The organism is Streptomyces sp. LHD-70 (assembly GCF_031157275.1).
GTDB lineage: Bacteria > Actinomycetota > Actinomycetes > Streptomycetales > Streptomycetaceae > Streptomyces.
Map to the genome: position 1 here is coordinate 338,525 of NZ_JAVIFW010000008.1, position 48,212 is coordinate 386,736.

Annotated in this window: 49 protein-coding genes (1 of these 49 cut by a window edge); 10 read left to right on the forward strand and 39 right to left on the reverse strand. The window is 70.4% G+C overall.

The window, feature by feature from the left end; translation table 11 throughout:
- From RCO28_RS18435 to RCO28_RS18465, 7 genes are all read right to left on the reverse strand, one after another.
- Nucleotides 1-286: the 5' end (the start) of an NADH-quinone oxidoreductase subunit G gene (locus tag RCO28_RS18435; RefSeq protein WP_308942211.1), read on the reverse strand. 2,216 nt of this gene lie to the left of the window's left edge; 286 of the gene's 2,502 nt are visible here — the first part of the coding sequence; it begins with the start codon at nt 284-286; its stop codon lies off the left edge, out of view.
- Entirely contained in the window at nt 283-1,665 is a 1,383-nt protein-coding gene (gene nuoF / locus RCO28_RS18440; RefSeq protein WP_308942212.1) for an NADH-quinone oxidoreductase subunit NuoF, read from the reverse strand. The genes RCO28_RS18435 and nuoF overlap by 4 nt, the downstream gene beginning before the upstream one ends.
- The gene (nuoE, locus tag RCO28_RS18445; protein ID WP_308942280.1) at nt 1,665-2,471 is read right to left on the reverse strand and encodes an NADH-quinone oxidoreductase subunit NuoE; all 807 of its coding nucleotides are present in this window, start codon (nt 2,469-2,471) and stop codon (nt 1,665-1,667) included. Before nuoE ends, nuoF begins: the two co-directional genes overlap by 1 nt.
- Before the next feature lie 17 nt (nt 2,472-2,488).
- Entirely contained in the window at nt 2,489-3,823 is a 1,335-nt protein-coding gene (locus RCO28_RS18450; RefSeq protein WP_308942213.1) for an NADH-quinone oxidoreductase subunit D, read from the reverse strand.
- On the reverse strand, nt 3,823-4,539 hold the full coding sequence (locus RCO28_RS18455) for an NADH-quinone oxidoreductase subunit C (RefSeq protein WP_308942281.1): 717 nt from the start codon (nt 4,537-4,539) through the stop codon (nt 3,823-3,825). Before RCO28_RS18455 ends, RCO28_RS18450 begins: the two co-directional genes overlap by 1 nt.
- Before the next feature lie 83 nt (nt 4,540-4,622).
- Nucleotides 4,623-5,177, reverse strand: a complete 555-nt coding sequence (locus tag RCO28_RS18460; RefSeq protein WP_006133126.1) for an NADH-quinone oxidoreductase subunit B family protein — start codon at nt 5,175-5,177, stop codon at nt 4,623-4,625.
- Between the two features lie 11 nt (nt 5,178-5,188).
- On the reverse strand, nt 5,189-5,548 hold the full coding sequence (locus tag RCO28_RS18465) for an NADH-quinone oxidoreductase subunit A (protein WP_003974383.1): 360 nt from the start codon (nt 5,546-5,548) through the stop codon (nt 5,189-5,191).
- A gap of 1,009 nt (nt 5,549-6,557) precedes the next feature.
- Between RCO28_RS18465 and RCO28_RS18470 the strand changes: the two genes are divergently transcribed.
- A complete protein-coding gene (locus RCO28_RS18470; protein WP_308942214.1) occupies nt 6,558-7,358 on the forward strand; it encodes a C40 family peptidase in 801 nt (266 codons plus the stop codon).
- A gap of 79 nt (nt 7,359-7,437) precedes the next feature.
- On the opposite strand, the gene RCO28_RS18475 is transcribed toward RCO28_RS18470, so the two are convergent.
- Nucleotides 7,438-8,739: a geranylgeranyl reductase family protein gene (locus RCO28_RS18475; protein ID WP_308942215.1), complete on the reverse strand. Its 1,302-nt coding sequence runs from the start codon at nt 8,737-8,739 to the stop codon at nt 7,438-7,440.
- Between the two features lie 120 nt (nt 8,740-8,859).
- On the opposite strand from RCO28_RS18475, the gene RCO28_RS18480 reads away from it, so the two are divergent.
- Nucleotides 8,860-9,384 (forward strand): GNAT family N-acetyltransferase, encoded by a 525-nt coding sequence (locus RCO28_RS18480; RefSeq protein ID WP_308942216.1) that lies wholly within the window; start codon nt 8,860-8,862, stop codon nt 9,382-9,384.
- A gap of 18 nt (nt 9,385-9,402) precedes the next feature.
- Here the strand turns inward: RCO28_RS18480 and RCO28_RS18485 are convergent, their stop codons facing one another.
- Nucleotides 9,403-10,323, reverse strand: a complete 921-nt coding sequence (locus RCO28_RS18485; protein WP_308942217.1) for a glutaminase — start codon at nt 10,321-10,323, stop codon at nt 9,403-9,405.
- Between the two features lie 20 nt (nt 10,324-10,343).
- The gene (locus RCO28_RS18490; protein ID WP_308942218.1) at nt 10,344-11,039 is read right to left on the reverse strand and encodes a demethylmenaquinone methyltransferase; all 696 of its coding nucleotides are present in this window, start codon (nt 11,037-11,039) and stop codon (nt 10,344-10,346) included.
- A gap of 281 nt (nt 11,040-11,320) precedes the next feature.
- On the opposite strand from RCO28_RS18490, the gene RCO28_RS18495 reads away from it, so the two are divergent.
- Complete coding sequence (locus RCO28_RS18495) at nt 11,321-11,521, forward strand: hypothetical protein (protein ID WP_308942219.1); 201 nt, start codon at nt 11,321-11,323, stop codon at nt 11,519-11,521.
- A 4-nt stretch (nt 11,522-11,525) separates the two neighbouring features.
- On the opposite strand, the gene RCO28_RS18500 is transcribed toward RCO28_RS18495, so the two are convergent.
- The 4 genes from RCO28_RS18500 to RCO28_RS18515 all read right to left on the reverse strand — a co-directional run bounded on the left by RCO28_RS18500 (nt 11,526) and on the right by RCO28_RS18515 (nt 16,302).
- A complete protein-coding gene (locus RCO28_RS18500) occupies nt 11,526-12,125 on the reverse strand; it encodes a hypothetical protein (protein WP_308942220.1) in 600 nt (199 codons plus the stop codon).
- A 7-nt stretch (nt 12,126-12,132) separates the two neighbouring features.
- On the reverse strand, nt 12,133-13,332 hold the full coding sequence (gene mqnC / locus RCO28_RS18505; RefSeq protein WP_308942221.1) for a cyclic dehypoxanthinyl futalosine synthase: 1,200 nt from the start codon (nt 13,330-13,332) through the stop codon (nt 12,133-12,135).
- Nucleotides 13,333-13,595: 263 nt separating this feature from the next.
- A complete protein-coding gene (locus RCO28_RS18510; protein ID WP_308942222.1) occupies nt 13,596-15,365 on the reverse strand; it encodes a protein kinase in 1,770 nt (589 codons plus the stop codon).
- An 85-nt stretch (nt 15,366-15,450) separates the two neighbouring features.
- Nucleotides 15,451-16,302: a menaquinone biosynthesis protein gene (locus RCO28_RS18515; protein WP_308942223.1), complete on the reverse strand. Its 852-nt coding sequence runs from the start codon at nt 16,300-16,302 to the stop codon at nt 15,451-15,453.
- Nucleotides 16,303-16,627: 325 nt separating this feature from the next.
- On the opposite strand from RCO28_RS18515, the gene RCO28_RS18520 reads away from it, so the two are divergent.
- Entirely contained in the window at nt 16,628-16,831 is a 204-nt protein-coding gene (locus tag RCO28_RS18520; RefSeq protein ID WP_016645643.1) for a cold-shock protein, read from the forward strand.
- Between the two features lie 327 nt (nt 16,832-17,158).
- Here RCO28_RS18520 and RCO28_RS18525 read toward each other — a convergent pair whose 3' ends face one another.
- The 3 genes from RCO28_RS18525 to RCO28_RS18535 all read right to left on the reverse strand — a co-directional run bounded on the left by RCO28_RS18525 (nt 17,159) and on the right by RCO28_RS18535 (nt 23,040).
- Nucleotides 17,159-18,685 carry an alpha/beta hydrolase gene (locus RCO28_RS18525; RefSeq protein ID WP_308942224.1) on the reverse strand — a complete coding sequence of 509 codons (1,527 nt, stop codon included), beginning with the start codon at nt 18,683-18,685 and terminating at the stop codon, nt 17,159-17,161.
- Between the two features lie 1,075 nt (nt 18,686-19,760).
- Nucleotides 19,761-21,665: an AMP-dependent synthetase/ligase gene (locus tag RCO28_RS18530; RefSeq protein WP_308942225.1), complete on the reverse strand. Its 1,905-nt coding sequence runs from the start codon at nt 21,663-21,665 to the stop codon at nt 19,761-19,763.
- Nucleotides 21,666-21,708: 43 nt separating this feature from the next.
- The gene (locus RCO28_RS18535) at nt 21,709-23,040 is read right to left on the reverse strand and encodes an acetyl-CoA C-acetyltransferase (RefSeq protein ID WP_308942226.1); all 1,332 of its coding nucleotides are present in this window, start codon (nt 23,038-23,040) and stop codon (nt 21,709-21,711) included.
- 70 nt (nt 23,041-23,110) lie between these two features.
- On the opposite strand from RCO28_RS18535, the gene RCO28_RS18540 reads away from it, so the two are divergent.
- Together RCO28_RS18540 and RCO28_RS18545 are read left to right on the forward strand one after the other, a co-directional pair.
- The gene (locus RCO28_RS18540; RefSeq protein ID WP_308942227.1) at nt 23,111-24,451 is read left to right on the forward strand and encodes a 3-oxoacyl-ACP reductase; all 1,341 of its coding nucleotides are present in this window, start codon (nt 23,111-23,113) and stop codon (nt 24,449-24,451) included.
- A gap of 2 nt (nt 24,452-24,453) precedes the next feature.
- Nucleotides 24,454-25,305: a MaoC/PaaZ C-terminal domain-containing protein gene (locus RCO28_RS18545; RefSeq protein WP_308942228.1), complete on the forward strand. Its 852-nt coding sequence runs from the start codon at nt 24,454-24,456 to the stop codon at nt 25,303-25,305.
- Nucleotides 25,306-25,418: 113 nt separating this feature from the next.
- On the opposite strand, the gene RCO28_RS18550 is transcribed toward RCO28_RS18545, so the two are convergent.
- From RCO28_RS18550 to RCO28_RS18590, 9 genes are all read right to left on the reverse strand, one after another.
- Nucleotides 25,419-26,060: a TetR/AcrR family transcriptional regulator gene (locus RCO28_RS18550; protein ID WP_308942229.1), complete on the reverse strand. Its 642-nt coding sequence runs from the start codon at nt 26,058-26,060 to the stop codon at nt 25,419-25,421.
- Nucleotides 26,061-26,128: 68 nt separating this feature from the next.
- Nucleotides 26,129-26,476, reverse strand: a complete 348-nt coding sequence (locus RCO28_RS18555) for a hypothetical protein (RefSeq protein WP_308942230.1) — start codon at nt 26,474-26,476, stop codon at nt 26,129-26,131.
- Nucleotides 26,477-26,561: 85 nt separating this feature from the next.
- A complete protein-coding gene (locus tag RCO28_RS18560) occupies nt 26,562-27,914 on the reverse strand; it encodes a dicarboxylate/amino acid:cation symporter (RefSeq protein WP_308942231.1) in 1,353 nt (450 codons plus the stop codon).
- A gap of 121 nt (nt 27,915-28,035) precedes the next feature.
- Nucleotides 28,036-28,161, reverse strand: a complete 126-nt coding sequence (locus tag RCO28_RS18565; RefSeq protein WP_308942232.1) for a hypothetical protein — start codon at nt 28,159-28,161, stop codon at nt 28,036-28,038.
- Nucleotides 28,162-28,375: 214 nt separating this feature from the next.
- Nucleotides 28,376-28,633, reverse strand: a complete 258-nt coding sequence (locus RCO28_RS18570) for a DUF4229 domain-containing protein (RefSeq protein WP_374991194.1) — start codon at nt 28,631-28,633, stop codon at nt 28,376-28,378.
- Nucleotides 28,634-28,766: 133 nt separating this feature from the next.
- Nucleotides 28,767-29,291 (reverse strand): GNAT family N-acetyltransferase, encoded by a 525-nt coding sequence (locus RCO28_RS18575; protein ID WP_308942234.1) that lies wholly within the window; start codon nt 29,289-29,291, stop codon nt 28,767-28,769.
- A gap of 12 nt (nt 29,292-29,303) precedes the next feature.
- Complete coding sequence (mqnE, locus tag RCO28_RS18580; RefSeq protein WP_308942235.1) at nt 29,304-30,467, reverse strand: aminofutalosine synthase MqnE; 1,164 nt, start codon at nt 30,465-30,467, stop codon at nt 29,304-29,306.
- 83 nt (nt 30,468-30,550) lie between these two features.
- Nucleotides 30,551-31,006 (reverse strand): Lrp/AsnC family transcriptional regulator, encoded by a 456-nt coding sequence (locus tag RCO28_RS18585; protein ID WP_308942236.1) that lies wholly within the window; start codon nt 31,004-31,006, stop codon nt 30,551-30,553.
- A 149-nt stretch (nt 31,007-31,155) separates the two neighbouring features.
- A complete protein-coding gene (locus RCO28_RS18590) occupies nt 31,156-31,842 on the reverse strand; it encodes a UbiX family flavin prenyltransferase (protein WP_308942237.1) in 687 nt (228 codons plus the stop codon).
- Between the two features lie 96 nt (nt 31,843-31,938).
- On the opposite strand from RCO28_RS18590, the gene RCO28_RS18595 reads away from it, so the two are divergent.
- Nucleotides 31,939-32,556 carry a rhomboid family intramembrane serine protease gene (locus tag RCO28_RS18595; RefSeq protein WP_308942238.1) on the forward strand — a complete coding sequence of 206 codons (618 nt, stop codon included), beginning with the start codon at nt 31,939-31,941 and terminating at the stop codon, nt 32,554-32,556.
- 93 nt (nt 32,557-32,649) lie between these two features.
- On the opposite strand, the gene mqnP is transcribed toward RCO28_RS18595, so the two are convergent.
- Both mqnP and RCO28_RS18605 read right to left on the reverse strand, forming a co-directional pair.
- Entirely contained in the window at nt 32,650-33,552 is a 903-nt protein-coding gene (gene mqnP, locus RCO28_RS18600) for a menaquinone biosynthesis prenyltransferase MqnP (protein WP_308942239.1), read from the reverse strand.
- Nucleotides 33,549-35,009: a menaquinone biosynthesis decarboxylase gene (locus RCO28_RS18605; protein WP_308942240.1), complete on the reverse strand. Its 1,461-nt coding sequence runs from the start codon at nt 35,007-35,009 to the stop codon at nt 33,549-33,551. Before RCO28_RS18605 ends, mqnP begins: the two co-directional genes overlap by 4 nt.
- Before the next feature lie 88 nt (nt 35,010-35,097).
- Between RCO28_RS18605 and RCO28_RS18610 the strand changes: the two genes are divergently transcribed.
- A complete protein-coding gene (locus RCO28_RS18610) occupies nt 35,098-35,412 on the forward strand; it encodes a PLD nuclease N-terminal domain-containing protein (RefSeq protein WP_308942241.1) in 315 nt (104 codons plus the stop codon).
- Nucleotides 35,413-35,473: 61 nt separating this feature from the next.
- Here the strand turns inward: RCO28_RS18610 and RCO28_RS18615 are convergent, their stop codons facing one another.
- The 8 genes from RCO28_RS18615 to hemL form a co-directional block, all read right to left on the reverse strand.
- Nucleotides 35,474-35,980: an SRPBCC family protein gene (locus RCO28_RS18615; protein WP_308942242.1), complete on the reverse strand. Its 507-nt coding sequence runs from the start codon at nt 35,978-35,980 to the stop codon at nt 35,474-35,476.
- A 44-nt stretch (nt 35,981-36,024) separates the two neighbouring features.
- Entirely contained in the window at nt 36,025-37,107 is a 1,083-nt protein-coding gene (gene ccsB / locus RCO28_RS18620) for a c-type cytochrome biogenesis protein CcsB (RefSeq protein WP_308942243.1), read from the reverse strand.
- Nucleotides 37,104-38,873, reverse strand: a complete 1,770-nt coding sequence (locus RCO28_RS18625) for a cytochrome c biogenesis protein ResB (RefSeq protein WP_308942244.1) — start codon at nt 38,871-38,873, stop codon at nt 37,104-37,106. The genes ccsB and RCO28_RS18625 overlap by 4 nt, the downstream gene beginning before the upstream one ends.
- 2 nt (nt 38,874-38,875) lie before the next feature.
- Complete coding sequence (locus RCO28_RS18630) at nt 38,876-39,721, reverse strand: cytochrome c biogenesis protein CcdA (RefSeq protein ID WP_308942245.1); 846 nt, start codon at nt 39,719-39,721, stop codon at nt 38,876-38,878.
- A gap of 10 nt (nt 39,722-39,731) precedes the next feature.
- The gene (locus RCO28_RS18635; RefSeq protein WP_308942246.1) at nt 39,732-40,334 is read right to left on the reverse strand and encodes a TlpA disulfide reductase family protein; all 603 of its coding nucleotides are present in this window, start codon (nt 40,332-40,334) and stop codon (nt 39,732-39,734) included.
- Between the two features lie 66 nt (nt 40,335-40,400).
- A complete protein-coding gene (locus RCO28_RS18640; protein ID WP_308942247.1) occupies nt 40,401-41,621 on the reverse strand; it encodes a hypothetical protein in 1,221 nt (406 codons plus the stop codon).
- A 221-nt stretch (nt 41,622-41,842) separates the two neighbouring features.
- Entirely contained in the window at nt 41,843-42,526 is a 684-nt protein-coding gene (locus tag RCO28_RS18645; RefSeq protein WP_308942248.1) for a histidine phosphatase family protein, read from the reverse strand.
- On the reverse strand, nt 42,523-43,842 hold the full coding sequence (hemL, locus tag RCO28_RS18650; protein ID WP_308942282.1) for a glutamate-1-semialdehyde 2,1-aminomutase: 1,320 nt from the start codon (nt 43,840-43,842) through the stop codon (nt 42,523-42,525). Before hemL ends, RCO28_RS18645 begins: the two co-directional genes overlap by 4 nt.
- Nucleotides 43,843-44,127: 285 nt before the next feature.
- On the opposite strand from hemL, the gene RCO28_RS18655 reads away from it, so the two are divergent.
- Together RCO28_RS18655 and RCO28_RS18660 are read left to right on the forward strand one after the other, a co-directional pair.
- Entirely contained in the window at nt 44,128-44,736 is a 609-nt protein-coding gene (locus RCO28_RS18655) for a hypothetical protein (RefSeq protein WP_308942249.1), read from the forward strand.
- A 261-nt stretch (nt 44,737-44,997) separates the two neighbouring features.
- Complete coding sequence (locus RCO28_RS18660; RefSeq protein ID WP_308942250.1) at nt 44,998-46,185, forward strand: MerR family transcriptional regulator; 1,188 nt, start codon at nt 44,998-45,000, stop codon at nt 46,183-46,185.
- A gap of 12 nt (nt 46,186-46,197) precedes the next feature.
- On the opposite strand, the gene RCO28_RS18665 is transcribed toward RCO28_RS18660, so the two are convergent.
- From RCO28_RS18665 to RCO28_RS18675, 3 genes are all read right to left on the reverse strand, one after another.
- Entirely contained in the window at nt 46,198-46,557 is a 360-nt protein-coding gene (locus RCO28_RS18665; protein WP_308942251.1) for a MerR family transcriptional regulator, read from the reverse strand.
- 92 nt (nt 46,558-46,649) lie between these two features.
- Nucleotides 46,650-47,450 carry an SDR family oxidoreductase gene (locus RCO28_RS18670; RefSeq protein ID WP_308942252.1) on the reverse strand — a complete coding sequence of 267 codons (801 nt, stop codon included), beginning with the start codon at nt 47,448-47,450 and terminating at the stop codon, nt 46,650-46,652.
- Nucleotides 47,451-47,485: 35 nt separating this feature from the next.
- Nucleotides 47,486-48,079, reverse strand: coding sequence for a hypothetical protein (locus RCO28_RS18675; protein ID WP_308942253.1), 594 nt, complete (start codon nt 48,077-48,079; stop codon nt 47,486-47,488).
- Nucleotides 48,080-48,212 lie beyond the last annotated feature (133 nt).

A 48,212-nucleotide genomic window follows, 5' to 3' on the forward strand; every position in this document is an offset into this window, starting at 1 on the left:
GCTGGGTCTTGACGACCATGCCGTCGGTGCAGGTGATGGTGCAGGACGCCATCGGCTTGCGCTGGCCCTCGACCTCGACGATGCACTGGCGGCAGGCGCCGGCCGGGTCGAGGAGCGGGTGGTCGCAGAAGCGCGGGATCTCGATGCCGAGCTGCTCGGCGGCGCGGATGACGAGCGTGCCCTTGGGGACGCTGATGTCGGCGCCGTCGATGGTCAGCGAGACCAGGTCCTCCGGCGGAGGAGCCGCCTCTCCGCCCCCGGAGGGAGCATTTGTCGTGACCGTCATGCGTTCACCTCGGAATGTCCGGTGGGCCGGTCCGCCCAGAGAGTCGACTTGGCGGGATCGAAGGGGCAGCCCCTGCCGGTGATGTGCTCCTCGTACTCCTCGCGGAAGTACTTCAGGGAGGAGAAGATCGGCGAGGCGGCGCCGTCGCCGAGGGCGCAGAAGGACTTGCCGTTGATGTTGTCGGCGATGTCGTTCAGCTTGTCGAGGTCGGACATCGCGCCCTTGCCCGCCTCGATGTCCCGGAGCAACTGCACCAGCCAGTACGTCCCTTCGCGGCAGGGCGTGCACTTGCCGCAGGACTCGTGGGCGTAGAACTCGGTCCAGCGCGTGACCGCCCGGACGACGCAGGTGGTCTCGTCGAAGCACTGCAGGGCCTTGGTGCCGAGCATCGATCCGGCGGCGCCGACGCCCTCGTAGTCGAGCGGGACGTCCAGGTGCTCGTCGGTGAACATCGGGGTCGAACTGCCGCCTGGCGTCCAGAACTTGAGGCGGTGGCCGGCCCGCATGCCGCCGCTCATGTCGAGGAGCTGGCGCAGCGTGATGCCGAGCGGGGCCTCGTACTGGCCGGGTGAGGCGACGTGCCCGCTGAGCGAGTAGAGCGTGAAGCCCGGGGACTTCTCGCTGCCCATCGACCTGAACCAGTCCTTGCCCTTGTTCAGGATCGCGGGAACCGACGCGATGGACTCGACGTTGTTCACGACAGTGGGGCAGGCGTACAGACCGGCCACAGCGGGGAAGGGGGGTCGCAGCCGGGGCTGGCCACGCCGCCCTTCGAGAGAGTCGAGCAGCGCGGTTTCCTCGCCACAGATGTACGCACCGGCACCGGCGTGCACAGTGAGTTCAAGATCGAGTCCTGAGCCCAGGATGTCGTTCCCCAGATAACCGGCCTCGTGCGCCTCTCGTACGGCCTCGTGCAAGCGGCGCAGCACGGGGACGACTTCACCCCGCAGGTAGATGAACGCGTGGTTCGACCGGATCGCGTAACAGGCGATCACGATGCCCTCGATGAGGCTGTGCGGATTGGCGTAGAGGAGCGGGATGTCCTTGCAGGTCCCCGGCTCCGACTCGTCAGCGTTGACAACTAGATAGTGCGGTTTTCCGTCGCCCTGCGGGATGAACTGCCACTTCATCCCGGTGGGGAATCCGGCGCCGCCACGGCCGCGCAGACCGGAGTCCTTCACGTACGCGATGAGGTCGTCCGGGGACATGGCGAGGGCCTTGCGGAGGCCTTCGTACCCCTCGTGTCTGCGGTAGGTGTCCAGGGACCAGGGCCGGTCGTCGTCCCAGAACGCGGAGAGGACGGGGGCGAGCAGCTTCTCGGGGCTGTGGTCCCCTCCGGTCTCCGGCCGAGAGCCCCCGTAGGCGGTGGACACGGTCATCACTCCCCCTCCTCGGCGGTGGGACCGGCCGGGTGGTCCGGGTCCGAGGCCGACGTCTGCTGCGGTGCGTCGTGCGAGCTGAGGTGTTCGGCGGGCGAGCCGCCCTGCGGGGCCTCGCCGCGGGGGTGGACCACGCGCGCGGGAAGGGCCTCGCCCTTGGCCAGGCGGAGGCCGATGAGCGAGGCGGGGCCCGCGGCTCCGCCTGCTTCGACGGCGCCCTCGCGCTCGTCCGGGAAGCCGGCGAGGATGCGGGCGGTCTCCTTGAAGGTGCAGATCGGGGCGCCGCGGGTGGGCTCGACGGTGCGGCCCGCGCGCAGGTCGTCCACGAGCCGCTTGGCGGACTCGGGGGTCTGGTTGTCGAAGAACTCCCAGTTGACCATCACCACGGGGGCGAAGTCGCAGGCGGCGTTGCACTCGATGTGTTCGAGGGTGACCTTGCCGTCGTCGGTCGTCTCGTCGTTGCCGACGCCGAGGTGCTGCTTCAGCTCGTCGAAGATGGCGTCGCCGCCCATGACGGCGCACAACGTGTTGGTGCAGACGCCCACTTGGTAGTCGCCGCTCGGCTTGCGCCGGTACATCGTGTAGAAGGTGGCGACCGCGGTGACCTCGGCGGTGGTGAGGCCGAGGACGTCCGCGCAGAACTGCATGCCGGTGCGGGTGACGTGCCCTTCCTCGGACTGCACGAGGTGCAGCAGCGGCAGCAGCGCCGAGCGGGAGTCCGGGTAGCGGGCGATCACCTCGCGCGCGTCGGCTTCGAGCCGGGCGCGTACGTCCGCCGGGTAGTCGGGGGCGGGGAGTCGGGGCATCCCCAGGCTGACGTCTGTCACCGGTCGACGCCTCCCATCACGGGGTCGATGGATGCGACGGCGACGATCACGTCGGCGACCTGGCCGCCTTCGCACATGGCCGCCATGGCCTGCAGGTTGGTGAAGGACGGGTCGCGGAAGTGGACCCGGTAGGGCCGGGTGCCGCCGTCCGAGACGACGTGCACGCCGAGCTCGCCCTTGGGCGACTCCACCGCGGAGTACGCCTGTCCCGGCGGGACCCGGAAGCCCTCCGTCACCAGCTTGAAGTGGTGGATCAGGGCCTCCATCGAGGTCCCCATGATCTTCTTGATGTGGTCGAGCGAGTTGCCCAGGCCGTCCGGGCCGAGGGCGAGTTGGGCGGGCCAGGCGATCTTCTTGTCGCCGACCATGACCGGGCCCGGCTCCAGGCGGTCCAGGCACTGCTCGACGATCCGCAGCGACTGGCGCATCTCCTCCAGGCGGATCAGGAAGCGGCCGTAGGAGTCGCAGCTGTCGGCGGTGGGGACGTCGAAGTCGTACGTCTCGTAGCCGCAGTACGGGTCGGTCTTGCGCAGGTCGTGCGGCAGGCCCGCGGAGCGCAGGATCGGGCCGGTGGCGCCGAGGGCCATGCAGCCCGCGAGGTCGAGGTAGCCGACGTCCTGCATGCGGCCCTTGAAGATGGGGTTCCCGGTGGCGAGCTTGTCGTACTCGGGAAGGTTCTTCTGCATCTTCTTGACGAACTCGCGGATCTGGTCCACCGCGCCGGGCGGCAGGTCCTGGGCGAGTCCGCCGGGGCGGATGTACGCGTGGTTCATCCGCAGGCCGGTGATCAACTCGAAGATGTCCAGGACCAGTTCGCGGTCCCGGAAGCCGTAGATCATGATCGTGGTGGCGCCGAGCTCCATGCCGCCGGTGGCGATGGCGACGAGGTGCGAGGACAACCGGTTCAGCTCCATCAGGAGCACGCGGATGATCGTCGCCCGGTCCGGGATCTCGTCCTCGATGCCGAGCAGCTTCTCCACGGCCAGGCAGTACGCCGTCTCGTTGTAGAACGGCGTCAGGTAGTCCATGCGCGTGACGAAGGTGGTGCCCTGCGTCCAGGTCCGGTACTCGAGGTTCTTCTCGATGCCGGTGTGCAGATAGCCGATGCCGCAGCGGGCCTCGGTGACCGTCTCGCCGTCGATCTCCAGGATCAGGCGGAGCACGCCGTGCGTGGACGGGTGCTGCGGGCCCATGTTGACGATGATGCGTTCGTCGTCGGACTTCGCCGCCGTCTCGACGACCTCGTCCCAGTCGCCGCCGGTGACGGTGTAGACGGTGCCCTCGGTCGTCTCCCGACCGGACGCGTGGGACGTTGCGTTGGATGCTGACATCAGCTGTACGACCTCCGCTGGTCGGGAGCCGGGATCTGGGCGCCCTTGTACTCGACGGGAATGCCGCCGAGCGGGTAGTCCTTGCGCTGCGGGAAGCCCTGCCAGTCGTCCGGCATCATGATCCGGGTGAGGGCCGGGTGCCCGTCGAAGACCAGGCCGAAGAAGTCGTAGGTCTCGCGCTCGTGCCAGTCGTTGGTCGGGTAGACCGCGACCAGGGACGGCACGTGCCGGTCGTCGTCCGGGGCGCTGACCTCCAGGCGGATCACGCGGCCGTGGGTGAGCGAGCGCAGGTGGTAGACGGCGTGCAGCTCGCGGCCCTTGTCCTCCGGGTAGTGCACGCCGGAGACGCCGGTGCACAGCTCGAAGCGGAGCGCCGGGTCGTCGCGCAGGGTGCGGGCGACGCGGAGGAGGTGTTCGCGGGCGATGTGGAACGTGAGCTCGTCGCGGTCGACCACGGTCTTCTCAATGGCGTTCTCAGGGAGCAGATCCTGCTCCTCGAGCGCGCCCTCCAGCTCGTCCGCGACCTCGTCGAACCAGCCGCCGTAGGGCCGGGACGAGGCGCCGGGCAGGCGCACCGAGCGGACCAGGCCGCCGTAACCGGAGGTGTCGCCGCCGTTGTTGGCTCCGAACATGCCGCGCTGGACGCGGATCTCCTCGCCGTGATCGCCGCGCTGGCCGGGCAGGTTCTGCGTGCCGAGGTCCTTCTCGGGGTTCACGCCGCCGCCACTCGCGCCGTTGTCGTTCGCGCCGTTGTCGTTCGCGCCGTTGTTGTCGTTCGCAGCGTTGTTGTTGCTCTCGCTCACCGCAGCAGCCCCTTCATCTCGATGGTGGGGAGCGCCTTGAGCGCCGCTTCCTCCGCCTCGCGGGCCGCCTCCTCGGCGTTCACGCCGAGCTTGGAGGACTGGATCTTCTGGTGGAGCTTGAGGATCGCGTCCATCAGCATCTCGGGCCGGGGCGGGCAGCCGGGCAGATAGATGTCCACGGGGACGACATGGTCGACGCCCTGGACAATTGCGTAGTTGTTGAACATTCCGCCTGACGACGCACAAACCCCCATGGAAATGACCCACTTGGGATTCGGCATCTGGTCATAGACCTGCCGCAGAACGGGTGCCATCTTCTGGCTGACGCGGCCGGCCACGATCATCAGGTCGGCCTGGCGCGGGGAGCCGCGGAAGACCTCCATGCCGAAGCGGGCGAGGTCGTACCGCCCCGCTCCGGTGGTCATCATCTCGATGGCACAACAGGCGAGGCCGAAGGTGGCGGGGAAGACGGATGACTTGCGCACCCAGCCCGCGGCCTGTTCGACGGTGGTCAGCAGAAAGCCGCTCGGCAGCTTCTCTTCGAGTCCCATTGGTCAGCCCCTCAGTCCCATTCCAGGCCGCCGCGCCGCCATACGTACGCGTACGCGACGAAGACGGTGAGCACGAAGAGCAGCATCTCCACGAGCCCGAAAATCCCCAGGGCGTCGAAGGTGACGGCCCAGGGGTAGAGGAAGACGATCTCGATATCGAAGATGATGAAGAGCATCGCCGTCAGGTAGTACTTGATCGGGAAACGCCCTCCGCCGGCCGGTGTCGGCGTCGGCTCGATTCCGCATTCATAGGCCTCGAGCTTGGCTCGGTTGTACCGCTTTGGACCGATAAGCGTGGCCATGACCACGGAGAAGATCGCAAAGCCGGCGCCTAGGGCTCCCAATACGAGGATGGGCGCATACGCGTTCACCGCTCCTCGCTCCTCTCAGTCGACATTGACTGCTTCGGCGGACGGACCTCCGGACCTGCGAACCCCCACAGAGATCACGAAGATCGCGCTTATGTGAGGCAGTTCACAAGCCCAACTGCCCCGCATCCTATGCCTGCCGGTCTGTGATCTGCGACACGGGGTGCGCCAACGCCTTTGTGATCTCTGCCACCTGACGAAGGATCATGAAGTCGGATGAGCAGTGATCTTCATACGCGAAGCACCGAAGTGATCACCAGAGGTGACATCTGCACTCGTCATGCCTGGTCGAGAGGGGTGCGGCACTATCAAGAGGTGGCTATTGCAAGCAAATTGGCGCTGGACGGAAACGGCTGATATTGAAGCCCGCCTTCCCGCACGAGGAGGGCCGCCGGCGATCACGGCGGAGCGTGCGCATCGAGCGGGCGGACCGAGCGGGTGGAGCGCAAGAGAGTTGAGCGCCGAGCGGCTGCGCGGCGGGAGACGCGCATAAGGGGTCGGGGTGTGGAGCGAACGTGAATGCATGCACACGTTCACGAGCGGTCGGCGGAGACCGAGGGGCAGGCCCAACCCCCCAGCCCGTCCCAGCACTTCACGCACTTCACGCACACATTCAAGGCACCCTGCGGTCACGACCGGTGCGGCATGTCCACATGACATAGCGGACCACATCGGGCAATGCGTAACGAACACCCCGTCAACTGCCCAGGGAAAGCCCGGATGTTCGCCCGCGACTACCCGTTCCACCGGAGACCTTTCCGTGACCTGCGCCACGTTGCCGAATCGTCGCGAACACCGGGCTTGGCCAACGACCGGATCCGGTGGTAAGTGCGGGGCAAAACGGGCGCAACCAAGAAAACCAGTGATCACAGCCGTGATCCCTGGTGTCCGCATTGCCCGTTACGGCGTCAATAAAGGCCGACACGCCCGGGATTCACGCCGCGGGCACGTAACTGTGGCGCACCACACGTTTCTTGAAGGGAACCCGGAGGCCCTGATAGCGGTTGTACTCATGTCCCACACCGCTCACATACCCAGCCACCGGAAGCCCCGCCCGCAGCGCACCACCAAGCTGCGCGCCGGAGTTGCCGGTGGCGTCCTCAGCACCCTCGCGGTGGCCGGCGCCGCCGGTTCGGCGCACGCGGCCGAGCCCGTGACCGAGACCATCGAGATGCCCACGCTCACCACTGAGCTGGCGACCAAGGTGGCCGCGAGCGCGGACGCCACGCAGCAGGCCGCGGACTCCTACAAGCTCCAGGCCGAGCAGGACGCCGCAGCCGAGAGGGCCGCCAAGGAGGCCAAGAAGGCCAAGGCGAAGGCGATCGCCAAGGCCAAGGCCGAGAAGGAGGCGAAGGAGCGCGCCGCCGAGGAGCGTGCCGCCCGCGCCGCCGAGCGCACCACGCTCAGCGCCACCACCGACTCCGTCTCCGACACCGCCGACTCCGTGGCGCCCGCCAGCGGCAGCATGGGCGCCGTCATCGGCTTCCTGCAGGCGCAGGTCGGCGACGCGTACGTGATGGGTGCCACCGGCCCCAACGCATGGGACTGCTCCAGCCTGGTGCAGGCCGCGTTCAAGCAGGCCGGTGTCGACCTGCCGCGGGTCTCCCAGGACCAGTCGATGGTCGGCACCGAGGTCGGCACGTCCAACCTCCAGGTCGGCGACATCCTGTACTGGGGCGGCAAGGGCTCCGCGTACCACACGGGTGTGTACATCGGTAACGGCCAGTACCTGGACGCCGCGAACCCCAGCAAGGGCGTGGTCATCCAGGACCTGTCGGGCTACCCGGCCGACGGTGCGGTCCGCGTCATGTGACGGTCCCCGAGACGCAGCGAAGGGCCGCCGCTCCACTCGGAGCGGCGGCCCTTTCGACGTACCGGCCGGGCGGAGGGCCTCAGGCCTTCGGCGCCACCTTGGAGAGGCCGTTGATGATGCGGTCCATCGCGTCGCCGCCCGTGGGGTCGGTGAGGTTGGCGAGCATCTTCAGCGTGAACTTCATCAGGACCGGGTGCGTCAGACCGCGCTCCGTGGCGATCCTCATGACCTTCGGGTTGCCGATGAGCTTCACGAAGGCGCGGCCGAGCGAGTAGTAGCCGCCGTAGGTGTCCTTCAGGATCTTCGGGTAGCGCTGCAGGGCCAGTTCGCGCTGCGCGGGGGTGGCGCGGGCGTGCGCCTGCACGATCACGTCGGCCGCGAGCTGCCCCGACTCCATGGCGTACGCGATGCCCTCGCCGTTGAACGGATTGACCAGGCCGCCCGCGTCACCGACGAGCAACAGGCCCTTGGTGTAGTGCGGTTGACGGTTGAACGCCATCGGCAGGGCGGCACCGCGGATCGGCGTCGTCATGTTCTCCGGGGTGTACCCCCAGTCCTCCGGCATCGACGCGCACCAGGCCTTGAGGATCTCCCGCCAGTCCAACTCCCGGAACGCCTTGGAGGAGTTGAGGATGCCGAGGCCGACGTTGGACGTGCCGTCGCCCATGCCGAAGATCCAGCCGTAGCCGGGAAGGAGCCGGTCCTGCGGGCCGCGCCGGTCCCACAGCTCCAGCCACGACTCCAGGTAGTCGTCGTCGTGGCGCGGCGACTCGAAGTACGTGCGGACCGCGACGCCCATCGGGCGGTCCTCGCGGCGGTGCAGGCCCATCGCGAGGGAGAGCCGGGTCGAGTTGCCGTCGGCGGCGACGACGAGCGGGGCGTGGAAGGTGACTTCGCGCTTGTCCTTGGAGTCGGGGTCGCCCACCTTCGCGTGCACGCCGGTGATGCGGCCCGTGCGGTCGTCCACGATCGGGGCGCCGACGTTGCACCGCTCGTAGAGGCGCGCGCCCGCCTTCTGCGCCTGGCGGGCCAGTTGCTCGTCGAAGTCGTCGCGCTTGCGCACCAGGCCGTAGTCCGGGTACGAGGCGAGGTCCGGCCAGTCCAGCTGCAGTCGGACGCCGCCGCCGATGATGCGCAGGCCCTTGTTGCGCAGCCAGCCCGCCTCTTCCGAGATGTCGATGCCCATCGACACGAGCTGCTTGGTGGCGCGGGGGGTGAGACCGTCACCGCAGACCTTCTCGCGCGGGAACGCCGTCTTCTCCAGGAGCAGGACGTCGAGTCCGGCCTTCGCGAGGTAGTACGCGGTCGTGGAACCGGCTGGCCCGGCCCCGACGACGATCACATCTGCACTGTGTTCGGAGAGGGGCTGGGGCTCGGTCACGGCTGATCTCCCCGGGTTCGGAGTATGGAGTTCGGCTCTCGGCAAACTCACGTGCCGAAGCGCACTGGACATGGGCAGTCTATGGGGGCGTATCGATCACGGACCGAAGGGCTGCCTCGTATGACGTCAGCGACGCCGAGCACCGCCGCACCCACCCCCGCCGTAAGGCTCCGCGTCCCCACCGAGGAGGACGCGTACGCCTGGCACCAGGTGTTCAACCACCCCGAGGTCATGGAGTTCCACGGCGGCAAGGCGGCCGAGCCGTCGGTGTACGAGGAGCTGACCGCCCGCCAGCGCCGGCACGACGCGGAGCTGGGCTTCTGCCTGTGGACGATGCTCGACGAGGAAGGGCGGGTGCTCGGCTTCACCGGCGCCCAGCCCTGGCCGCACGCCTGGGGCCCCGCGGGCGCGATCGAGATCGGCTGGCGCCTGGGCCGCGAGGCCTGGGGGCGCGGGTACGCGACGGCCGCGGCGCGTACGACCCTGGAGCGGGTCCGGGCGGCCGGGGTGAGCGAGGTGGTGGCGATGGTGGCCGCGGAGAACGAGCGCTCGATCGCCGTGACCCGCCGCCTGGGCATGGAGCTCGCGGAGACGTTCACGACGCCGACGGGACGGCAGGGGCACTGCTTCAAGCTGGCGCTCTGACACCGGAGGGCGGACCGGTCAGAACACGGACAGGCCCGTCAGCGTCGTGAACCGGTCGAGCGCGGCCACGCCCGCAACGGAGTTGCCGCGCTCGTCGAGCCCCGGGCTCCACACGCACAGCGTGCCCCGGCCCGGTACGACGGCCACGATCCCGCCGCCGACGCCGCTCTTGCCGGGCAGCCCGACGCGGTACGCGAACTCGCCCGCCGCGTCGTAGGTCCCGCAGGTCATCATCACCGCGTTGATCTGCTTGGCCTCGCTGCGGGTGAGGAGCCGGGTGCCGTCGGCGCGCACCCCGTGCCGGGCCAGGAAGCCCGTGGCCAGGGCGAGATCGGCACAGTTCATCTCGATCGAGCACTGCCGGAAGTAGTGCGTGAGCAGCGTCGGCACGGGCTGGCGGATATTGCCGTACGAGGCCATGAAGTGCGCGAGGGCCGCGTTGCGGTCGCCGTGCGCGGTCTCGGAGGAGGCCACCTCCAGGTCGAACCCGATGTCCGGGTTGCCGCTCTCGGCGCGCAGGAAGGCGAGCAGCTCCTCGCCCGCGTCGCCGGTCAGGGACTGCAGCCGGTCGGTGACGACGAGGGCGCCCGCGTTGATGAACGGATTGCGCGGAATGCCGTTCTCGTACTCCAGCTGTACGAGGGAGTTGAACGGGTTGCCCGAGGGCTCGCGGCCGACGCTCTCCCAGAGCCCGGCGCCGTCCGTGGCGAGGACCAGGGCGAGCGTGAACACCTTGGTGATCGACTGGGCGGAGAACGGGACCTGCCACTCCCCCACGCCGTGCACCCGGCCGTCGACGCCGGCGAAGGCCATCCCGAAGCGGTTCGGGTCGACTCCGGCGAGCGCGGGGATGTAGTCGGCGCTGTGGCCGCGTCCCGGCAGGGCGCCCACCTCGTCGGCGATCTGCTCCAGGACGGACGGAAGGTGAGGGAAGTCCACGTGCTCCTCCGGCACTGCGCTCAGGCCGACTTGAAGCCCCGGTGCAGGGCCACGATGCCGCCGGTGAGGTTGCGCCAGGCGACCTTCGACCAGCCGGCCGACTGCAGGAGCGAGGCGAGCGCGGGCTGGTCCGGCCACTCGCGGATCGACTCGGCGAGATAGACGTACGCGTCCGGGTTGGAGGAGACCGCACGGGCCACGGGCGGCAGCGCGCGCATCAGGTACTCGGTGTAGACGGTGCGGAACGGGGCCCAAGTCGGCTGGCTGAACTCGCAGATGACGACGCGTCCGCCGGGCTTGGTCACGCGGTACAGCTCGCGCAGGGCCTGGTCCGTCTCCTGGACGTTGCGCAGCCCGAAGGAGATCGTCACCGCGTCGAAGGAGTCGTCCGCGAACGGCAGCCGGGTCGCGTCGCCCGCCGTGAACGGCATGTGCGGGTGGCGCTGCTTGCCGACGCTGAGCATGCCGAGGGAGAAGTCGCAGGGCACGACGTACGCACCGGCCTGCACGAACGGCTGCGAGGAGGTGGCGGTGCCGGCGGCGAGGTCGAGGATCTTCTGCGCGGGCCGCGCGTCCACGGCCTTCGCGACCTCCTTGCGCCAGAGCCGGGCCTGGCCGAGGGAGAGGACGTCGTTGGTGAGGTCGTACTTCTCGGCGACGTCGTCGAACATCTCGGCGACTTCGTGCGGCTGCTTTTCCAGGGATGCGCGGGTCACGTACCCCATTCAAGCAGGGTGCGGGGCGTGGTCCGTGGCCGCCTGCGCCGGGGCGTCTGCCCAGTGCGGTTTCCTCGGCGTCTGCCGGCCCGCTGTGGCTGGTCACGCAGTTCCCCGCGCCCCTGAAGGCCTGCGCTACGCGCGGCCTTCCCCCGGGGAGATGCCGCACGGAGTGCGCATCTCAGGGGCGCGGGGAACTGCGCGACCAGCCCCCACCGGAGCCGCAGACGAACAGGGGGGCCGCCTACGCTGGGCCTCACGACAAGCGGGAGGGGGACACCGTGAAGCGGTGGATGGTCGGGGGCTGGTTGGTGCTCGTGATCGGGGCGTGGGCGTTCACGGAGTCCATCGACGACGGCATCGAGCCCAGCTCGGGGCGGACGGAACCGACGCCGACGGCGCCGTCCGTACCGGTGGACCTGGACTGCCCCAGCCGAGCCCCGGACGGGTCGATCATGGCGTGCGCGTACAAGGTGGAGTGAGGCCTCAACGACCCCGGTAGATCAGCCGTCCGCCGATCACCGTCGCCACGCACGTGGACGCGCCCCGGCGGACCAGTTCCGCGCGGTCCGGTACGTCGAAGATCGCGAAGCGGGCCGGGCCGCCCACCGCCAGCGGTGGCAGCAGCACCAGCGGGCGCGGGGAGAGCGAGACGGGCCCGGGGAGACGGTCCGGGCGGGCGGCGAAGGCCAGGCCGGAGCGCTGCGCCACCTCCAGGACCGCCTTGGCGCGAAGCTCACCGGCGATCGCCACCGTGCCGTGGGCGAACAGCCGCTGCACCCCGCGCCGTGCGCTCGCGCCGAGCCGGGCCGGTTCGGCGCGGAACAGTGCGCGGGCCCGCTCGCCGCCGATCGGCGCGGTGCCGAGGGTGTCGGCCTCGCGCGGATCGGGGTGGTACGTGCCCTCCAGGATCTCCGGGCCGTACGGGTTGAGCAGCCCCGGCGTGAGGATGCCGGGCCAGCGCCGCACCCGCGCCTGCGGGGCGGCGGCGGCCAGCTCCTCGTACGGGCCGAGCGCGGCGATCGTCGCGCCGTCGACCAGGACGGCCGTCTCCGGGGACGCCTCGGCGACGTGAAGTGTCAGCACGTACAGCTCAGTTACTGGAGAGCAGCTTGAGCTCGGGGTGGGCCGTGCCGCCCTCGATCGCGATGGACGAGATGTGCGAGGCGACGCGCTCGTCGACCGGGTCGTTCGCCGGGTCGTCGTGCACCACCAGGTGCTCGTACGTCGTGGAGCGCTGGGCCGGGACGCGATCCGCGGTGCGGATCATCTCGATGATCTCCTGCAGGTTGGAGCGGTGCTTGGCACCGGCGGAGGAGACGACGTTCTCCTCCAGCATGACCGAGCCGAGGTCGTCCGCGCCGTAGTGCAGGGTGAGCTGGCCGATCTCCTTGCCGGTGGTCAGCCAGGAGCCCTGGATGTGCGCGACGTTGTCGAGGAAGAGGCGGGCGATGGCGATGATCCGCAGGTACTCGAAGATCGTCGCCTGCGTCCGGCCCTTGAGGTGGTTGTTCTCGGGCTGGTACGTGTACGGGATGAAGGCGCGGAAGCCGCCCGTCCGGTCCTGGACGTCGCGGATCATGCGCAGGTGCTCGATGCGCTCGGCGTTGGTCTCGCCCGTGCCCATCAGCATCGTGGAGGTGGACTCCACGCCGAGCTCGTGGGCGAGCTCCATGATCTCCAGCCAGCGCTCGCCGGACTCCTTGAGCGGCGCGATCGCCTTGCGCGGCCGGGCCGGGAGCAACTCGGCACCGGCGCCCGCGAAGGAGTCGAGACCGGCCGCGTGGATCCGCCGGATCGCGTCCTCGGCGCTGACCCCGGAGATCCGCGCCATGTGCTCGACCTCGGAGGCGCCGAGGGAGTGGATGACCAGCTGCGGGTAGGCCTTCTTGATCGCCGAGAAGTGCTCCTCGTAGTACTCGACGCCGAAGTCCGGGTGGTGGCCGCCCTGGAACATGACCTGGGTGCCGCCCAGTTCGACGGTCTCCGCGCAGCGGCGCAGGATGTCGTCGAGGTCGCGGGTCCAGCCCTTCTTCTTGTCCTTCGGGGCGGCGTAGAACGCGCAGAACTTGCACGCCGTCACGCAGACGTTCGTGTAGTTGATGTTCCGCTCGATGATGTACGTCGCGATGTGCTCCGTGCCCGCGTACCTCAGTTTGCGCGCGGCGTCGGCGGCGCGGCCGAGCGCGTGCAGCGGCGCGGAGCGGTAGAGGTCGAGGGCCTCTTCCGGGGTGATCCGCCCGCCCTCGGCGGCACGGTCGAGAATGGACTGGAGGGAGGCCTTCTCGGTCACCGGGGTCCCTTTCAGGCGGTTTCAGGCGGTCTTACGCGCGGACTGATCCAGCGTACGCCAGGGGTACGACACCCCCGTTGCGAGGCCCCGCGTGCGTGCCAGGGCCCGTCTCCCCGATCTTCGCGGATCAGGCCGCGGCGTCTGGTGCGTGCTCTCGGCGTGCGCCCGGATCGCCCTCGTACTGGACGTACTTGGGTGATTCGGGCGTGCGGCGAGAGTGCGTGCCAGGCGTCGTGGACCCGCGAAGATCGGGGAGACGGGCCCTAGCGACGGGACAGCCGCGCCTTCGGGTTGCCGCCCTCCGGGTTCTCCGACGTGTACTCCAGGTCGTCGCCGACCGGGGTGAGGCGGACCGTGTGGTCGTTGTCCGTGCAGCGGGCGTCACCCTTCACCTTGGCGCGGCCCGTGGCGACGATCTCCTTCTCCGTGACCTTCTTCAGGACCAGCACGTCCGTGCAGGTGCTCAGGCCCAGCTCGTCCGTCATGCTCGCGGTGCCGAACTCCTCGCCGGGACGGGCCTGTTCGACGACGACCCGGACCGTGCCGGACGGCAGCGCGCCGTCCAAGGCCTCGGCCTTGCCCTCCCAGGTGCCGAGGTAGCGCTTCGGGACGCTCTGGCCAGGCTTGGCGCCGGGCTCCTGGCTGCTGTCCGCCGGCGGCTTCTTGCCCGCGCTGTTGTCACCGTCGCGGCCGGGCAGCATCCCGGACATGAACACCCCGCCGACGGTGACGGCGGCGAGCGCCCCCGTGACCGCGAGCGCCACGGTGCAGCTCATCCGCCGCCCCCGGCCGCCCTCGCCCGGCGTGCTGCCCGCGTCCACGGTCACCGCGAGGCGGCCACGCTGCGGCGGTACGGCACCGGCCCCTTCCGGCCCGCCGGAAGAGGAGGCCGAGGTGGCGGTGGCGTGCCGGGCGGCGTCCTCGGCGTACGTCGGGTCGGGCGGCCCGAAACCGGGCACGCCGGGCGGCGGGGGCTCGGCGCTGCGCGGGTCGAAGTGGCGGGAGGCGGGGCCGCCGTCCGAGCCGGTGCTCGTGGACCCGGGCCCCGTACCCGCGTCGGGCGCGGGCGCGGGCGGCCGGCCCACCGAGGGGTTGCTGAACTCCACGAGCCCCGAGGCCGGTTCGGGCTGGGCCTCCAGGTCGAGGAGGCTGACGGCGCTGCGGCTGACCTGCTCGACCAGCGGCCCGGGCAGCCAGCCGGAGACCGCGAGGGCGGAGGCACCCTCGGGCGCGAGCCGCCGGGCGATCTCCTCGGGCGTGGGCCGGGCGGCCGGGTCCTTGGCGAGGCAGTCGGCGACGAGCGCGCGCAACTCCCCTTCCGGGAGGTGGAGTTCGGGCTCCTCGTGGACGACCTTGTAGAGCAGCGCGGCCGAGGAGTCACCGGCGAAGGGCGCGCCGCCCGTCGCCGCGTACGCCAGGACCGCGCCGAGCGAGAAGACGTCGGCGGCGCCGGTGACGCCCTTGCCGAGGATCTGCTCGGGCGCCATGTAGCCGGGCGAGCCCACGGAGACGCCGGTCGAGGTCAGCGAGGCCGTGCCGTCGGTGGCGCGGGCGATGCCGAAGTCGATCAGGCGTGGGCCGTCCAGGGTGAGCAGCACGTTGGACGGCTTCACGTCACGGTGGACCAGGCCGAGGGCGTGCACCGCGGCGAGCGACTCGGCGAGGCCCGCGCCCAGGACGCGTACCGCCTGCTCGGGCAGCGAGGGCAGCACACCGCGCTCGCCCACGGCACGGTTCAGCGGCGGTCCTGCGACGTACCCGGTGGCGACCCAGGGCACCGAGGCCTCCGGGTCGGCGTCGAGCACGGGCGCCGTCCAGGCCCCGCCGACCCGGCGCGCGGCGTCGACCTCGCGCCGGAAGCGGGCCCGGAACTCCTCGTCGAGCGCGAAGTGCGGGTGGACGACCTTGACGGCGACGGTGCGGCCGCCGGAGCTGCGCCCCAGGTAGACCCGGCCCATGCCGCCCGCGCCGAGCCGGCCGAGCAGCCGGTACGGCCCGACGGCGGTCGGCTCTCCGGCATCCAGCGGCTGCATGAGGCCCCTCCCCCGTTGTCCCGCGTTGTCCCGCCCGTCCTCCAGCAGCCTACGGGGCGAGGGGGTGGGGCGGGCCAGGGGCGGATCAGGCCTGCAGCAGGTCGACCCGTACGTCCGCGTCGAAACCCGTGCTGGGGCCGACCCGGCGGGCGAACTCGCGCACTCCGGCGAGCTGGTCAGGACCGAAGCGGAAGTCGAGCGTCGTGAAGTAGCGCTCCAGGACGCTCGCGTCGAAGCTCTCCCAGCGGGCCGCCTGCTCGGCGACCTTGGTGACCTCCTCCAGGGACACGTCCCGGGAGGCGAGGAACGCCTCGTGCACCTTGTGCACCACCTCGGGCTCGCGCTCCAGGTAGTCGCGCCGGGCGGCCCAGACGGCGAAGACGAACGGCAGGCCCGTCCAGTCCTTCCACATCTGGCCGAGGTCGTGGACCTGGAGGCCGAGGCGCGGCCCGTCGTGCAGGTTGGCGCGCAGCGCCGCGTCCCCGATGAGCACGGCGGCGTCCGCCTCGCGCATCATCAGGCCGAGGTCGGGCGGGCACGTGTAGTAGTCGGGCGTGACGCCGACGCTCTCGGCGAGCAGCAGCTGCGCGAGCCGTACGGAGGTACGGGACGTGGAGCCGAGCGCGACCCTGGCCCCGTCGAGCTGGTCGAGCGGCAGCTGCGACACGATCACGCAGGACATCACGGGCCCGTCGCAGCCCACGGCGATGTCCGGCATGGCCACGAGCCGGTCGGAGTTCTTGAGGAATTCCACGAGGGTGATCGGGGCGATGTCCAGATCACCGCGTACGAGCCGCTCGCTGAGCTTCTCCGGGGTGTCCTTCGTGAGCTCCAGGTCGAGCAGGGTTCCCGTCCGCGCGAGACCCCAGTACAGGGGCAGGCAGTTCAGGAACTGGATGTGCCCGACGCGCGGGCGGTTGCGAGGAGAATTGTCCACATCGCGAGGCTAGCCCCCGCGCGATACGGTGCCTCGCCTGGGTCCGCCACGCGTCCTTGATGAGGCGCCCCGGCGTCCCCCGGATGCACGGATCTCAACGACTTCGCGCCGCTTGTCGGACATCCGGGTGACGTGATCTTGCCCTCTATCGCTTACGGCCGACTGCGTGCTAGGCTCGCCGCAAGTTGCAGTTTAGTTTCCCTTGCAGTACAGAGCCTGCGGAGCATGTGACCGCGGGCTCTCGTCGTTTTCAGACTTTTGCGGTTGTGCTTGACACGCGTGGGGTTCTGGAGCAGGGACACTCTTTGGCCCATGGGAGGGCTTTATGGCTACCGGAACCGTGAAGTGGTTCAACGCTGAAAAGGGCTTTGGCTTCATCGCCCAGGAAGGCGGCGGCCCGGATGTCTTCGTCCACTACTCCGCGATCAACGCGTCTGGCTTCCGCTCCCTCGAGGAGAACCAGGCCGTGACGTTCGACGTCACGCAGGGCCCCAAGGGCCCGCAGGCCGAGAACGTCACCCCGGCCTAATCAGGCCAGGAACCTCTCGGTTCTGATCCGGTACGGATAGCAGTACCCAAGGAGCCTCGCCCCCGCTTCGTGCGGCGGCGGGGCTCCTGCCTTTTGTCCGCGTCGGCTTTCGCTGTCCAGGGACGGGAACCGAGGGAATGGGAATGCCCGCGCATCGGCAAACTGGCCCCCTTCCCCGCGGCCCCGAAGAAGTTCAATAATTGACCACCTTCGGTCGCGGGGATTTCCCGGTGCCTTTCCCTCTCGCATACTTCTCGTGGTACAGGGAGGCGAGTCCCTCTCGCATACTTCTCGTGGTACCGGGAGGCGAGCCCCTCGCATTGAGGCCTACTCCTCGCCGCAGTAGAGGCCGCCGCGGCCCAACTCGCCGTACAGCAGGAAGTCGTCGGCCTTCTGGGCCACGCACTTGGACGAGAAGTAGCCGGTGTGGCCGTCGCCGTGGTTGTCCAGGAGGACGGCCTGGTCGCCGAGGCGCTGGGCGGTCTCGACGGCCCACCGGTACGGGGTGGCCGGGTCGCCGCGGGTGCCGACGAGCAGGAAGCGCGGGGTGTCGACGTCGTGGATCCCGCGGATGAAGTCGGTGCCCTTGGGCTGGCCGGCGCAGAGCAGGACCTGTTCGAGGCGGGCGGGGCCGAAGATCGGGGACGCCTCGGTGTAGTCGTCGACGAGGCTCTTGATCAGCTTCGTGTCGGAGAGCTGGGCTGCGGTGAGCCGGTCCGGGTCGTCGGCGCAGTTCACCATGGCGAGCGCGACGCCGAAGTTGTCCGGCGGGACGTCCTTCTGGGCGACGATGCCCCGACCGGCGTACTCGTCCGGGGGCGGGATCGGTACGCCGGTGAGGCGGAGCAGCGCCCGCGGGTCGCGGTCGGCGACCACGTTGGCGAGGGCCTGGGAGAGGTAGGGCCAGGCGTCGCGGTGGTAGAGGGCCGTGCCGAGGGCGTTGACCAGGTCGTCGCCGCCGTACTCCCCGTCGTCGCCGAGCGGGATGGGGCGCTCGTTCAGTTGGTTCACCAGCTCGGTCATGTTCTGCCTGGCGTCCCGCGAGTTGTCGCCCAGGACGCAGCCGGCGTTCCGGGAGCACCAGGTGACGAAGTTGTCGAGCGCGGTCTGCTGGCCCTCGACGGCCACCCGCGTCTGCTCCACCATCGGCTCGGTGAGCGTGTCGACGCCGTCGAGGACCATGCGGCCCACCTTGTGCGGGAACTGGCCGGTGTAGACGGCGCCGAGGCGGGTTCCGTACGAGAAGCCGAAGAAGTTGAGCTTGTCGTCGCCGAGGGCGTCGCGCATGACGTCCAGGTCGCGGGAGACGTTGATGGTGCCGATGTGGTCCGCGACCGGGCCCGAGTGCTTGCGGCACACCTGCCACTGCTCGGTCGCCTGCCTCAGGACGGTGCTCGCGTCGTCGGCCAGCGGCTCGTCCGGCATGTCGCTGCCGTCGCCGCAGGTCACCGGGGAGCTGGTGCCGACGCCGCGCGGGTCGAAGCCGACGATGTCGTAGCCCTTGGCCAGGTCCTCGAACTGCTTGGCCGAGCCGACGAGTCCGGCCACGCCCGGGCCGCCCGGGCCGCCGAAGTTCACGAGCAGTGAGCCGCGGCTGTCGCCGGAGGCGGGGATGCGGTTCAGGGCGAGGTCGATCGTGCCCTTCTCGGGGGCGGCGTAGTCGAGTGGGACGGTCACGCGGCCGCACTGCATCCCGTCGGGTGCCCCGGTCAGGCCCTTGCAGTCGCCCCAGGTGACCTTCTGCTGGTAGAAGCGGCGCAGGTCGGGGACGCGGTCGGATGCGGTGGCCCCCGGGGCGCCGGTGCCCAGGAGGGCGAGCGCGGCGGCTCCGGCTATCACACTGCGTGTGCGCATGTGGTGACCCTCCGTGCGGGTGCTTCTCGGGTCACGATAGGCGGGGGGTGGGGGCGCCGCCTCCCGGCCCTTGCTGCTCTCTCCCCTCCCCGCCCCTTCCCGAAGTCCTCAGCGGACGGCTCCTGGGGCGCGCCCCCTGCCCCCTGCTCGGGGGCTCCGCCCCGAACCCCCGATCGCCCTTCGGGCTCGTCCTCAAACGCCGGACGGGCTGAAATCAGGCTCGCTCCCCCGGGCCCCACTCCGGGGCTCCGCCCCTGGCCCCCAGTCGCGCTCCGCGCTCGTCCTCAAACGCCGGACGGGCTGAAATCGGGCTCGCTCCCCGTGCATGCCGACGCCCGCACATCTCAGCTCCTCCGGGTTTGAGGAGGGCGGCCGAGGGCTGGCCCTCGGAGCGGTCTCCAGCAGCGACAGCCGTCAGAGCGGTCCGAGGGCGCGGCCCACGGGATGGCGGCCGGGGACACAACCCCCGAAGCCAGAAGCCCGAGAGCAGCAGCCCAGAGCGGAACCCCGGAAGCGGCAGCCCCGGCAGGAGCCAGGATCCGCAGCCCGCGCAGCGGGGAGGAGGGGCCGCAACCCGCGCAGCGGGGCGAAGGGGCCGCAACCCCGAGCGGGGCCCCCGGGGCCTCGAACCAAGGTCCAAGGGCGGCAGCCCCGAGCAGGGCCTGGGGGCGCAGCCCCGAAACAAAGCCCAAGGGCAGCAGACCGAGCAAGGCCTGGGAGCGCAACCCCGAAACAAAGCCCAAGGGCAGCAGACCGAGCAAGGCCTGGGAGCGCAACCCCGAAACAAAGCCCAAGGGCAGCAGACCCGAGCGGGGCACACGGGAACTGCAGCCCCCGAAAGCACGGCGAAGGGCCGCAGCCCCGAGCGGGAGCCCGCAACGCCGAGCAGGGCCCGGAGGCCACAACCCCGAGCAGGGGCCGAAGGCGAGAACCCCGAGCGGGCCCGAGGGCGAGAACCCCGAGCAGGGCCCGGGGGTGAACCCCGAAGCAAGGTCCAGGGGTGAAGCCCCGGGATCGGGGGGCCTGGGGGGGTAAGCCCCCAGGCCTCTTCGTTGGGGGCCTGGGAGGGGGAGGGTCAGGATGGGCGGCGTTGGGCGTACAAGTGGTCTATCTCCGGTGCGAAAGCCGTCTCGATCGCCGCACGCCTGAGCTTCAGGGATGGCGTGAGATGGCCCGCCTCCTCCGTGAAGTCGACCGGGAGGACCCGGAAGCGGCGGATGGATTCCGCGCGGGAGACCAGTTTGTTGGCCTCGTCGACCGCCTTCTGGAGGGTCTCCAGGAGCTCCGGGTCCTGGACGAGCTCAGCCATCGGCACGTCCTGCTTCTTCATCATCCGGCGCCAGTGCGCGATGCCGTCCGGTTCGAGGGTGAGCAGCGCGGCGACGTACGAGCGGTTGTCGCCGATGACCATGCACTGGCCGACCAGCGGATGCGCGCGCAGCCAGTCCTCCAGGGGCGCGGGGGCGACGTTCTTGCCGCCCGTGGTGATGAGGATGTCCTTCTTCCGGCCGGTGATGGAGAGGTAGCCGTCCGCGTCGAGGGCGCCCACGTCCCCGGTGCCGAACCACTTGTCGTAGGCGGGGGCGGACGTGCCCGACTGCCCGTCCCAGTAGCCGTGGAAGACCTGGCCGCCGGAGAGCAGCACCTCGCCGTCGTCCGCGATCCGCACCGCCGTGCCGGGCAGCGGCCAGCCCACGGTGCCGAGGCGGGGCCGCAGCGGTGGGGTGACCGTGGCGGCGGCGGTGGTCTCCGTGAGGCCGTACCCCTCGTAGATCTGGATCCCGGCGCCCGCGTAGAACGCCGCGAGCCGTCGGCCGAGCGGGGAGCCGCCGCAGATCGCGTACCGCACCTTGCCGCCGAGGGCCGCCCGGATGCGCCGGTAGACCAGCCGGTCGTAGAGCGCGCGGGCCACCTTGAGGCCGACCGTGGGGCCGGGGCCGGTGCCGTGTTCGGCGGCCTCGACCGCCTCCCCGTAGCGCCGGGCGATGTTCGCCGCGCGGTCGAAGGAGGCGGCGCGGCCGAGCTTCTCGGCGGTGGCGCGGCCGGTGTTGAAGACCTTCTCCAGGACGTACGGGATGGCAAGCAGGAAGGTCGGCTTGAAGCCGGCGAGGTCGGCGAGCAGGTCCTCGGTCTGGATGCTGGGCGCGTGCCCGAGCCGTACGCGGGCGCGCAGGCAGCCGATGGCGACCATCCGTCCGAAGACGTGCGAGAGGGGGAGGAAGAGGAGGGTGGAGGCGGGCTCCTTGGTGAGGGACTTGAAGACCGGGTGCAGGAGTTCGATGGCGTTGTCGACCTCGGCGAAGAAGTTGCCGTGGGTGAGGACGCAGCCCTTGGGGCGGCCGGTGGTGCCGGAGGTGTAGATGAGGGTGGCGGTGGAGTCGGGGGTGAGGGCCGCGCGCCGCTTGTCCGCCTCGACGTCGTCGAGGCCGTCGCCCGCTCCGGCCACGGCGGGCAGGTCGGCGAAGGTCCACACGTGCGCGAGGTCCGGCAGCCGGTCGCGTTCGGGGCCGAGCGCGGCGGCCTGCCCCGCGGTCTCCACGGCGACGGCGACCGCCCCGGAGTCCTGGAGGATCCAGCGGGTCTGGAAGGCGGACGAGGTCGGGTAGACGGGGACGGTGACCAGGCCCGCCGACCAGGCGGCGAAGTCGAGGAGCGTCCACTCGTACGTCGTACGCGCCATGATCGCGAGCCGGTCGCCGGGGCGCAGGCCGTGCGCGATCAGCCCCTTGGCGAGTGCCCGCACCTCGTCGGCGAACTGCCGCGCCGTCACCTCCCGCCACGTGCCGTCGGCTTCCTTGCGGCTCAACACGGCCTCGGTGGGCGCCTGTTCGGCGTTGTCGTACGGTATGTCCGCGAGCGAGCCCACGGTCACCACGGGCGCGAGGGGCGGCACGGACACCTCGCGTACGACGCCGTCCGTGACGGTCTTGTGCGGCTCGACGAGCGGGGGCGGCGCGGGGGCCGGGGTCTTACGGGGCACGCGACTCCTTGAGGGTGAGTGGTTCGGTGGCCGTCAGGGGCCGTCAGGCGCGTTCGAGGATCGCGGTCACGCCCTGTCCGCCGGCCGCGCAGATGGAGATCAACCCCCGTGCGGGAGCGTCCCGTTCGGCGAGGAGTTCGGCGAGCGTGGCGACGATCCGGGCGCCGGTCGCGGCGAAGGGGTGGCCGGTGGCGAGGGACGAGCCGGCGACGTTGAGGCGGTCCCGGTCGACCGGGCCGAGGCCCGCCTTCTCCCAGGCGGCGAGCGTGGCGAGGACCTGCGAGGCGAACGCCTCGTGCACCTCGACCAGGTCGAAGTCGGCCAGACCGAGCCCGGCCCGCTCCAGCATCCGCGGCACCGCGTACGCCGGGGCCATGAGGAGTCCGTCGCCGCCCCTGCCGGTCACGTCGCCGTCCACGAAGTCGACGGCGGCCGTCTCGTACGTCGTGAGGTACGCGAGCGGGGTGAGGCCGCGCGCGGCCGCCCACTCCTCGTCGGCGAGCAGCACGGTCGCGGCGCCGTCGGTGAGCGGGGTCGAATTGCCCGCCGTCATGGTCGGGTCGGGGCCGTCGGTGCCGAACACCGGCTTGAGCCTGGCGAGTTTCCCGACCGTGGAGTCGGGGCGCAGGTTCTGGTCCCGCTCCAGGCCGCGGAAGGGCACGACGAGGGCGTCGAGGAAGCCCCGGTCGTAGGCCGCGGCGAGCCGCTGGTGGCTGGTGGCGGCGAGCGCGTCCTGGTCCTCGCGGCGCACGCCCCACTCCCGCGCCGTCACGGCCGCGTGCTCGCCCATCGACCGGTGCGTACGCGGCTCGGCGTTGCGCGGGATGTCCGGGACGAGGTGGCCGGGGCGGATCTTCGCGAGGGCCCTGGCCCGGGCGCCTGCCGACTTCGCCCGGCGCGCCTCCAGGAGGATCTTGCGCAGTTTGTCGTTGACGCCGAGCGGGGCGTCGCTCGCGGTGTCGGCGCCGCCCGCGATCGCGCTGTCGAGCTGGCCGAGCGCGATCTTGTTGGCGGCGGCGATCACGGCCTGCAGGCCGGTGCCGCAGGCCTGCTGGATGTCGTACGCGGGAGTGCGCGGGTCGAGTGCGGAGCCGAGGACCGTCTCGCGCGCGAGGTTGAAGTCCCGGCTGTGCTTGAGGACGGCGCCCGCGACGAACTCGCCGACGCGGCTGCCGTGCAGCCCGAAGCGGTCGACGAGGCCGTCGAGCGCGGCCGTGAGCATCTCCTGGTTGGACGCGGTGGCGTACGGGCCGTCGGAACGGGCGAACGGGATACGGCTCCCGCCGATGACCGCGACGCGGCGGACCCCGCCCTCCCCTCGGTCACCACTGCTTCCGCCGGCTCCGCCGTTCCCGGCGGCTTCTTCGGTGCTCATCTCGACCAGCTCCTGACTCTTGAGTAACCTTACTCAGAAGTAAATTTACGACCGAGCTGGGAGTTGGACAATGGCCGACCGCTATCTGAACTTCACCGGAACCGCGCCCGGCCGCTTCCTGACCCGCAGGCTCGGGCTCCCGCAGCCCGCCCCGCTGCGCCGCTGGTCGGCCGAACACCCGTCCCTGGACGGCCCGTTGCTGCGGCTGACCGCCGGTTCCTCCGCGCTCAAGGGCCTGGACGAGGTGCTCGCCCGCACCGGACTCGAATCAGGCACCGAGCGGCCCGCCGCCGTCGTGCTCGACGCCACCGGCGTCGCCGACGTCGGCGCACTCGCGGGGGTGCACGCCGCCCTGCACCCCGTGGTGCGCTCCGTCGCGCCGGGCGGCCGGATCGTCGTGCTCGGCTCGGCGCCCTCGGCCGCGGACCACCACCAGGCCGCCGTCCAGCAGGGCCTCGAAGGGTTCGTGCGCTCCCTCGGCAAGGAGGCAGGCCGTGGCCGTACGGTCACGCTGGTCCGTCTCGTCCGTACCGACTCCGCGGCGGCGGCCGAGTCGACGCTGCGGTTTCTGCTCTCGCCCAAGTCCGCCTACGTCAGCGGTCAGGTGATCGAGGTGGGCGCGTCCTCGGTCGACCGGGAGGCCGTAGCCCCGGAGGCCGTCGAGCCGGGCCGGCCGCTCGGCGGGCGTACCGCTCTGGTCACGGGTGCGGCGCGGGGCATCGGCGCCTCGGTCGCGGAGACCCTCGCGCGGGACGGCGCGCAGGTCGTCGTCCTCGACATCCCGTCCGCCCAGGACGAGTTGGCGCAGCTCGCCGAGCGGCTCGGCGGGACCGCGCTGCCGCTCGACATCACCGCCGACGACGCGGGCGAGCGGATCGCCGCCGCACTCCCCGAGGGCGTGGCCGGCCTGGACGTGCTGGTCCACAACGCCGGCATCACGCGGGACCGCAAGCTCGCCAACATGCCCGCCGAGCGCTGGAGTTCGGTCCTGGAGGTCAACCTCGCGGCCGTGCTGCGTACGACGGACTCGCTGCTCGCGTCCGGCACCCTGAACCGCGGCGGGGCGATCGTCGCCACCGCGTCCATCGCGGGGATCGCGGGCAACGTCGGCCAGACCAACTACGCGGCCGCCAAGGCCGGGATCATCGGCCTGGTCCGCTCCCTCGCGCCGCGCGCGCTCGCCGAGCACGGCGTCACCGTGAACGCGGTCGCGCCCGGCTTCATCGAGACCAGGATGACCGCCGCCGTACCGCTCTTCATCCGCGAGGCGGGCCGCCGCATGAACTCCCTCGCGCAGGGCGGCCTTCCGGTCGACGTCGCGGAGACCACCGCCTGGTTCGCCGACCCGGCCTCCGGCTCGGTCAACGGCCAGGTCGTCCGCGTCTGCGGCCAGAGCCTTCTGGGGGCCTGACGATGACGGTCGTACGACTCGACTCCGCACCGAGCCTCACGCCGCTGCTCGCACGGGGTGCGCTGCGGTCCCCGCTGAAGCGGGTCGCGGAGGGTGCCGTCGCCCCGCCGACGCGGCTGGTGCTGCGGGATGCGGCGATCGACCCGGGCCGGCTGGCCGCATACCGGGCGGTGTGCGGCTTCCCGGGGTCCGGATCCACTGCGTCGAGCGCCGAGCTCCCGGTGACGTATCCGCACATCCTGGGCTTTCCGCTGGCCATGCGGCTGATGGCGGCCCGTGAGTTTCCGCTGCCGCTGCTCGGTCTCGTCCATACGACGTTCGCCGTCGACCAGCACCGGCCGCTCTCCGCCGACGAACGGCCCGAACTCACGGTGTACGCCGAGAAGTTGAGCCCGCACCGACGCGGAACGGAGGCTCTCCTCGTCACCGAGGCACGGCTCGCCGGGGAGCTGGTCTGGGAGTCCCGCAGTACGTACCTCGCGCGCCACTCCACGTCGTACGAGGGGCCGGGTCCCGAGCGCGCCGCGGCCGACGGGCCGTTGCCCGTGCGCGCCGAGTGGGACCTGCCCGGGGATCTCGGGCGGCGGTACGGGGCGGCTTCCGGCGACCGCAACCCCATCCACCTGCACCCGCTCACGGCGAAGCTGTTCGGGTTTCCGCGGGCCATCGCCCATGGGATGTGGACGGTCGCGCGGTGCCTCGCCGAGCACGGCGCGGAGGGGTCGGTGCGGGTGCACGCCGAGTTCAGGGCGCCGGTGCTGCTGCCGGGGCGGGTTTCCTACGGTGCGGAGGGTGAGCGGTTCGCGTTGCGGGGGGCGGGGGAACGGGTGCACCTGAGCGGGTTCGTCCGGTAGGCGCGGGTCGTACGGGGCTCGGCTTTCGCGCCCACGCGGCGGAGCCGCACGATGTCACTGGCCCCGCGCCCCTATCAGGGCGGGGAGCCGCACGATGTCACAGCCCCGCGCTCCTATCGGGGCGGGGACCAGGGCTCCCCCCGCATCAGGTTCCCCAAGCCCGCCCAGGCGAAGTTCATCAGCGTGGTCGCGGCCTGCTTCGCGGTGACGCCCTCCGCGGTGTTCGCCCAGACCGCGAGGGCCTCCGCCGCTCCCACCAGGGCCTCCGCCAGGCCGGCCACCTCGCGTTCGGGCAGCGACGGGTTGCGGTGCGCCTCCCGGGCGGCCTCCGCGATCAGCAGCGTCACGAACGCCACGATCTCCTCGCGCATCACGGCGACCTCGCGCGCGAACGGCTCGCCCTGAGTGCGGGCCTGTGCGTGCAGGACCGCCCAGCCGTCCGGGTGTTCGGCGGTGTGCGTGAAGAACCCCCGCAGCCCGGACCAGAGTTGAGCGTCGGCGGGCTCGCCGGGCGTGATCGCCGACCGCACCGCCTCGACGAGCGCCGCCGCCTCCCGGCGGATGCACGCGGTGAACAGCTCTTCCTTGGAGTTCAGATAGAGGTAGACCAGCGGCTTGGACACCCCGGCGAGCTCCGCGATCTCGTCCATGGACGCGGCCCGGTACCCGCGCTGGGCGAAGGTCCGCACGGCGGCGTCCATCATCTGCCGTTCCCGTACGGCCCGCGGCATCCGCTTGCCCTTCACAGCGCCCACGCCGGTCGCCCTCCCCGATTCACGATTACTCCGCGGTAAGCCTACGACTCCGGACAAGCGCACCTCACTCAGAGCGGCAGCAGTTCCGGCCACCACGGCGGCACGTTGCCCGGCGGGCAGAGGGGCGCCGGGTACTCGGCGGGCGCGTGCAGCCAGGCCAGCACGCCCCAGACGAGGAGCAGCGAGCCGAGCACGGCGCCTGCCGGTCCGGCCGCCCCGAGCCGGGACAGCGCGAGCCACCACCAGAGCGCCGCCACGGCGGTGAGCCCGAGGAAGACCAGCGCCAGCGGGAGCGAGTTCGCCGCCGCGTTGATCCCGATGTCACAGTCCCGCCAGGCCCGCCCGAGCAGCCACGCCCCGAGCCCGCCGGTCACGACTCCGGCCCCGGGCACAACCCAGACCCACGTCCTGCTCACTGGTCCCCCCTACGTACGACCGCGCCCCGGACCAGTTTCCCGGTCCGGGGCGCGGGTTCACCACGAGGGGGTGACGCTCACCGCGTCAGGCAGGCACCGGCACGGCCTGCCGGTCGCTGTCCGCCGCGTCAGCCGACTCGTCGAGCGGCTCGTCCGTAAGGGACGAGGACGCGCTGTCGTACGCCTTGCGGTCCAGGATGTTCTCCCGGGCCGCGACCAGGATCGGGATGACCGACTGGCCGGCCACGTTGGTGGCGGTGCGCATCATGTCCACGATCGGGTCGATGGCGAGGAGCAGGCCCACGCCCTCCATCGGCAGGCCGAGCGTCGACAGGGTCAGCGTCAGCATGACCGTGGCGCCCGTCAGACCGGCGGTGGCGGCGGAGCCGACGACGGAGACGAAGGCGATCAGGATGTACTCCTTGATGCCCATCTGCACGTCGAAGATCTGCGCGACGAAGATCGCGGCGATCGCCGGGTAGATCGCGGCGCAGCCGTCCATCTTGGTCGTCGCGCCGAACGGGACGGCGAAGGAGGTGTAGTCCTTCGGGACGCCGAGGCGCTCGGTGACCTTCTGGGTGACCGGCATGGTGCCGACCGAGGAGCGGGAGACGAAGGCCAGCTGGATCGCGGGCCAGGCGCCCTTGAAGAACTTCAGCGGGTTGACTTTGGCCACGGTCGCGAGCAGCAGCGGGTAGACGCCGAACAGCACCAGGGCGCAGCCGATGTAGATGTCCGCGGTGAAGGTCGCGTACTTGCCGATCAGGTCCCAGCCGTACGTGGCGATGGCGTAGCCGATGAGGCCGACGGTGCCGATCGGGGAGAGCTTGATGACCCACCACAGGGCCTTCTGCAGCAGCGTCAGGACCGACTCGCTGAGGTCCAGGATCGGCTTGGCCTTCTCGCCGATCTTCAGGATGGCGATACCGGCGACGGCGGCCATGAAGACGATCTGCAGGACGTTCAGCTCGGTGAACGGCGTGATCACGTTCTCCGGGATGATGCCGGTGAGGAAGTCCAGCCAGGTGCCCGCGCTCTCCGGCTTCGCGCCGTCCTTCGGAGTGAGGCCGGTACCGGCGCCGGGGTTGGTCAGCAGACCGATGGCGAGGCCGATGACCACCGCGATCAGCGAGGTGATCATGAACCAGAGCAGCGTGCGCGTCGCCAGCCGCGCGGCGTTGTTGACCTTACGCAGGTTGGTGATCGACACCAGGATGGCGAAGAAGACGAGCGGCGCGACGGCCAGCTTGAGCAGCTGGACGAAGATCGAGCCGACCTTGTCGAGGGTGGTGACGAGCCAGGAGACGTCCTGGCTCCGGGCCAGCCAGCCGAGCAGGACACCGAGGACCAGACCGGCGACGATCTGGGCCCAGAACGGGACCTTGGGTATTCGGAAGCCCGACGGCTTCTCGGTGGCGGCGGGGGAATTCGCGGACACGGACACACTCCGGTGAAGACGCGCGGTCAGGGACGTACGTGCTCATGCGTGTGGCATGGCGTGACTTGCGTGGAGCGGCTGCCGCGGAAAGGAGTGCGCGGCGCCACTGCATTGATGTCGCTCAGACGCGGCAACAGGCCGCGGACATGCAGCGGCAGAGGTCGACATGCAGGCGCGCGACGAGCGGAACGCTCGTGCCCATGAGCGGACCGCTCACGGCGGTGCGGGGCGCAACTGCTGTCTTCATGTCGAACACGTTAACACTTGAACTTTGAGAACATCAAAGGGTGTCTTTGGGGAGGATTTCCAGCCATCCACCCCGGATGAGGCACGAAAACGCAGGCACCCCGGCCTCCGAGCGGCTGCTCGGTCACCGGGGTGCCGATGTGTCTGTGACGAGAGTTACAGCTCTCGACGACGTACGCGTTGACTACGCGTTGACGTACGCGGTGACGTACGTGTTACAGCTCCCGCACGCCGTCCTCCATGCTGCGGTTGTCCGCCAGCTTGGACTTCGCGCGGTCGACCGAGCCGACGATCTGCGCGGACATCTCCTCGCGCTGCCCGCGCAGCAGCACGAAGCTGAGCGGCGCGGAGACGACGATGGCGAGCACGAGCACCCACAGCAGGTTCGAGTCGCCGAGGCCGCGCGGCAGCACGCCGAGGAAGACGAGTCCCCAGATCGCGAAGAAGCAGGCGGCGAAGATGCCAAGCCGCATCGCGGTGTACCGGACGGTGGCGCTCGGCTTCGGTGCCACGGCTCGCCTTCTCTCTGCTCGTACGTCTGCGGGGTGTCCGACTAGTGAAGCACGCCCGCAAATGGATCAGCTCAGGGGGCTCAGCCCATCGGATTCAGTGCAGCGGGAGCCACATCGTGACGTCGTCCCGGAGGTCGTGCGGGGCGACGCGGATCGCGGACGGCACCCGGCCGACCTCCTTGTAGCCGCAGGACTCGTAGAACCGCTCCAGGCCCTCGCCGCCGCGGCAGGTGAGGCGGATGCCCTCGATCCCGTCGAGCGAGCGGGCCGCGTCACCGGCCGCGGCCATCAGCTCCCGGCCGTACCCCTTGCCCTGGTGGGCGGGGTGCAGCATCACGGTGTAGAGCCAGAGCCAGTGGCGCATCAGGCGGTGCGCGTTGAGGGCGAGGAAGGCCGTCGCGGCGACGGCGCCCTCTTCGTCATACCCCACGAGAAGCCGGGTGCGGCCGTCGGCCATGGACTCCAGGTGCTTCAGCCACTCGGGCCGGACGGACTCCGCGGTGACCGGCGGGACGAAGCCGACGGCGCCGCCCGCGTTGGTGACGTCCGCCCACAGCCGGACGATGTCCCGGCCGAGGTCGGGACCGACCCGGGGTTCGAAGACGAAGCGCAGCGCCATGGAGCGTGCGCCTCAGAAGCGCATCGGCTGCGGGGCCTCGCGGCGCTCCGGGTCCGGGCCTTCGTACTCGCGGATGATCTCGTACCGGGTGTTCCGCTCGACCGGGCGGAAGCCTGCGTCGCGGATCAGGTCGAGCAGGTCCTCGCGGGTGAGCTTGTTGGGCGTGCCGTAGTTGTCGGCGTCGTGCGTGATCTTGTACTCGACGACCGAGCCGTCCATGTCGTCCGCGCCGTGCTGCAGGGCGAGTTGGGCGGTCTGCACGCCGTGCATCACCCAGAAGACCTTGACGTGCGGGACGTTGTCGAAGAGGAGGCGCGAGACCGCGAAGGTCTTCAGGGCCTCGGCGCCGGTGGCCATCTGCGTGCGCGCCTGCAGCCGGTTGCGGACCTTGCCGTCCTGCATGTCGACGAAGTCGTGCTGGTAGCGCAGCGGGATGAAGACCTGGAACCCGCCGGTCTCGTCCTGCAGTTCACGCAGGCGCAGCACGTGGTCGACGCGGTGCCGGGGCTCCTCGATGTGCCCGTACAGCATCGTGCTCGGGGTCTTCAGACCCTTCTCGTGCGCGAGGCGGTGGATGCGCGACCAGTCCTCCCAGTGGGTGGCGTGGTCCACGATGTGCTGCCGGACCTCCCAGTCGAAGATCTCCGCGCCGCCGCCGGTCAGCGACTCGAGGCCGGCCTCGATCAGCTCGTCGAGGATCTCGGAGGCGGGCATGCCGGAGATGGTCTCGAAGTGGTGGATCTCGGTGGCGGTGAAGGCCTTGAGGGAGACGTCCGGCAGGGCTTCCTTGAGGGCGCTCAGCGAGCGCGGGTAGTAGCGCCACGGCAGGTTGGGGTGCAGGCCGTTGACGATATGCAGCTCGGTGAGGTTCTCGCCCTCCATCTCCTGGGCGAGCTTCACCGCCTCCTCGATGCGCATCGTGTACGCGTCCTTCTCGCCCGGCTTGCGCTGGAACGAGCAGTACGCGCACGACGCGGTGCACACGTTCGTCATGTTGAGGTGGCGGTTGACGTTGAAGTGCACCACGTCACCGTTCTTACGGGTGCGCACCTCGTGGGCGAGACTGCCGAGCCAGGCCAGGTCGTCCGAGTCGTAGAGAGCGATCCCGTCCTCGCGGGACAGCCGCTCACCGGCCAGCACCTTCTGCTCAAGGTCCCGCTTGAGTCCCGCGTCCATGCCTCAACCTCTCGCTACGACAACTGCCGCCAACCGTACTTCCCCCACCCTTCGGGCGGGAGGTGCCCCCACGACGCTGCGCGTCAGACCTCTTCGGGCAGTTCCCCGACCCGGTTCTCCCACTTGGTGGAGAGCACGATCGTGGTACGGGTACGCGAGACGCCCTTCGTGCCGCTCAGCCGGCGGATGGTCTTCTCCAGACCGTCCACGTCGTCGACGCGCACCTTGAGCATGTACGAGTCGTCACCCGCGATGAACCAGCAGTCCTCGATCTCGCCGAGGTCCTTGAGGCGGTACGCCACGTCCTCGTGGTCCGTGGCGTCGGACAGGGAGATGCCGACCAGAGCGGTCACACCGAGGCCGAGGGCGGCCGAGTCGACGGTCGCGCGATAGCCCGTGATCACGCCCGCCGCCTCCAGGCGGTTGATGCGGTCGGTGACGGAGGGGCCGGAGAGGCCGACGAGCCGGCCGAGTTCGGCGTACGAGGCCCTGCCGTTCTCCCTCAGGGCCTGGATGAGCTGCCTGTCCACCGCGTCCATATGCCTGGCGCCTTCCATTGTTCAGCGATGCCACGAGTCTGCGTCGGCGTCTGCGTCTATGCCTCAATCTAAGGCACACAGGGTCGCACCCCTGTGATTCTTTTACCAGATCACCGGCGATCTTTCAGATTCCAGGAGAAGGGCAGGCCCTAGGCCTCCCGAGAGCCGCCACCGAGCTCTCCTTCCCAGCGGCGGTACAGGCCGTGCGGCACCCCCGCCGCGTCGAGCACTCGCCCGGCGACGAAGTCCACCAGGTCCTGGATGTGCGTCGCCCCCGCGTAGAACGCCGGTGAGGCGGGCAGTACGGTCGCGCCCGCCTCGTCGAGCGCGACGAGCTGCTTCAGCGTCTGGCCGTTCAGCGGGGTCTCCCGCACGGCGACGACCAGCTTCCGCCCCTCCTTGAGCGTCACGCTCGCCGTCCGCTGCAGCAGGTCCTTCGAGAGCCCGAGCGCGACTCCGGCCACGCAGGCCGTGGACGCGGGCACGATCAGCATCCCGCGCGTCGGGTACGAGCCGGACGAGGGGCCCGCGGCGAGGTCGCCCGCCGCCCAGTACCGCACGTCCGTCACATCGAGCGGCGCGTACGCGTCCGGCTTGCCGTCCGCCCCGCGCGCCAGCCACTCCCGGAGGTCGTCCTGCCAGTGTGCGTCGCGGAACGAGATGCCCGTCTCGTCGAGCAGCGTCAGCCGCGAGGCACGGCTGACGACCAGGTCCACGCTCTCGCCCGCGGCGAGCAGTGCGCGCAGCACGGCCGCGGCGTACGGCGTGCCGGACGCGCCGGAGACACCGACCACCCAGGGTCGGCGCTGCGGGGTGTGTTCGGGTACGGGCTGCACGCCACGAGCCTATCCGCAGGGCCGGAACCGGGCAGACCCCACCGGGCGTTGAGCGGACAGGAGGCGGTTCCAGGATGCTTCCAGGAGGCGATCCCCATGGCGTACGCAGACCCCGCACCGCAGCGTTCGAGCCCGTCGTCCGGCAGGCGGCGCGCGATGACGGCCGCCGTCGTGATGGTGGCCTGGGTGGCCCTGCTGTGGGTGCTCGAAGTGATCGACGTGGCGAGCGGCCACGCCCTCGACGCGTACGGCGTCACGCCGCGCGTCCCGGGCGAGCTGTGGGACGTGGTCCCGGCCGCGTTCCTGCACTTCGGCTTCGACCACGTCGCGACGAACAGCGTGCCCCTGCTCGTCCTCGGCTTCCTGGCCGCGCTCTCCGGGCTTCGCCGCTTCGGCGCCGTCGTCGCGCTGATCGTGGTGTTCAGCGGCCTCGGCGTCTGGTTCTTCGCGCCCACCCACTCGGTGACGGCCGGAGCGTCCGGAGTCGTCTTCGGCCTCTTCGGCTATCTCCTGGTCCGCGGCTTCGTGGACCGCCGCGCGGTCGACGTCCTGATCGGCGTCCTTGTCCTCGCGGTGTACGGCTCGATCCTGTGGGGGGTCCTGCCGACGGCTACGGGGGTCAGTTGGCAGGGGCACTTGTTCGGGTTGCTCGGTGGGGTGCTGGCGGCGGTGCTTTTCCGCAGGACACGGGGCCCGGCAACGTCGACCGGGTGACCGTCGATCGCCCTCCGGGCTCGTCCTCAAACGCCGGACGGGCTGGATTTCTCAGGCTGGGCCGACCATTTCAGCCCCTCCGGCGGCGATTGATCAGGCCCCCAGCCCCCGCACCACCAGATCCATCAGCGCGCACACGAACAGCGCGATCCCGATGAACCCGTTGACCTGGAAGAACGCACGGTTCAGGCGCGACAGATCATGGGGCCGCACGATCGTGTGCTCGTACAGGAACGCCGCCGCGGCGATCACCAGGCCGAGCCAGAAGAACACGCCCGCGTCCGTGGACAGCGCGTACCAGACGAACAGGCCCGTCGTCACCAGGTGGCAGCCGCGCGCCCCCCGGATCGCCGCCGGGATGCCGAAGCGCGCCGGCACCGACAGCACGCCGACCTCGCGGTCCGTCTCCACGTCCTGGCAGGCGTAGATCAGGTCGAACCCGCCGATCCAGATGCCCACGGCCAGGCCCAGGATCACGGCGTCCCAGGACCACGAACCCGTGATCGCGAGCCAGGCGCCCACCGGGCCCATCGCCTGCGCCAGGCCGAGGATCGCCTGCGGGAAGTTCGTGAACCTCTTGCCGTACGGATAGACCACCATCGGGATCACCGCGACGGGGGCCAGGGCCAGGCAGAGGGGGTTGAGCAGGGCCGCGGCGCCCAGGAACACGATCAGGGCGATCAGCGCGCCCGTCCACGCCGACTTCACCGAGACCGCGCCGGTGACGAGCTCGCGGTGGGCGGTGCGCGGATTGCGGGCGTCGATCTCGCGGTCGATGATCCGGTTGGCGGCCATCGCGAACGTGCGCAGGCCCACCATCGCGATCGTCACCAGGAGCAGCCGGCCCCAGTGGATGGTCCGGTCGAGCTGGAACATCGCGGTCAGCGAGGCGATGTACGCGAAGGGCAGCGCGAACACCGAGTGCTCGATCATGACCAGACGCAGGAAGGCCTTCGTGCGCCCCGGCTGCGGGACGGCTGCTGCGGCACTGCTCACTTGAGTCCGTACTCCTTCCAGCGGCGGTCCACGAGGGCCGCCGTGCGCGGGTCGGACTCGACCATGTCCGGCCAGCCGCCGTCGCGCGTGTAGCCCTCCTCGGGCAGCTTCTTCGTCGCGTCGATGCCCGCCTTGCCGCCCCAGAACTGCTGGTACGAGGCGTGGTCGAGGTGGTCGACCGGGCCCTCCACGATCGTGAGGTCGCGGGCGTAGTCGGTGTTGCCGAGCGCGCGCCAGGAGACCTCGTGCAGATCGTGCACGTCGCAGTCCTTGTCCACGACGACGATCAGCTTCGTCAGGGACATCATGTGCGCGCCCCAGATGGCGTGCATGACCTTCTGCGCGTGCTTCGGGTACTTCTTGTCGATCGAGACGATCGCGCAGTTGTGGAAGCCGCCGGACTCCGGCAGGTGGTAGTCCACGATGTCCGGGACGATCACCTTGAGGAGCGGGAGGAAGAAGCGTTCCGTGGCGCGGCCGAGGGGACCGTCCTCCGTCGGCGGGCGGCCGACCACGATCGACTGCAGGAGCGGGCGCTTCCGCATCGTCACGCAGTCGATCTTGAGGGCGGGGAACGGCTCCTGCGGCGTGTAGAACCCGGTGTGGTCGCCGAACGGGCCCTCCGGCAGCATCTCGCCGGGCTCCAGCCAGCCCTCGATGACGACCTCGGCGCTGGCCGGCACCTGCAGCGGCACCGTCTTGCAGTCGACCATCTCGACGCGCTTGCCCTGGATGAACCCGGCCAGCATGTACTCGTCCATGTCACCGGGGAGCGGCGCCGTGGACGCGTACGTCACGGCCGGCGGGCAGCCGAAGGCGATCGCGACCGGCAGCTTCTCGCCCCGCTGGGCGGCGACCTGGTAGTGGTTGCGGCTGTCCTTGTGGATCTGCCAGTGCATGCCGATGGTGCGCTTGTCGTGCCGCTGCAGCCGGTACAGGCCGAGGTTGCGCACGCCCGTCTCCGGGTGCTTGGTGTGGGTGAGGCCCAGGTTGAAGAACGAGCCGCCGTCCTCGGGCCAGGTGAACAGCGCGGGCAGCTGCTCCAGGTCCACGTCGTCGCCGGTGAGCACGACCTCCTGCACGGGGGCGTTCTCCGACTTCACCTTCTTCGGCGGTACGTGGGTCATCGCGCCGAGCTTGCCGAAGGCCTCGCGGATGCCGACGAACCCCTGCGGCAGCTCGGGCTTGAGCAGACCGCCGATCTTGTCGCTGATGTCCGCGTACGACTTGAGGCCGAGCGCCTTCAGGAGGCGGCGGTCGGTGCCGAACACGTTCATCGCGAGGGGCATCGAGGCGCCCTTCACGTTCTCGAAGAGCAGGGCGGGGCCGCCGGCCTTGTTCACCCGGTCGACGATCTCACCGACCTCCAGATACGGGTCGACCTCGGCCTTGATGCGCTTCAGGTCGCCCTCGCGCTCCAGCGCCCGGAGCAGGGAGCGAAGATCGTCGTAAGCCATAGGGACCAGTATCGGCTACTCGCTACGCTTGACCTGTCACGGGGGCCGTCACCCGGCCCCGGCACTCCACACGCAGGGGGACGGCTTCATGTTCCGGGTGCTGCTGATCCTGGTGCCGCTGGCACTCAGCATCTACGCGTTCATCGACTGCATCACCACCGATGAGCAGGAGGTCCGATACGTCCCCAAGCCGCTCTGGGCGATCCTCGTGCTGCTCTTTCCGCTGGTCGGCTCGATCTCCTGGCTGATCGTCGGCCGCGACCGCACGGCGCGGCGTCCGTCCAGGGCACGCGGCGGCGGCTGGGTCGCGCCGGACGACAACCCGGATTTCCTGCAGTCGCTCAAGAAGGACGAGCCGGAGCCGGATCTGGACGAGGACGACCAGGGGAACCCACCCAAGTAGGGCTTCGCTTTCCCTTTCGACTGCTGCGCCGCCGTGGCTGGTCGCGCAGTTCCCCGCGCCCCTAAAAACTCCGCGACGCGTACACGTCCCGGAATCTGCGCCACCGATCAGGCGTCCACGTCGACCACTCCGCCGGATGCCCGGACAACGCCTCCGCGAGGTACTCGAAGTGGTCGTGCCAGCCCGCGAGGCAGTCCAGGCGCAAGGAGTCGTCGCCGTGGAACTCGTTGGTGAAGCGCAGCGTCGTCCCCGCCGTACCGTCCGGTTCCAGATGGAACCGCATCCGCCCGTGCAGCGAGTCCAGCGTGTACTCAGCGATCCGCTCCACGTCCCACGCGGTGACCCGCCCCGAGTGGCGCTCGCCCACCTGGTTGAGCCAGCGCAGTACGACGGCGCCGCCGAGCCTCGGTTCGAGGACATCGGCGGCGGCGAGCCACTGCGGCAGCCCCCGCGCACTGGCCACGGCGAGCCAGGCGTGCTCGACGGGATGCGGAAGGTGCAGCTCGAAGTGGAGGTGCTGGATTCCGTTCTCGGTCCGGCTGGTGCCCTGTCCGATCGTCGCGGTCATGGCACCAGCCTGGCCCGGTTGCGGAACATCCGCACCCGTGCAGGTCAGACGCCGGCGTAGGAGTGCTTGCCGGTGATGAAGATGTTGACGCCGTAGTAGTTCCACAGCCAGGTCGCGAAGGCGAAGAGCGCCAGGTAGGCGGCCTTGCGGCCCTTCCAGCCGGCCGTCGCGCGGGCGTGCAGGTAGCAGGCGTACACGATCCACGTGACGAACGACCAGACCTCCTTGGGGTCCCAGCCCCAGTAGCGGCCCCAGGCGTCGCCCGCCCAGATCGCGCCCGCGATGATCGTGAACGTCCACAGCGGGAAGACCGCGGCGTTGATGCGGTACGAGAACTTGTCCAGGGACGCCGCCGAGGGCAGCCGGGAGAGGACCGAGCTCGCGAAGGTGCCGGGGGTGCCGCCGCCCTGGAGCTTGCTCTCGTACGAGTCGCGGAACAGGTAGAGCAGCGTGCCGACCGCGCCGAGGTAGAAGATCGCGCCGCAGAAGATGGCGGTGGAGACGTGGATCCACAGCCAGTACGAGTCGAGGGCCGGGACCAGCTGGTCGCTGTCGGTGTAGAGCCACTTGGTGGCGATGCCCAGGTCGAGCAGGACCGTGGTGATCAGGATCAGGCCGATCCAGCGGACGTTCTTCTTCAGCGCCAGGAGCAGCAGGTACGCGCCGACGGCCACCGTGGAGAAGGTGATCGAGAACTCGTACATGTTGCCCCAGGGGGCGCGCATGACGGAGAGCGCGCGGGTCGCGACGCCGGCCGCCTCGACCAGGAAGCCGAGCACCGTGAGCGACACGGCGATCCGGCCGTACATGTCGCCCTTCTCGGTGCCGCCGTGCGCGCCGGGGCCGTCCGGCACGTCACGGGTACCGGAGGCGGTGCGCGTGACGACCTTGGGGCGCTCCAGGACGGCGGTGCCGCCGGCCTTCTTGACGGTCACGGCGGGCGCGGCGGCGGCGCTCGTGCTCTCCGTGGTGAGCGCGGCGGCGGTGCGCCCGACCTTGCTGCGGCTGCCGAAGGTCCATTCGGCGATGTGCGCGAGGAAGGCCAGGGTGTAGACGGCCATCGACGAATAGATCAGGACGTTGCTGATGTTCGCCAGGTTTTCGTTGGTGGCGGCGGCGAGATTCACTTCTCAGCCCCTTCGGCAGGAACAGCTTCGGGTGTGGAGGGTTCGGTGGACTCGGTCGGCTCGGTCGGCTCGGGTACGCCCGGGGCCTTGTCGTAGAGCAGCCCGGCGAGGTCGCCGAGCTCCTCGGGCAGCTTGGGGGACTCGCTGCGGCCGAGGCCCGCCATCTCGACGACGGTGGTGCCGTCGGCGTGCCGCACCGCACGGACCCAGACGCGGCGGCGCTGGATGAACAGCGAGCCGATCAGGCCGACGAGGGCGGCACCTGCGCCGATCAGCGCCCAGCCGTTGCCGGGCTGCTGGGAGATCTGGAAGGACGCCCACTCCTTGAGGTCCTTCTCGAAGGTGATCGAGCCGGCGCCGTTCGGGAGCGTCATGGTCTCGCCCGGCCGGATGCGCTGCTTGAACAGCTGGCCGTTCTCGTCCTTGAACTCCTTCAGCTTCTTGGTGTCCAGCTGGTACACGTTCTGCGGCAGCCCGGAGTCGACGCCGAGGCTGCCGTGGTACGCGGAGAGCGCGAGCACCGGGTACTCGGGCGCCGGGAACTGCGAGAACATCTCGCCCTTGCCCGCGCCCGCGAAGGTCGGCACGAAGAAGGCGTTGAAGCCGAGCTGTTCCTTCTTGCCGTTCTTGTCGCGGTAGCCGTCGGCGACCTTGATGGCGCCGGTCGACGTGACGTTGGAGTCGATCGGCAGCATCGGCACGGCACCGTGGTAGACGGTCTCGCCGCGGCCGTCCTTGACGGTGACGACGGGCGCGTAGCCGTGGCCGATGAGGTGGACCTTCGCGCCGTTCACCTCCAGCGGCGAGTTGACCTCGACGGCCTTCTTCTTCTCCGGCCCGTCGGCGCCCTCGGAGTAGGTGACGTGCGCCCTGTAGATGCGCGGCGTGCCCTTCTCGGGCCCGCTCTTCTCGTACGTGTCCTCGAAGCTGTCGAGCGTGAAGCTGAACGGTTCCAGGCTGTCGTTGTCGAAGAGGTTGCCGGACTTGAAGTCGTCGTACTGCGTCAGGGTGTTGGCGAATCCGTCGCCCTCGGTGATCAGCTTGCCGCCCTCGGACTTGAAGAGCGTGCCGGCGGCGAAGGCGATCAGCATCACGATCAGCGAGATGTGGAAGAGCAGGTTGCCCGCCTCGCGCAGATAGCCCTTCTCGGCGGCGACCGCGTCCCCGGCGAGGTCGGCGCGGAAGCGGCGCTTCTTCAGCAGCGCCAGGGCCTCCTCGCGCACCTGCTCGGGCTCGGCGTCGGTGCGCCACGTCGTGTACGCGGGCAGCCGGTCGAGGCGGCGCGGGGCGCGCGGGGGGCGGCCGCGGAGCTGGCCGACGAACTGCCAGGTGCGCGGGACGATGCAGCCGATCAGCGAGATGAACAGCAGGATGTAGATCGCGGAGAACCACACCGAGCTGTAGACGTCGAAGAGTTGGAGCTTCTCGTAGATCGGCGTGAGCGTGGTGTGGGCCTCCTTGAAGTCCTGCACCTTGAGCTCGTCGACGCTGTTCTGCGGGATGAGCGAGCCGGGGATCGCGCCGAGCGACAGCATGAAGAGCAGGATCAGGGCGACCCGCATCGAGGTGAGCTGGCGCCAGAACCAGCGGGCCCAGCCGATCACGCCGAGCGCCGGCAGGTTCGGGGCGTCGCCACCCGCGTCCTCCTGGGGCGCGGTGCTGAGCTGCGATCCGGCGCTGCCGAGGTCTTTCTCCTCGCCCGCGTCCGCGGCTTCGGGGGCCGGGGCGGGCTCGGTGCCGTCGGCTGCGGTGTCGGTCTTGCTCACGATCAGATCCCCACGGTGAAGCCGGAAGTCCAGGACTGCATCTGGGACACCAGGTGGTCCCAGACGCCGGTGACGAGCAGCAGGCCGGTGGCGACGAGCATGCCGCCGCCGATCCGCATCACCCAGACGTAGTGCCGCTTGACCCAGTCGAACGCGCCGAGCGCCCGCCGGAATGCGATCGCCGCCAGGATGAACGGCACGCCGAGGCCGAGGCAGTAGGCCAGGGTCAGTATGGCGCCCCGCCCCGCGCTGGCCTCCTGCAGGGAGAGGGCGGTGACCGCGGAGAGGGTCGGGCCGATGCAGGGCGTCCAGCCGATGCCGAAGAGCACGCCGAGCATGGGCGCGCCGAGCAGACCGGACACCGGCCGCTTGTGGAACCGGAATTCGCGCTGCGTCAGGAACGGCATGGCGCCCATGAAGAAGAGCCCGAGCACGATGGTCAGCGCGCCGAGCACCTTGGAGATGACCTCGCGGTGCTCCAGGAGCGTCGACCCGAAGCCGCCGAAGAGCGCGCCCCCGGAGACGAAGACCGCGGTGAAGCCGAGGACGAACAGCCCGGCCCCGGCGGCCATCCGGCCCCGCTTGGCCTCGGCGAGGTCGGTGCCGGAGACGCCCGTGACGTACGACAGGTAGCCGGGGACGAGCGGCAGGACGCAGGGCGAGAAGAAGGAGACGAGGCCGGCGAGCAGGGCGATCGGCAGGGCCAGGACGAGGGCGCCGGTCAGAACGGTCTCGTTGGGGGCCGCGGCGAGGGTGGCGAGGGCGGGCCCGTGGGCGCCGTCGAGGCTCGCGGCGAGGGCGGACCCATGAGCGCCGTCGAGGCTCGCGGCGAGGGCGTGCGCGTGCATCACGTCTCGCTCACTTCTCCGCGAGCAGCGGGTCGATCATCTGGTGCAGCTGCTTGTCGTTGACGGCCTGCAGGGCGCGGGCCGCCATCTTGCCGTCCTTGTCGATGACGATCGTCGACGGGATCTGCTGCGGGGCGAGGCTGCCCTTCGGGAAGCGCAGGATGAGCTTGCCGGAGGGGTCGTAGAAGCTCGGGTACTCGACGCCGTGCTCCTCCTCGAACTTGACCGCCGGGCCCTTGTTGAAGTCACGGGTGTTGATGCCGACGAACTCGACGCCCTTCGGCTTGAGCTCCTCGGCGACCTTCACGAGGTACGGCGTCTCGACGCGGCAGGGTCCGCACCAGGAGCCCCAGACGTTGAGGACGACGATCTTGCCCTTGTAGTCGTCGAGGCTGAGCGGCTTGCCGTCGAGGCCCTTGCCTTCGAGCTTCGGGGCGGCCACGCGCTCGGCCGCCTCGACGCTCGCGATGCCGTTCTTGCCGGTGACGAAGTTGGTGTTCCCGGAGCCGCCCTGGGTGCCGCCGTCGCCGCAGGCGCTCAGGGTGAGGGCGGCGACCGCGGCCCCGGCTGAGAAGAGGGAGGCACGTCGGAAGGCAGGACGGCGGAAGCTCATGTGAAAAGTTTCGCATGACCGTTTCGAGGATCTTGGGCACCCCCCGACCCGTACGAAACGGCCCGCTCAGGCGGCTTTGCCGAGCCCGCGCCAGCCGCCCGCCGGGGCCTGTCCGACGGGGAGACCCTGGAGCTTCTCCAGCACCTTCGGGTCCTGGACGTCGAGCCAGTCGACGAACTGCCGGAAGGAGACCAGGCGTACGTCCTTCTTCTCCGCGACCGTCTTCAGCGTCTCCTCGACGGCGTCCATGTAGATGCCGCCGTTCCACTGCTCGAAGTGGTTGCCGATGAAGAAGGGTGCCCGATTGGTCTCGTACGCGCGGTGGAAGCCGGCGAGGTAGGACTCCGTGGCCTGCTTGCGCCAGGCCGGGTAGTTGTGGGGCGGGGCCTTCGTGGAGTTCTGGGACTGGTTGGCGAGGATGTTGTAGTCCATCGACAGGACCTCGAAGCTGTGGCCCGGGAACGGCATCGCCTGCAGCGGAAGGTCCCAGATGCCCTGCTTCTTCACGGGCCAGCGCTGGTGGCCGCCGGGCGAGGAGGCGTCGTAGCGCCAGCCCAGTTCGCGGGCGACGGGCAGCAGGTTCTCCTGGCCGAGCAGGCAGGGGGTGCGGCCGCCGACGAGTTCCTTGTCGTAGTCGAAGGGCAGCGAGGGCAGGTCGGTCCAGCCCGTGTTCGTACGCCACTCCTTGACGAAGGATCCGGCCTGGTCGATCTCATCGCGCCACTGCCGGGGCGTCCAGTTGCCGACCGAGCCGGTGCCCGCGCAGAAGTGGCCGTTGAAGTGGGTGCCTATCTCGTGGCCGTCGAGCCAGGCCTGGCGCACGTACTTCAGGGTCTGCTTGATGTGGTCGTCGGTGAGGTAGCCGATGTCGGAGGCGCCGACGGTGTTGTTCGGCGGGCGGTAGAGGCGCTTCTTCGCCTCGGGCAGCAGGTAGAGGCCCGAGAGGAAGAACGTCATGTGTGCGTCGTGCTCCTCGGCGAGCTTCAGGAAGCGCGGGAACAGGCCGTTGCCCACCTCGCCCGCGCCGTCCCAGGAGAAGATCACGAACTGCGGCGGGGTCTCACCGGGCGCGAGCGGCACGGGCTTGTCCGGCTGGTGCGGCTGCTTTCCCGTGAAGGACGTGGAACCGTCGCCTATCGCGCGCCCCTCTAGCGGGGCGTCCTTCCCCCTGGCCCGGCTCGCCGGCTTCGCGTCGCCCGTGCCGGTTCCGCATCCGGCGAGTCCCGCGGCGGCCGCCCCGAGGCCAACTCCCAGTCCCAGCAGTCCCCTTCGGCTGCAGTCGCGCATATCCGTCCCCGATTCTCCGTACTGATCCCCGCTGGTCCCCCACGAATGTGGGCACACCGGTAGATAGCGGCAGGGACGTAAGGGTTGCGCCAAGTGGCGTAAATCTTCTGCTGCTACGGCAACGCAAAGGCCGGGCACTCGGTAAGTACCCGGCCTTTACTGCGCATTGACTCTATTACGTACGGATTTGTCCGTTACGCCTGGACAGCAGAGATATACCCCTACGCCCCGAACGCCTTGTCCCTGCCCTTGACCGGCTTCGCGCCCGCGAGCAGATGCGCGGGGACGAGGTCACGGGCCGGCTCGGAGTACCCCACCGACACGATCCTGTCGCCGCGGTACGTGAACGACGTCAGCGAGGCGAGCGTGCACTGCCGCTTGCGCGGGTCGTGCCACAGGCGGCGCTTCTCCACGAAGCTGCGCACGATCCAGATCGGCAGCTGGTGGCTCACGCACACCGCCTCATGCCCCCGGGCCGCGTCCTTCGCCGCGTCGAGCGCGCCCATCATCCGGACGACCTGCTCGATGTACGGCTCGCCCCAGGACGGCTTGAACGGGTTGACCAGGTGCTTCCAGTTCTCCGGGCGCTTCAGGGCGCCGTCGCCCACGCCGAAGGTCTTGCCCTGGAAGACGTTGTCCGCCTCGATCAGGCGCTCGTCCGTGGCCAGACCCAGACCGTGCACCTTGGCGATCGGCCCGCCCGACTCCTGCGCGCGCTCGAGGGGAGAGGACACGACATGCGTGACGTCGCGCCCGGCCAGGTGCTCGGCGACCCGGTCGGCCATCTGCCGGCCGAGCTCGGAGAGGTGGTACTCGGGCAGGCGGCCGTAGAGGATGCCCTCCGGGTTGTGCACCTCGCCGTGGCGCATCACGTGCACCACCGTGAGCTCGTCCCGCGCGCTCATGCCGTGGCCTCCGCGGCGGCACGGGCGGCGGCGGGCAGGGCGTCGGCAATGCGCTGGACCGCGCGCTCGTCGTGCGCCGTCGAGACGAACCAGGACTCGAAGGCGGACGGCGGGAGATACACACCGGCGGCCAGCATCGAGTGGAAGAACGCGGTGAAGCGGAAGGACTCCTGCGCCTTCGCGTCGTCGTAGTTCCGCACCTCGTTCGCCGTGAAGAACACCGAGAACATGTTGGACGCGTTCTGCAGCCGGTGCGCCACGCCCTCCTTGGTGAGCGCCTCGGTGACCAGGCCCTGGAGCTCCTTCGAGACCGCGTTGACCTTGTCGTACGCCGCGTCGTCCAGGAGGCGGAGCTGGGCGAGGCCCGCGGCCGTGGCGATCGGGTTCCCGGAGAGCGTGCCCGCCTGGTAGACCGGGCCGGCCGGGGCGAGGTGCGCCATCACGTCCGCGCGGCCGCCGAACGCCGCCGCCGGGAAGCCGCCGCCCATGACCTTGCCGAAGGTCAGCAGGTCCGGCACGACGCCGTCGACGCCGAACCAGCCCGCCTTCGACGTGCGGAAGCCCGTCATCACCTCGTCCGAGATGTACAGCGCGCCGTTGTCCTGGCAGAGCTGCTTCAGGCCGGCGTTGAAGCCGTCGCCCGGCGGGACCACGCCCATGTTGCCGGGCGAGGCCTCGGTGATCACGCAGGCGATCTCGCCGGGGTGCGCGGCGAAGGCGGCCCGCACGGCCTCCAGGTCGTTGTACGGCAGCACGACCGTGTCGCCCGCCTGGGCGCCGGTGACGCCCGGCGTGTCCGGCAGGCCGAACGTGGCGACGCCGGAGCCGGCCGCGGCGAGCAGCGCGTCCACATGGCCGTGGTAGCAGCCCGCGAACTTGACCACCTTGGCGCGGCCGGTGAAGCCGCGGGCAAGGCGGATCGCGGACATCGTCGCCTCGGTGCCCGACGACACCAGGCGGACCTGCTCGACGGGCGCGATCCGGTCGACGATCTCCTCGGCGAGCGCGACCTCGCCCTCCCCCGGCGTACCGAACGAGGTGCCGCGGGCGACCGCGTCCTGCACGGCGGAGATCACCTCGGGGTGCGAATGGCCGAGGATCATCGGCCCCCAGGAGCACACCAGGTCGACGTACTCACGGCCGTCGGCGTCGGTGAGATAGGGGCCGGTGCCGGACACCATGAAGCGCGGCGTGCCCCCGACGGCGCGGAACGCGCGCACGGGAGAGTTCACGCCGCCGGGCGTCACGACGGCCGCTCGGTCGAAAAGCGTCTGCGAAACGGGGGCTTCGTATGAATACGGCACTTTGGTCCTGATCTGCGATGCGTCGGTGAGTGGACGACGACGGAAGTCGACGGGAGTTGGCGGGCCGCCTGGTCATAACGACCAGGCGTCAGCCCCCTCGCGTCTGCGAGACTGGGTGGACATAGGGAAAGCTCACACAAGCCATGGTGTCAGAGCCCTCGGACATCCTGCGGACAGGTGTTTCAGCACGGCTGTTCACACCCACGTTTCGGCGTACGGTCACGGGGGAGGTCAACTGACACGATGATCGGGTTGCGCGGCGTGGCTGTGTTACCTAAAAAGCAGTCGGGTGGAGATATGCATCGCGGTGGCGGACTGGGCGAGGGGACCGACGACCTCGGTCCCCGGCGTGCCCGCCGGGGGAGGCACCGTAGGGAACCTGAGGCCGCGGAGGCGGCGGCGGACGCGGTCGACCGGCGCGACGCCACGACGGGGATCCCTTCGAGCACGGGGAGCAGGGGTGGCCGGGTGGGGGTGACCTACAAATACTTCGGCGCCCCGGACGGTGCGACCGCTGCCCGGGTGCCCATCTCGATGCGGCCGGAGGAGCTCGGCGGTGACGAGCTCGGCATGGGCGGGATGTTCACGAAGATCAAGCCGGAGACGATGGCCGCGATGGTCCTCACCGGCATCGAGGGCATACCCCTGCACAAGGTGCCCCCGCTCGAACTCGTCGTCCTGCACCCCGACTACGCCGTGGTGAAGCTCCCCATGACCGTCGTCGACCCGCTCCGCGGTATCGGCGAGGAGGCGGTCGGCGCGGCCGCGTTCATCTGGTCCACGGTCCCGGACCGCGGCGGACCGCGCGATGCGTTCAATGTCTATCAACTGCTGCACGAGTGGCAGGACTTCAGCCATCGGCTGCATGAGGCGGGCCATCAGCCTTACTGCCTTGTCTGGCCTTGAGTTGTCTGGCCTGCGCTGCCTGCACTGCGCTGCTTGGCCTTGAGTTGCCTGCACTGCGCTGCCCTGCCCTGCCCTTGAATTGCCTGGCCTGAGCTGCCTGGCTCTGTGTTGCCTGGCCCTGAGTTGCCTGGCCGGTCTGTTTTGACCTCGATTTGATCTCGACCGGCCCGAACAACGGCCCCTGTTGACCCTCACCTTGGGGAAAGCCGCAGCATCGGCAGGGCCGGGCGGTCGAAGCGTCCGGTCGAGGGAGGCACGGGGATGGGTCTGCTGGGGATCGGGGCGTTCGCCCGGGCGGCGCGGCTGTCGCCCAAGGCACTGCGGCTGTACGACGAATTGGGGCTGCTCAAGCCCGCACACGTCGACCCGGTGACCGGCTACCGCCGTTACGCACCGGACCAGTTGGAGCAGGCCCGGCTCGTGGCGTGGCTGCGGCGGATCGGCATGCCGCTGGCCCGGATCCGTACGGTGTGCGGCCTTGAGCCGGACGCCGCGGCTCAGGAAGTCCGTTCCTACTGGGCCCGGGTCGAGGCGGACACCGCCGCCAGGCGAGACCTCGCCGCCTTCCTCGTAGACCATCTGACGCGGAAGGACCCCGCCATGGCATCCACGACCACCGGCACACCGTCGGCCCCGCTGAACATCCGCTACGCCGCGCTCTCCGATCAGGGTCTGGTCCGCGAGAGCAACCAGGACGCGGCCTTCGCCGGATCGCGGGTCCTGGCCGTCGCCGACGGATTCGGGCGTTCCGGCGGCCCGGCCAGCGCGGCGGCGATCGACGTGTTCAAGCGCCTGGAGACCGAGCCGGTCCCGGCGGGCAACCTCCTCAACTCCCTTGAGGACGCCGCCGAACGCGCAGGCCGCGCCGTACGCGATGTCGCCGCCGCCGACCCTGCGCCCGACACCGTGGGTACGACGCTCACCGCGATGCTCTGGACCGGCTCCCAGCTGGCGCTCGTCCACATCGGCGACTCGCGCGCGTATCTGCTGCGCGACGGCGAGCTGTTCCAGATCACGCACGACCACACGCAGGTCCAGGCCATGGTCGACGAGGGCCGCCTCAGCGCCGACGAGGCCGCCTCGCATCCGCAGCGTGCGCTGCTGCTGCGGGCGTTGAGCGGGGCGGCTGCGGCGGGTGCGGGGGCTCGTTCGGGGTCTGATTCGGTTTCGGGTGCGGGGTCTGGTTCGGGGTCTGGTTCGTCGTCCGGGGTGGGCGTCGGGGGCGGTGCGCGTGGTGCCGGGCCTGATCTGCGGCTGCATGACGCCGTCGCCGGGGACCGGTACCTGCTCTGCTCCGACGGGCTGAGCGCGGTCGTCCCGAGTGAGCGCGTCAGCGAGGTACTCGCCGGGACTCCCGGTCCGGAGGACGTCGTACGTGAACTCGTGGACCTGGCAAGGGAGTTCGGCGGGCCGGACAATGTGAGCTGTGTCGTCGCGGATGTGGGGTGAGGAGCCCCCGGCTCAGCCGGCCGAACGCGTCGACGCGTCGAGCGCCGCCGCCAGCCGGTCCCGCACGGCCGTCTGGGCCGCGATGCGGCGGTCGAGCACGGCGAGGCGTTCCCGCGCCACCGCCAGGCCCTGCGGCGCGGGCGGCGCCGAGGTCACGTCCCCGTCGAGGCAGGGCGCGAACACCCGTACGTCGTCGAGGGTGAGCCCCGCCGCGAGCAGGTGCCGGATGTTGCGAACCCGGATGACCGCGCCCTCGTCGTAGTCGCGGTAGCCGTTCGGGGTGCGCGCCGAGGAGATCAGCCCGGCCTGCTCGTAGTGACGCAAGGCGCGCGCCGTCGTACCGGTGCGCGCCGCCAACTCCCCTATCCGCACTAGGGTCGCCCTCCCTCAGCCGTGTCCCCGTCCCTCGCCCCCGATCCCATCATGTTGCGGGGCGTGAGCGCGGACTCGAGGGGGAGGAGCGGTCAGGCCACCACCGCTCCCCCGTCGACCGGCAGCACCACACCCGTCACGTACGACGCCTCGGGCGCTGCGAGCCGGGTGATCGCCCAGGCCACCTCCTCGGGCCTGCCGATCCGGCCGAGCGGTGTGTGCGCCAGCTGCCAGGCACGGAGTTCCGCGATCCGCTCCGGCGACAGACCCTGGTGGTCCCCGATCGGCGTCTCCACCGCACCGGGCGCGACCGCGACCACCCGCACCCCGCGCGGCGCCAGCTCCACGGCCCAGCTACGAGTGAGCAGGTCGAGGGCCACTTTCGTGGCCGCGTACACCGCACTGCCCGGAAACGCGCGCTGCCCGACCGACGTACTGACATTGGCGATCACCCCACGCGCCTGCGCCAGCAGCGGCAGCGCGGCCTGCGCGAGCAGGATCGGAGCGACCAGGTTGGTGGCCAGCTGCTCGTCGACCCCGCCGCGCGTGACCGCGCCGAGCGCCCCGCCACGCACGATCGCGGCGTTGTTGACGAGCACGTCCAGACGTCCGTACGTACGCTCCACCGCCTCGACGATCCGCTCGGGACCGCCGTCCGCAGCGACATCCGCGACGAGCGGAGTGATCAGCTCCGGGTGGCTGGAGGCCGCTTCCCGCAAGGGTTCCGGCCTCCGCCCCACCGCCAGGACCCGCGCCCCTTCGGCCGCGAAGGCCCGAGCGGTGGCCCGCCCGATGCCGGTACCCGCGCCGGTCACACAGACGACTCGGGGTGGAGTGGAAGCGGGGTGTTCGCCGGTGTTGGGGCTGGGGTTGGGGCTGGGGCTGGGGTTCATGTCGTGAGCGTCCGACCCTGACGCCAACGGCAAGGTCAAGCCCGCCTCTTGGCCCCGTTCCGGTCGCGGGTGCGGGCGCGGGCGCGGGCCCTTGCCCCGGTGGCCGTACGCGTCCGGATGCGGGCGCGGCCGCGCACCGGCCGCAGCACCTGTTCGAGCTGTCGACAGCCCTCGCACCACACGTCCGAGCGCCGGGCGGCGCGCGCGGCGGCGTTCGCGTCGTCGAAGAACAGCGGGTCACCGCGGTGCGTCAGGCACTCCACCTCGTACCGGTCGTCGGCCTGCCCTGCGAGCAGCACCGGATCCGCGACCGCCAGGGTGTCCCGGGTCCTGATCTGCGCCCCGGTGTCCCTTCTGGTGAAGATCCGCCCGTCGGCGTCGAGTTCGCGCACCTCCTGCTCGGCCTCCCGGACCGCGGCACGGCGGGCGAGCGCACCGTCGGGGTCGGGCGTGAGGGCGCGCGCCGCCCTGGACCGCAGCTTGTCGAGAGCCGCCTCCACGCGCCGGGCATGCATTCTGACGGTCGCACGGAGGCGCCGGCGCCGGGCGTCCTTGACGTCGAGACCGGCGTAATTGGGACCGAGACGCGCGTCGCACGCCACGTCGACCGGTATGCCGCTGCTGCTCATGAGGCGATGACTCCTTCGACTCCCCGAGGCAGCTGACCCCCACGAGAGTCGACTCTAAGGCGGATACGGGAGCCTTGCCCGTTCTGGGCGAGACGGGGCGGTTCGTTGGGGCGGTTTGGTGGGGGGGGTTGGT

What these genes read in the sequence shown, in the direction of transcription:
- nuoF (WP_308942212.1), bottom strand. Translation starts at nt 1,665, where the DNA reads ATGACCGTGTCCACCGCCTACGGGGGCTCTCGGCCGGAGACCGGAGGG.
- nuoE (WP_308942280.1), bottom strand. Translation starts at nt 2,471, where the DNA reads ATGCCCCGACTCCCCGCCCCCGACTACCCGGCGGACGTACGCGCCCGG.
- RCO28_RS18450 (WP_308942213.1), bottom strand. Translation starts at nt 3,823, where the DNA reads ATGTCAGCATCCAACGCAACGTCCCACGCGTCCGGTCGGGAGACGACC.
- RCO28_RS18460 (WP_006133126.1), bottom strand. Translation starts at nt 5,177, where the DNA reads ATGGGACTCGAAGAGAAGCTGCCGAGCGGCTTTCTGCTGACCACCGTC.
- RCO28_RS18470 (WP_308942214.1), top strand. Translation starts at nt 6,558, where the DNA reads ATGTCCCACACCGCTCACATACCCAGCCACCGGAAGCCCCGCCCGCAG.
- RCO28_RS18480 (WP_308942216.1), top strand. Translation starts at nt 8,860, where the DNA reads ATGACGTCAGCGACGCCGAGCACCGCCGCACCCACCCCCGCCGTAAGG.
- RCO28_RS18510 (WP_308942222.1), bottom strand. Translation starts at nt 15,365, where the DNA reads ATGCAGCCGCTGGATGCCGGAGAGCCGACCGCCGTCGGGCCGTACCGG.
- RCO28_RS18520 (WP_016645643.1), top strand. Translation starts at nt 16,628, where the DNA reads ATGGCTACCGGAACCGTGAAGTGGTTCAACGCTGAAAAGGGCTTTGGC.
- RCO28_RS18525 (WP_308942224.1), bottom strand. Translation starts at nt 18,685, where the DNA reads ATGCGCACACGCAGTGTGATAGCCGGAGCCGCCGCGCTCGCCCTCCTG.
- RCO28_RS18535 (WP_308942226.1), bottom strand. Translation starts at nt 23,040, where the DNA reads ATGAGCACCGAAGAAGCCGCCGGGAACGGCGGAGCCGGCGGAAGCAGT.
- RCO28_RS18540 (WP_308942227.1), top strand. Translation starts at nt 23,111, where the DNA reads ATGGCCGACCGCTATCTGAACTTCACCGGAACCGCGCCCGGCCGCTTC.
- RCO28_RS18545 (WP_308942228.1), top strand. Translation starts at nt 24,454, where the DNA reads ATGACGGTCGTACGACTCGACTCCGCACCGAGCCTCACGCCGCTGCTC.
- RCO28_RS18565 (WP_308942232.1), bottom strand. Translation starts at nt 28,161, where the DNA reads ATGAAGACAGCAGTTGCGCCCCGCACCGCCGTGAGCGGTCCGCTCATG.
- RCO28_RS18570 (WP_374991194.1), bottom strand. Translation starts at nt 28,633, where the DNA reads ATGCGGCTTGGCATCTTCGCCGCCTGCTTCTTCGCGATCTGGGGACTC.
- RCO28_RS18575 (WP_308942234.1), bottom strand. Translation starts at nt 29,291, where the DNA reads ATGGCGCTGCGCTTCGTCTTCGAACCCCGGGTCGGTCCCGACCTCGGC.
- mqnE (WP_308942235.1), bottom strand. Translation starts at nt 30,467, where the DNA reads ATGGACGCGGGACTCAAGCGGGACCTTGAGCAGAAGGTGCTGGCCGGT.
- RCO28_RS18585 (WP_308942236.1), bottom strand. Translation starts at nt 31,006, where the DNA reads ATGGACGCGGTGGACAGGCAGCTCATCCAGGCCCTGAGGGAGAACGGC.
- RCO28_RS18595 (WP_308942238.1), top strand. Translation starts at nt 31,939, where the DNA reads ATGGCGTACGCAGACCCCGCACCGCAGCGTTCGAGCCCGTCGTCCGGC.
- RCO28_RS18605 (WP_308942240.1), bottom strand. Translation starts at nt 35,009, where the DNA reads ATGGCTTACGACGATCTTCGCTCCCTGCTCCGGGCGCTGGAGCGCGAG.
- RCO28_RS18610 (WP_308942241.1), top strand. Translation starts at nt 35,098, where the DNA reads ATGTTCCGGGTGCTGCTGATCCTGGTGCCGCTGGCACTCAGCATCTAC.
- RCO28_RS18615 (WP_308942242.1), bottom strand. Translation starts at nt 35,980, where the DNA reads ATGACCGCGACGATCGGACAGGGCACCAGCCGGACCGAGAACGGAATC.
- RCO28_RS18630 (WP_308942245.1), bottom strand. Translation starts at nt 39,721, where the DNA reads ATGCACGCGCACGCCCTCGCCGCGAGCCTCGACGGCGCTCATGGGTCC.
- RCO28_RS18635 (WP_308942246.1), bottom strand. Translation starts at nt 40,334, where the DNA reads ATGAGCTTCCGCCGTCCTGCCTTCCGACGTGCCTCCCTCTTCTCAGCC.
- RCO28_RS18640 (WP_308942247.1), bottom strand. Translation starts at nt 41,621, where the DNA reads ATGCGCGACTGCAGCCGAAGGGGACTGCTGGGACTGGGAGTTGGCCTC.
- RCO28_RS18645 (WP_308942248.1), bottom strand. Translation starts at nt 42,526, where the DNA reads ATGAGCGCGCGGGACGAGCTCACGGTGGTGCACGTGATGCGCCACGGC.
- RCO28_RS18655 (WP_308942249.1), top strand. Translation starts at nt 44,128, where the DNA reads ATGCATCGCGGTGGCGGACTGGGCGAGGGGACCGACGACCTCGGTCCC.
- RCO28_RS18660 (WP_308942250.1), top strand. Translation starts at nt 44,998, where the DNA reads ATGGGTCTGCTGGGGATCGGGGCGTTCGCCCGGGCGGCGCGGCTGTCG.
- RCO28_RS18670 (WP_308942252.1), bottom strand. Translation starts at nt 47,450, where the DNA reads ATGAACCCCAGCCCCAGCCCCAACCCCAGCCCCAACACCGGCGAACAC.
- RCO28_RS18675 (WP_308942253.1), bottom strand. Translation starts at nt 48,079, where the DNA reads ATGAGCAGCAGCGGCATACCGGTCGACGTGGCGTGCGACGCGCGTCTC.